This window comes from Streptomyces lushanensis, from assembly GCF_001700515.1.
GTDB classification, from domain to species: Bacteria; Actinomycetota; Actinomycetes; order Streptomycetales; family Streptomycetaceae; genus Streptomyces; species Streptomyces lushanensis.
The window spans coordinates 1-40,398 of sequence record NZ_MAUD01000040.1; the positions used below are offsets into that span (position 1 = coordinate 1).

The 40,398-nt window shown below is 70.4% G+C and carries 34 protein-coding genes and 1 riboswitch; of the genes, 23 read left to right on the forward strand and 11 right to left on the reverse strand.

What is annotated here, in order from left to right; translation table 11 throughout:
• Positions 1–186 precede the first annotated feature (186 nt).
• From BFF77_RS03445 to BFF77_RS03460, 4 genes are all read right to left on the reverse strand, one after another.
• Positions 187–1,302 carry a S1C family serine protease gene (locus tag BFF77_RS03445; RefSeq protein ID WP_066943631.1) on the reverse strand — a complete coding sequence of 372 codons (1,116 nt, stop codon included), beginning with the start codon at positions 1,300–1,302 and terminating at the stop codon, positions 187–189.
• Between the two features lie 177 nt (positions 1,303–1,479).
• Positions 1,480–3,243, reverse strand: coding sequence for an ABC transporter ATP-binding protein (locus tag BFF77_RS03450; protein WP_066943687.1), 1,764 nt, complete (start codon positions 3,241–3,243; stop codon positions 1,480–1,482).
• 398 nt (positions 3,244–3,641) lie between these two features.
• Complete coding sequence (locus BFF77_RS03455; protein WP_107422059.1) at positions 3,642–4,385, reverse strand: class I SAM-dependent methyltransferase; 744 nt, start codon at positions 4,383–4,385, stop codon at positions 3,642–3,644.
• A 50-nt stretch (positions 4,386–4,435) separates the two neighbouring features.
• Positions 4,436–5,032, reverse strand: coding sequence for a DUF3043 domain-containing protein (locus tag BFF77_RS03460; RefSeq protein WP_066943635.1), 597 nt, complete (start codon positions 5,030–5,032; stop codon positions 4,436–4,438).
• A gap of 294 nt (positions 5,033–5,326) precedes the next feature.
• Here BFF77_RS03460 and BFF77_RS03465 point away from each other — a divergent pair, with 294 nt between their 5' ends.
• The 6 genes from BFF77_RS03465 to BFF77_RS03490 all read left to right on the forward strand — a co-directional run bounded on the left by BFF77_RS03465 (position 5,327) and on the right by BFF77_RS03490 (position 13,297).
• Positions 5,327–6,115: a PspA/IM30 family protein gene (locus BFF77_RS03465; protein ID WP_066943637.1), complete on the forward strand. Its 789-nt coding sequence runs from the start codon at positions 5,327–5,329 to the stop codon at positions 6,113–6,115.
• A gap of 43 nt (positions 6,116–6,158) precedes the next feature.
• Positions 6,159–6,446, forward strand: coding sequence for a PspA-associated protein PspAA (gene pspAA / locus BFF77_RS03470; protein ID WP_066943639.1), 288 nt, complete (start codon positions 6,159–6,161; stop codon positions 6,444–6,446).
• 184 nt (positions 6,447–6,630) lie between these two features.
• Positions 6,631–7,887 (forward strand): sensor histidine kinase, encoded by a 1,257-nt coding sequence (locus BFF77_RS03475; RefSeq protein ID WP_066943642.1) that lies wholly within the window; start codon positions 6,631–6,633, stop codon positions 7,885–7,887.
• The gene (locus BFF77_RS03480; protein WP_066943643.1) at positions 7,884–8,570 is read left to right on the forward strand and encodes a response regulator; all 687 of its coding nucleotides are present in this window, start codon (positions 7,884–7,886) and stop codon (positions 8,568–8,570) included. The genes BFF77_RS03475 and BFF77_RS03480 overlap by 4 nt, the downstream gene beginning before the upstream one ends.
• 245 nt (positions 8,571–8,815) lie before the next feature.
• Complete coding sequence (locus BFF77_RS03485; RefSeq protein ID WP_066943645.1) at positions 8,816–11,962, forward strand: efflux RND transporter permease subunit; 3,147 nt, start codon at positions 8,816–8,818, stop codon at positions 11,960–11,962.
• A gap of 255 nt (positions 11,963–12,217) precedes the next feature.
• Positions 12,218–13,297, forward strand: a complete 1,080-nt coding sequence (locus BFF77_RS03490; RefSeq protein WP_066943647.1) for a glycerophosphodiester phosphodiesterase family protein — start codon at positions 12,218–12,220, stop codon at positions 13,295–13,297.
• 102 nt (positions 13,298–13,399) lie between these two features.
• Here the strand turns inward: BFF77_RS03490 and nadA are convergent, their stop codons facing one another.
• Positions 13,400–14,593 carry a quinolinate synthase NadA gene (gene nadA, locus BFF77_RS03495; protein ID WP_066943689.1) on the reverse strand — a complete coding sequence of 398 codons (1,194 nt, stop codon included), beginning with the start codon at positions 14,591–14,593 and terminating at the stop codon, positions 13,400–13,402.
• A gap of 265 nt (positions 14,594–14,858) precedes the next feature.
• On the opposite strand from nadA, the gene BFF77_RS03500 reads away from it, so the two are divergent.
• Complete coding sequence (locus BFF77_RS03500) at positions 14,859–15,215, forward strand: HesB/IscA family protein (RefSeq protein ID WP_066943649.1); 357 nt, start codon at positions 14,859–14,861, stop codon at positions 15,213–15,215.
• A 127-nt stretch (positions 15,216–15,342) separates the two neighbouring features.
• Here the strand turns inward: BFF77_RS03500 and BFF77_RS03505 are convergent, their stop codons facing one another.
• Positions 15,343–16,767 carry a hypothetical protein gene (locus BFF77_RS03505; RefSeq protein WP_066943651.1) on the reverse strand — a complete coding sequence of 475 codons (1,425 nt, stop codon included), beginning with the start codon at positions 16,765–16,767 and terminating at the stop codon, positions 15,343–15,345.
• A 261-nt stretch (positions 16,768–17,028) separates the two neighbouring features.
• Between BFF77_RS03505 and BFF77_RS03510 the strand changes: the two genes are divergently transcribed.
• Positions 17,029–18,033 (forward strand): carbohydrate kinase family protein, encoded by a 1,005-nt coding sequence (locus BFF77_RS03510; protein WP_066943652.1) that lies wholly within the window; start codon positions 17,029–17,031, stop codon positions 18,031–18,033.
• A gap of 75 nt (positions 18,034–18,108) precedes the next feature.
• On the opposite strand, the gene BFF77_RS03515 is transcribed toward BFF77_RS03510, so the two are convergent.
• On the reverse strand, positions 18,109–19,491 hold the full coding sequence (locus BFF77_RS03515; protein ID WP_066943653.1) for a cysteine desulfurase/sulfurtransferase TusA family protein: 1,383 nt from the start codon (positions 19,489–19,491) through the stop codon (positions 18,109–18,111).
• Positions 19,492–19,850: 359 nt separating this feature from the next.
• On the opposite strand from BFF77_RS03515, the gene ctaC reads away from it, so the two are divergent.
• The 4 genes from ctaC (at position 19,851) to BFF77_RS03535 (ending at position 24,307) form a co-directional block, all read left to right on the forward strand.
• Positions 19,851–20,813: an aa3-type cytochrome oxidase subunit II gene (gene ctaC, locus BFF77_RS03520; protein ID WP_066943656.1), complete on the forward strand. Its 963-nt coding sequence runs from the start codon at positions 19,851–19,853 to the stop codon at positions 20,811–20,813.
• Entirely contained in the window at positions 20,810–22,552 is a 1,743-nt protein-coding gene (gene ctaD, locus BFF77_RS03525; RefSeq protein ID WP_066943658.1) for an aa3-type cytochrome oxidase subunit I, read from the forward strand. The genes ctaC and ctaD overlap by 4 nt, the downstream gene beginning before the upstream one ends.
• On the forward strand, positions 22,549–22,947 hold the full coding sequence (locus tag BFF77_RS03530; protein ID WP_066943660.1) for a cytochrome c oxidase subunit 4: 399 nt from the start codon (positions 22,549–22,551) through the stop codon (positions 22,945–22,947). The genes ctaD and BFF77_RS03530 overlap by 4 nt, the downstream gene beginning before the upstream one ends.
• A 109-nt stretch (positions 22,948–23,056) precedes the next feature.
• Positions 23,057–24,307, forward strand: coding sequence for a L,D-transpeptidase (locus tag BFF77_RS03535; protein WP_066943662.1), 1,251 nt, complete (start codon positions 23,057–23,059; stop codon positions 24,305–24,307).
• 142 nt (positions 24,308–24,449) lie between these two features.
• Here BFF77_RS03535 and BFF77_RS03540 read toward each other — a convergent pair whose 3' ends face one another.
• The gene (locus BFF77_RS03540) at positions 24,450–24,851 is read right to left on the reverse strand and encodes a hypothetical protein (RefSeq protein WP_066943664.1); all 402 of its coding nucleotides are present in this window, start codon (positions 24,849–24,851) and stop codon (positions 24,450–24,452) included.
• A gap of 195 nt (positions 24,852–25,046) precedes the next feature.
• Here BFF77_RS03540 and ctaE point away from each other — a divergent pair, with 195 nt between their 5' ends.
• The 6 genes from ctaE (at position 25,047) to BFF77_RS03570 (ending at position 32,535) form a co-directional block, all read left to right on the forward strand.
• Positions 25,047–25,667 carry an aa3-type cytochrome oxidase subunit III gene (ctaE, locus tag BFF77_RS03545; RefSeq protein WP_046505280.1) on the forward strand — a complete coding sequence of 207 codons (621 nt, stop codon included), beginning with the start codon at positions 25,047–25,049 and terminating at the stop codon, positions 25,665–25,667.
• 71 nt (positions 25,668–25,738) lie between these two features.
• Positions 25,739–26,548, forward strand: coding sequence for a cytochrome bc1 complex diheme cytochrome c subunit (qcrC, locus tag BFF77_RS03550; RefSeq protein WP_066943667.1), 810 nt, complete (start codon positions 25,739–25,741; stop codon positions 26,546–26,548).
• Complete coding sequence (qcrA, locus tag BFF77_RS03555; protein WP_066943669.1) at positions 26,545–27,600, forward strand: cytochrome bc1 complex Rieske iron-sulfur subunit; 1,056 nt, start codon at positions 26,545–26,547, stop codon at positions 27,598–27,600. Before qcrC ends, qcrA begins: the two co-directional genes overlap by 4 nt.
• Positions 27,597–29,258 (forward strand): cytochrome bc1 complex cytochrome b subunit, encoded by a 1,662-nt coding sequence (qcrB, locus tag BFF77_RS03560; RefSeq protein WP_066943671.1) that lies wholly within the window; start codon positions 27,597–27,599, stop codon positions 29,256–29,258. Before qcrA ends, qcrB begins: the two co-directional genes overlap by 4 nt.
• A gap of 187 nt (positions 29,259–29,445) precedes the next feature.
• Complete coding sequence (trpD, locus tag BFF77_RS03565) at positions 29,446–30,519, forward strand: anthranilate phosphoribosyltransferase (RefSeq protein WP_066943673.1); 1,074 nt, start codon at positions 29,446–29,448, stop codon at positions 30,517–30,519.
• A gap of 326 nt (positions 30,520–30,845) precedes the next feature.
• Positions 30,846–30,963, forward strand: a riboswitch (SAM riboswitch).
• A gap of 201 nt (positions 30,964–31,164) precedes the next feature.
• Positions 31,165–32,535 carry an aminotransferase class V-fold PLP-dependent enzyme gene (locus BFF77_RS03570; RefSeq protein WP_066943674.1) on the forward strand — a complete coding sequence of 457 codons (1,371 nt, stop codon included), beginning with the start codon at positions 31,165–31,167 and terminating at the stop codon, positions 32,533–32,535.
• A gap of 21 nt (positions 32,536–32,556) precedes the next feature.
• Here BFF77_RS03570 and BFF77_RS03575 read toward each other — a convergent pair whose 3' ends face one another.
• Together BFF77_RS03575 and BFF77_RS03580 are read right to left on the reverse strand one after the other, a co-directional pair.
• On the reverse strand, positions 32,557–32,838 hold the full coding sequence (locus tag BFF77_RS03575; RefSeq protein WP_066943676.1) for an Lrp/AsnC family transcriptional regulator: 282 nt from the start codon (positions 32,836–32,838) through the stop codon (positions 32,557–32,559).
• Complete coding sequence (locus BFF77_RS03580) at positions 32,835–33,545, reverse strand: rhomboid family intramembrane serine protease (RefSeq protein ID WP_245703174.1); 711 nt, start codon at positions 33,543–33,545, stop codon at positions 32,835–32,837. Before BFF77_RS03580 ends, BFF77_RS03575 begins: the two co-directional genes overlap by 4 nt.
• A gap of 150 nt (positions 33,546–33,695) precedes the next feature.
• Here BFF77_RS03580 and BFF77_RS03585 point away from each other — a divergent pair, with 150 nt between their 5' ends.
• From BFF77_RS03585 to BFF77_RS03605, 5 genes are all read left to right on the forward strand, one after another.
• Positions 33,696–33,938 carry a hypothetical protein gene (locus BFF77_RS03585; RefSeq protein ID WP_066943678.1) on the forward strand — a complete coding sequence of 81 codons (243 nt, stop codon included), beginning with the start codon at positions 33,696–33,698 and terminating at the stop codon, positions 33,936–33,938.
• Between the two features lie 33 nt (positions 33,939–33,971).
• On the forward strand, positions 33,972–35,336 hold the full coding sequence (locus tag BFF77_RS03590) for an NYN domain-containing protein (RefSeq protein ID WP_066943693.1): 1,365 nt from the start codon (positions 33,972–33,974) through the stop codon (positions 35,334–35,336).
• A gap of 321 nt (positions 35,337–35,657) precedes the next feature.
• Positions 35,658–36,680, forward strand: a complete 1,023-nt coding sequence (locus BFF77_RS03595; protein ID WP_066943680.1) for a C40 family peptidase — start codon at positions 35,658–35,660, stop codon at positions 36,678–36,680.
• A 313-nt stretch (positions 36,681–36,993) separates the two neighbouring features.
• Complete coding sequence (locus BFF77_RS03600; protein WP_066943681.1) at positions 36,994–38,025, forward strand: C40 family peptidase; 1,032 nt, start codon at positions 36,994–36,996, stop codon at positions 38,023–38,025.
• Between the two features lie 101 nt (positions 38,026–38,126).
• Positions 38,127–39,383 (forward strand): hypothetical protein, encoded by a 1,257-nt coding sequence (locus BFF77_RS03605; RefSeq protein ID WP_211280144.1) that lies wholly within the window; start codon positions 38,127–38,129, stop codon positions 39,381–39,383.
• On the opposite strand, the gene BFF77_RS03610 is transcribed toward BFF77_RS03605, so the two are convergent.
• Positions 39,340–40,398: glycosyltransferase 87 family protein (locus tag BFF77_RS03610; RefSeq protein WP_066943685.1), on the reverse strand; the 1,059-nt coding region annotated here is incomplete at its 5' end. The two genes, BFF77_RS03605 and BFF77_RS03610, sit on opposite strands and share 44 nt — an antisense overlap.

Consider the following 40,398-nt stretch of genomic DNA (forward strand, 5'->3'; position numbering starts at 1 on the left):
CCTCCCGCCCGCACGGCGTCCTCCCGCCCGCACGGCGTCCTCCCGCCCGCACGGCGTGCCCGCGCGACACGGCCGCGCCCGTACGCCATGGCCGCGCCCGCGCGACACGGCTGTGCCTGTACGACACGGCCGCGCCCGTACGGCGCACGGCGAGCGTGTACCCGTATCCCCACGTCCTTCCGGGTCCTACATCTCCCCGAGGGTGACCTCCGCCGTCTTCGTCCCGCCCGCTCGGACATAGGTCACCCTGGCCTTCTGTCCCGGCTTGTCCGGTGCGAGCGCCTCCGCGAGCGAGGTGATCGTCGTGATCCGGGTGTCGCCGATCTTGACGATGATGTCCCCGGCCCTGATGCCCGCCTTCTCGGCCGCGCCGCCCTTGGTGGCCGTGACCACCGCGACACCCGCCGGCTGGAAGTCCGCGCCGAGTACGGTACGGCCGGTGATCCCGAGGGCCGCCCGGCCCGAGTCCGTGACCTTGCCGTTCTTGATGATCTGGTCGGCCACGGTCCGCACCATCGACGCCGGGATCGCGAATCCGATGCCCGGCGCGGCCGAGTTGCCGAGCTGCGGGTCCGTCGCGGCCAGTGTCGGGATGCCGATCACCTGGCTGTCCAGATTGACCAGCGCGCCACCGCTGTTGCCCGGATTGATCGCCGCCGACGTCTGGACCATGTTGGCGATCGTGGCGCCCGTACCGCCGCCGCTCGCGGCCTCGCTGACGGTCCGTCCGACCGCCGAGACGATGCCCTGGGTGACACTGCCCGACAGACCCAGTGGAGACCCCATGGCCAGCACGATCTGGCCGACCGCGACCTGCGAGGTGTCACCGAACGCCGCGGCCTTCAGCCCGCGCGGGATCTTGTCGAGCTTGACGACGGCGAGGTCCTGCTCCGGGAAGCTGGAGACCAGCCGGGCCGCCAGCTGCTGCTCGTTGTTGGCCACCGTGACCGCGAACGTCCGCTGTTTGCCGACCACATGGGCGTTGGTGACGATATGGCCCCTGTCGTCGTAGACGATGCCCGAGCCCAGACCGTTTCCCGTGTCGATCTGGACGACCGACGGCAGTACGTTCTTGATCACGGTCTCGTAGTCGCTCTGGAGGCTGTTGGCCGAGCCCCGCGTGGCGGCGGGCCGAGGACTGGACGTCGCGGACGCCGCGGACGTCGTGGAGACGGACAGCGCGCCGTCCGCGCCCGGCGCGGCGCCTCTGCACCCGCCGGCCAGGGCGACCACGAGCGCGACCGCGCAGATCCGGACGGCGCGGATCCGGACGGTCCGGGGCGGGCGAAGGGAAGCATTCATGCCCGGAGTATCCCTTTCGCCCTGTTGTGGCGGCCTGTGATACACCGCCGATCAGGGGGTGGCACGGACGGGACTCCCTGATCGGCGCATACCCGGTCCGCAGGCCCGCGGACCGCTCGGCGCGCCCTCTGCTCGGCGGCCCTCCGCTCGCCGTGCTCCTCTTGGCGCGCCCTCCGCTCAGCGCGCCGCCGCCAGGAACTGCGTCGCCGCGAGCTCCCCGTAGAGCGGATCGTTCGCCACCAGTTCGTCGTGCGTGCCCACCGCCCGTACCCGGCCCGCGTCCATCACCACGATCCGGTCCGCCAGTGTCACCGTGGACAGCCGGTGCGCCACCACCAGCACCGTCACACTGCGGGCCGCCTCCGCCACCGCGTCCCGCAGCGCCATCTCGTTGACCGCGTCGAGCTGCGAGGTCGCCTCGTCCAGGAGCAGCAGCCGGGGCCCGCGCAGCAGCGCCCGCGCGATCGCCACCCGCTGGCGCTCGCCGCCCGACAGCTTGGAGCCGCGGTGGCCGACGAGTGTCTCCAGTCCGTCCGGCAGCCGCTCCACCAGCCCGTCGAGCCTGGCCCGTACGAGCACCTCGTGTATCTCCGCGTCGGAGGCGTCCGGCGCGGCGAAGACCAGATTCTCGCGCAGTGTCCCGGCCAGTACGGGCGCGTCCTGCTCGACATAGCCGATGGCGGCGCGCAGTTCGGTCAGCGGCCAATCCCGTACGTCCCTGCCGTCGACCAGGACCCGGCCGCCGCTCGCCTCGTAGAACCGCTCGATCAGCCCGAAGACCGTCGTCTTCCCCGCGCCCGACGGTCCGACGAAGGCCGTCATCCCCGGGCCCGGCACCTCGAAGGAGACACCGTGGTGGACATACGGGAGACCGTCCCGGTAGCGGAATCTGACGTCCTCGAAGACCACCGTCGCGGGAACCGTCGTCGCGGGAACCGCCGTCGCCGGGCCGCCACGGTCGGGACCAACACCCGCCGGTGTGCCCGGTCCCGGCGGCGCGTCGGCCTCCAGTGTCTCCGTCTCCAGCCGCTCCGCCTCCTCGATCCGGGCGACGGCCGCCGATCCCACCTGGTACTGCGTGACCGCCTCGACCAGCTTCGACACCGGGTCGATCAGGAAGAACAGGTAGAGCAGGAAGGCGACGAGCGTGGAGACGGTGATGGCCCCCGAGGCGACCCGGGCGCCGCCGATGCCGAGCACCGCCAGGAACGACACCTGTACGGCCAGTCCCACCGAGGACCCGGCGACCGACTGCCACTTGGCGGACCGTACGCCGTGCTGCCAGGCCCGCTCGGCCGCCGCGGCCACCACGGCGCTCTCCCGGTCCTCGGCGCCGGAGGCCTTGAGCGTACGGAACGCGCCGAAGGCACGCTCCAGCACCGTGGATATCTCGCCGACCGCCTCCTGCGAACGCCGTGTCGCCTGCGCGATCTTCGGCATCACCAGGGCGACGGCGCCGCCGATCAGCACGATCACCCCGAGCGTGACGCCGAGCAGCACCGCGTCCATCACGCCCATCAGCGCGATCGTCGCCAGGAAGGTGAGACCGCCGGTGGCCGCGGAGACGATCGACCGGGTCGTCACCGCGCGCAGCAGAGTGGTGTCCGAGGTGACGCGGGACATCAGATCGCCCGGCTGGGTCCGCTCCACCTCGGGCAGCCGCAGCCGCAGCAGCCGTCCGATCAGGGTGCGGCGGGCGGCGAGGACGACGGACTCCGCGGTCCGCTCCAGCAGATACGAGGCGACCGCCTCGATCGCCGTGCCGGCCACCACCAGGGCGGTGAGCAGCAGCAGGATCCCGGTGATCGAGCCGTCGTCACCGAGCCGGTCCACCAGGGCCTTGGCGGCGAGCGGCTGGGCCAGTCCGGTCGCGGCGCCGATCAGCGCGAGGAGGCCGCCGAGGGCGACGACCCGGCGGTGCGGGCGGAAGTGCCGGTACAGGGCACGCCAGGTCTCCCCGGCGGAGAGCCCGGGCGTCTCCGGCGCGCCTTCCGGGGCTTCCTTCGCGTCGGCCGGATCTCCGGGAGGGCCAGGACGTCCGCGAGCGCCCGATTGTGCGGGAGGGCCCGATTGTGCGGGAGCGCCCGAGGCGCCCGGTGCCTTGACGAGGCCCGGTGCCGCCGGGGCGACCGCCGTCGCCGACGTGCCCGGGGCCGTCAGGGCTGTCGGGCCGTCGCCCGGGGCCGTCGGTGCCGCCGCGTCCCTCCCGCCCGTGTGTTCCGTACGTTCCCGCGGGCTCTCGCGCGCGCCATCGGCTCTGCCGCCGTTCTCCACACTGGTCACCTTCGTGAGGACGCGGCACGGGCCCCGTCGCCTGACTCAGCCGCGCACTTCACACATCAGCCGCGCACCCCGCACAGATGCAGCAGCGCGGCGACCCGGCGGTACGGTTCCGTACGCCCCGCCCGGTCCTCCGCCGCCAGCAGCCGGTCCAGTTCCTCGCCGTCCGGCGGTTCCGCTCCGTCCGGCGCTCCGTCCGTGAAGACCCGCACGCCGTACCAGGCGTGCAGGGGCGCCGCGATCCCCGCCAGCGTCGCGGTCAGCCGGTCCAGCCGGTCCGCGCGCACCCGCAGCCCCAGCCGGTTGGTGTACGTGTCCGCCTCGAAGGACTCCAGCGCGCCCGGCCAGTCCCCGGCCAGCCCCGGCCGCAGCGCCAGCGCGTCCCCGTTCCGCACGAGCAGGGAGAGCAGACCGCCCGGCGCCAGCATTCTGGCCAGGCCCGCGAGCATCGCGTCCGGCTCGCCGACATACATCAGCACACCGTGGCAGAGCACCACGTCGAAACTGCCGGGCAGGAAGTGGACGCCGGTCTCCAGACCGTCGCCCTCGACCAGCCGGACCCGCTCCTGTATGCCCGCGGGCTCATCGGCGAGGGTCTCCCGCGCCCTGGCGAGCATCCCGGCGTCGGACTCCAGTCCGGTCACCGTGTGTCCCGCCCGCGCCAGCCGCAGGGCCTGGGTGCCCTGGCCCGCCCCGACGTCCAGGACACGCAGCCGCTGTCCCACCGGGAAGCGGCCGGCTATCTGCTCGTCGAGCTGGCGCGCGACCAGCTCCTGCCGTACGACGTTGCGCAGTCCGCCCAGCTCGGCGAGCCAGTTCGCCGAACCGCCGGCGAAACCGGGAATCTCCGCGCTCAGGGCCGCTCTCCGCGCTTGACCTGCGGCTTGGGCAGCCGGAGTCGGCGCATCTGGAGCGTACGCATCAGGCCGTAGGCCACGGCACCGCGCTTGGGCGTGTCCGGGAAGCGCTCGGCGAGCTGCTTGCGCAGCCGGAACCAGATGCCGACCGAGTCCACCACGATCAGCACGATGACGAACAGCCACAGCAGCAGCGCGATGTTCTGGAGCTGGCCGACCCTGACCATGCTCAGGACGAGGATCACCACGGCGAGCGGCAGGAAGAACTCCGCCATGCAGAACCGGGAGTCCACATAGTCGCGCACGAAGCGGCGCACCGGGCCCTTGTCGCGGGCGGGCAGGAAGCGCTCGTCACCGCTGGCCAGCGCCTCGCGCTGCCGGGCCATGTCCACGCGGCGCGCCTCGCGCTGGCGCTTCATCGCCGTCTTGCGGTCGGTCGGCGTCGTGGAGGCACGACGCCGCTGCGTCTGCGCCTCACTGCGCTTGGGAGTCGGGCGGCCCTTGGGGGCCTGCGGGTCGCGGGGCTGCGTGGAGGAGTCCGGCGTCACCTGGGTGGCGGGGGCCTTCTCTTCTTTGGAACGGCTACGGAACACAAAGCCCAAGGGTACGGGCTGTCGTGGTTGGACCCCACCCCGCCGGGGAACGATCCCGCAACGGCCCGCGTCCTTACGCAGGACAGTGCGACCGTACCGGGACAGAGGGGACGCGATCCCCGCTCGTCCCTGATGGTCATCTACTCCTTGCGCCGGAGCGGGGGCGGGGAGCAGTCGTCCTTGGGGAGGAGCGCATCCGCACTCGAACAGTGCGGTAATAGAGGCAGGGCCCGTACTGTGGGTTCTGTTGGAGTGCTGGAAGCGGAGTCCGTCAGAAGGGGGCGCGCGAAGCCCATGAGCGGTGTCATGAAACGTATGGGGATGATCTTCCGCGCGAAGGCGAACAAGGCCCTCGACCGGGCCGAGGATCCGCGCGAGACCCTTGACTACTCGTACCAGAAGCAGCTTGAGCTGCTCCAGAAGGTACGCCGCGGGGTCGCCGACGTGGCGACGTCCCGCAAGCGGCTGGAATTGCAGCTCAACCAGTTGCAGGGCCAGTCGACCAAGCTGGAGGAGCAGGGCCGCAAGGCGCTGGCGCTCGGCCGGGAGGATCTGGCGCGCGAGGCGCTCTCCCGCCGTGCCGCGCTCCAGCAGCAGGTGACCGACCTGGAGACCCAGCACCAGACCTTGCAGGGCGAGGAGGAGAAGCTGACGCTCGCCGCGCAGCGCCTCCAGACCAAGGTCGACGCCTTCCGCACGAAGAAGGAGACCATCAAGGCCACCTACACCGCGGCGCAGGCCCAGACCCGGATCGGGGAGGCCTTCTCGGGCATCTCCGAGGAGATGGGCGATGTCGGCATGGCGATCCAGCGGGCGGAGGACAAGACCGCGCAGCTCCAGGCGCGGGCCGGCGCGATCGACGAGCTGCTGGCCTCCGGCGCGCTGGACGACCACTCCGGGATGGCGAAGGACGACATCGCCGCCGAGCTGGACCGGATCTCCGGTGGTACGGATGTCGAGCTGGAGCTCCAGCGGATGAAGGCGGAGCTGGCGGGCGGTTCGGCGCCGAAGCAGGCGATCGAGTCCGGTTCCGCCGAGGCGCAGGACGCCCCTCCGAATCTGCGCAAGTACGACAAGCAGTGATCCGGCCGTCCCGACGGTAGGGACCGAGCAGTAGGGACTCGTCATGATCGTACGGATCATGGGGGAGGGCCAGGTGAAGCTGGCGGACAGCCACTTCGCCGAACTGGAAACGCTCGACGACGAACTGCTCGCCGAGGTCAGGGGCGGCGACGAGGACGGCTTCGGCCGTACCTTCCACGCCCTCCTGGCCAAGGTGCGCGAGCTCGGCGAGCCGCTGCCGGACGACGCACTGGAGCCGTCCGACCTGATCCTGCCCGCGCCGGGCGCGACCTTGGAGGAGGTCCGCGCGATGCTCGACGACGAGGGCCTGATCCCTTCGGTCCGGCCCTGATCCCCTCCGTCCGGTCTCCCGGGCCGGACCCTCGCCCCGGCACCTTCCCGACCCTCGCCCTCCAGTGACTCCGACTCCCGCGACTCCAAGTGCCCCGCGCCGGCCACGGCGCGGGGCACTCGCCGTCCTCGGCCCTCCGGCCGGTGCCCCGTGCGGTTGACGGCGCCCCGTACCGTTGCTTGACGTGACATCCCTCGGAACCGCGGTCGCGCGGACGCAGTGCTGGACACGCGCGCACACCCTCGCGTCCGACGGGGCCCTCGCCGCCGCCGCCCTTGTCTGCATGGTCGTCGGCTCGTTCGCGGGACCGCCCGGCGGCCACGACGGCCCGGAGTTCGGCACCCGTACACCCGGTGCCCTCAGCGTCGTCCTGATGGTGCTCGCCGCGGGCGCGCTCGTCTTCCGCCGCCGCGCGCCCATGCCCGTACTGCTGTGCACCGGCGCCACGACCGTCCTCGAACTGATGGTGGTCCAGCCTCCCGCGCCCGTCGTCCTCGGTACCGTCATCGCCCTCTACACGGTCGCCGCGCACACCGACCGGTCCACCACCTGGCGGGTCGGGATCGCGACCATGGCGGTGCTCACCGCGGTCGCCATGGTCTTCAGCGCCGGAGTCTGGTACGCCCAGGAGAATCTGGTGATCTTCGCCTGGACGGGGATGGCGGGCGCCGCGGGCGATGCCGTACGCAGCCGCCGCGCCTTCATCCACGCCATACGCGAGCGCGCCGAGCGCGCCGAACGCACCCGTGAGGAGGAGGCCCGCCGCCGGGTCGCCGAGGAGCGGCTGCGGATCGCCCGCGATCTGCACGATGTCGTCGCCCATCACATCGCGCTGGTCAACGTGCAGGCCGGTGTCGCCTCGCACGTCATGGACAGGCGTCCCGACCAGGCCAAGGAGGCCCTCGCGCACGTACGGGAGGCCAGCCGCTCCGCGCTCAGCGAACTGCGGGCCACCGTCGGGCTGCTCCGGCAGTCCGGCGACCCCGCGGCCCCCACGGAACCGGCCCCGGGCCTCCAGCATCTCGACGGGCTCCTCGACACCTTCCGCAACGCGGGACTGCCCGTACGGTTCGCCGCGGACGGCACAGGACATCCCGCCCGGCTCCCGGCCGCCGTCGACCTCGCCGCGTACCGGATCGTCCAGGAGGCCCTGACCAATGTGCGCAAGCACGCGGGCCCCGGAGCCAAGGCCGAGGTCAGTGTCGTACGGGTGGGCACCACCGTGGAGATAACGGTGCTGGACGACGGCGAGGGCACGGGCGAGCCCGCCGACGGAGGCGGCCACGGTCTGCTCGGTATGCGCGAGCGCGTCACCGCGCTCGGCGGAACCCTCACCGCGGGACCCCGCCACGGCGGCGGATTCCGCACCCAGGCGATACTGCCCGTGAAGACCCCGGCGGGGGACAGGGCGCATTCCGGGGAAGGCATGCCAGACCTATGACGATCAGAGTGCTGCTCGCGGACGACCAGACACTGCTGCGCAGCGCGTTCCGCGTGCTGGTGGACTCGGAGCCCGACATGGAGGTCGTCGCGGAGGCCGCCGACGGGGCCCAGGCCGTGGCACTCACCCGCTCCACCCGGCCCGACGTGGTGCTGATGGACATCCGGATGCCCGGTACGGACGGTCTCGCCGCCACCCGCACGATCAGCGCCGATCCCGATCTCGCCGGGGTGCGCGTCGTCATGCTGACCACCTTCGAGGTCGACGAGTATGTCGTGCAGTCGCTGCGCGCCGGGGCCTCGGGCTTCCTCGGCAAGGGCGCGGAGCCCGAGGAACTCCTCAACGCCATCCGGATCGCCGCCGCCGGCGAGGCCCTGCTGTCGCCCGCCGCGACCAAGGGCCTGATCGCCACCTTCCTCGCGCAGAGCGCCACGGTGGCCGACGGCAGGGACCCGGCCGTCGGCGCGGAGCGGCTGACGGCCCTCACCGGACGCGAGCGCGAGGTCCTCGTCCTGGTCGCGGGCGGCCACTCCAACGACGAGATCGCGGAGCGTCTGGTGGTCAGCCCGCTGACTGTCAAGACCCATGTGAACCGTGCCATGGCAAAACTCGGCGCCCGCGATCGTGCTCAATTGGTGGTCATCGCGTACGAATCGGGCCTGGTACGTCCAAGGGTGGAGTGAAGGCCCACCCTCGCGTACTCCAGGCGCGGTATGCGGCGGATAAGGAAATGGACCTGGGGCCTACGCATCCACCCCTCCGGATGGCAGATCGTATAGAGGGGCCGTAATCCCAGGCGTTTCCCTTTCGCATCCCTTCCGCATTCCTCCGTCGACGGGCGACCCGTAGCCGGACAGCCCAGGGACGGGCCACCCGGAGACGGGTCGCCGCGCCAACCTGCCGCGTACACCACAGAAGAGAGACCCCAATGTCCTGGCTGTCCAGATTCAGCCTCGCGCAACGGGCCCTGATAGGGCTGATGTCGATCATCGCGATCGTCTTCGGAGCGATCGCGATACCGCAGCTCAAGCAGCAGCTCCTGCCCTCCATCGAACTCCCGATGGTCTCGGTGCTCGCGCCGTACCAGGGCGCCTCACCCGATGTGGTCGAGAAGCAGGTCGTCGAACCGCTGGAGAACTCCCTCAAGGGCGTCGACGGCATCAGCGGCATCACCTCCACGGCCAGCGAGGGCAACGCCCTGATCATGGCCAGCTTCGACTTCGGGAGCGAGGGCACCAAGCAGCTCGTCGCCGATGTCCAGCAGGCCGTGAACCGCGCCCGCGCCCAGCTTCCGGGCGAGGTCGACCCGCAGGTCGTGGCCGGCTCGACCGACGACATCCCGACCGTCGTCCTCGCCGTCACCTCCGACAAGGACCAGCAGGCGCTCGCCGACCAGCTGGAGCGCACGGTCGTACCGTCCCTGGAGGACATCGACGGTGTCGGACAGGTCACCATCGACGGTGTCCGTGACCTCCAGGTCTCCGTCACCCCCGACGACAAGAAGCTCGCCGCGGCCGGTCTGAACACCATGGCCCTCTCCGAGGCGCTCAGGACGAACGGCGCCGCGATCCCCGCGGGTTCGTTCTCCGAGGAGGGCAAGAGCCGTACGGTCCAGGTCGGCGGCGGATTCACCTCGCTCAAGCAGATCCAGGACCTGCGGATCATCCCCCAGGGCGGCCAGGGCGCCGGGCCCGCGAAGCCCGTACGCCTCGGTGACATCGCCACCGTCGAGCAGACGCCGTCCGCCGCCACGTCCCTGACGCGCACGAACGGCAAGCCCAGCCTCGCGGTCATGGCCACCATGGACAACGACGGCAGCGCCGTCGCCATCTCCGACGCGGTCCAGGACAAGCTGTCCGACCTCCGCAAGGACCTCGGCTCCGGCGCCACCCTCACCGTCGTCAGCGACCAGGGCCCGGCCGTCTCCAAGTCGATCTCCGGACTGACCACCGAGGGCGCGCTCGGTCTGCTCTTCGCCGTGGTCGTGATCCTGGTCTTCCTGGCCTCGATCCGCTCCACGCTGGTCACCGCCGTCTCCATCCCGCTCTCCGTCGTGCTGGCGCTGATCGTGCTGTGGACGCGTGACCTCTCGCTCAACATGCTCACGCTCGGCGCGCTGACCATCGCGATCGGCCGGGTCGTCGACGACTCGATCGTCGTCCTGGAGAACATCAAGCGGCACCTCGGCTACGGCGAGGAGCGCGAGAGCGCCATCCTCACCGCCGTCAAGGAGGTCGCGGGCGCGGTCACCTCGTCCACCCTCACCACCGTCGCGGTGTTCCTGCCGATCGGTCTGGTGGGCGGCATGGTCGGCGAGCTGTTCGGCTCCTTCTCGCTGACGGTGACGGCGGCGCTGCTCGCCTCGCTTCTGGTCTCGCTGACCGTGGTGCCGGTGCTCTCGTACTGGTTCCTGCGCGCGCCCAAGGAGACCGAGGGCGTCGGCGCGGAGGAGGCACGCCGCCAGGCCGAGGAGAAGGAGGCCCGCAGCCGGCTCCAGCGCCTCTATGTGCCGGTGCTGCGCTTCGCGACCCGCCGCCGGCTCACCAGTGTGGGCATCGCGGCCGTGGTCCTGCTCGCCACCTTCGGCATGGCCCCGCTGCTCAAGACCAACTTCTTCGACCAGGGCGAGCAGGAGGTCCTCTCCATCAAGCAGGAGCTGGCCCCCGGCACCAGCCTGGAGGCGGCCGACGCCTCCGCGAAGAAGGTCGAGACGGTTCTCGCCGGTATCGACGAGATCAAGGACTACCAGGTCACCGTCGGCTCCTCCGGCTTCATGGCGGCCTTCGGCGGCGGTACGGGCGCCAACCAGGCGTCGTACCAGGTGACCCTGGACGACAACGCGTCGTTCGACAAGACGCAGGACCGGATCGAGAAGGAGCTGGCCGGGCTCGACGGCATCGGCGAGACGACGATCTCGGCGGGCGACGGCTTCGGCAGCCAGGATCTGAGCGTCGTGGTCAAGGCCGCCGACGCCGGCACGCTGCGCACGGCGGCGGACGAGGTACGGGACGCCGTCGCGGACCTCAAGGACGTCACCGACGTCCAGAGCGATCTGTCGCAGAGCGTCCCGCGCATCTCGGTCACGGCCAACTCCAAGGCCGCGGACGCCGGATTCAGCGACGCCACCCTGGGCCTCGCCGTCGGCCAGGCCGTACGCGGCACGGCCTCCGGCAAGGCGATCCTCGACGACACCGAGCGTGACATCGTCATCACCTCCGCCAAGCCGGCCAAGACGATCGCCGAGCTGAAGAACCTGCCGCTCGGGCCGGTCAAGCTCGGTCAGATCGCCGATGTGAAGCTGGTTCCCGGACCGGTCTCGATGACACGGATCGACGGCTCGCGTGCGGCGACGGTCACGGCCAGGCCCACCGGTGACAACACCGGCGCGGTCAGCGCCTCGCTCCAGTCGAAGATCGACGCGCTCGATCTGCCGGAGGGCGCGACCGCGTCCATCGGCGGCGTCTCGCAGGACCAGGGCGACGCGTTCGTCCAGCTCGGTCTGGCCATGCTCGCGGCCATCGCGATCGTCTTCATGCTGCTGGTCGCGACCTTCCGCTCGCTGATCCAGCCGCTGATCCTGCTGGTCTCGATCCCGTTCGCGGCCACGGGCGCGCTCGGGCTGCTGATCGTGACCGGTACGCCGATGGGCGTCCCGGCGATGATCGGCATGCTGATGCTGATCGGCATCGTGGTGACCAACGCGATCGTGCTGATCGACCTGATCAACCAGTACCGCAGGCAGGGCCTGAGCGTGGTCGAGGCGGTCGTCGAGGGCGGCCGTCACCGGCTCCGCCCGATCCTGATGACGGCCCTGGCGACCATCTTCGCGCTGCTGCCGATGGCGCTGGGCGTCACGGGCGAGGGCGGGTTCATCGCCCAGCCGCTCGCGGTCGTGGTGATCGGCGGTCTGGTCTCCTCGACCCTGCTGACGCTGCTGCTCGTACCGACGCTCTACGCCATGGTCGAGCTGCGCAAGGAGCGCCGTGCGAAGAAGAAGGCGGCGAAGCGGCAGGCGAGGTCCGGCGGCACCCGGGCAACCGAGCCCGCTCCGGACCCGGAACCGGCCGGTGTCTGACGACTGACGCGAGATCGGGCCGCAGACGCCCGGCACCTGTCAGGTGGCGCCCGGCAGCCGGCGGCCGGCATCTGAGGTCCAACGCTGTTCGCCCCGGAGCACCCGCGATGCGCGGGCCGCTCCGGGGCGACGGCTTTTTCTGGGTAAGGATCGTTGCACCGGCGTTCACGATCCCCTCATGTCCGGGCTTCGTACGCGCTGGACCTGTGACTTAGCGTCCACAAGTCCAATTCAGCCGAAGCAGAGAAGGTTCAGATGTCCCTCTGGCATGCATTCGCTGCCCTGGCCGTCGTGCCGGCGCTCGCCCTCCCGGCGACCGCCCAGGCGACCACGGCCCACGGCCACGGAGACCACATACCGCCCCGGAAGACCCACTTCGACCTGCAGGCCCACCGCGGCGGCCTCGGCCTGACCACGGAGGAGTCCCTGGAGGGTTTCGGCAAGGCGCTGCGCCTCGGGGTGACCACCCTGGAACTGGACACCCATGTCACCAAGGACCGGAAGGTCGTCGTCAACCACGACCGGCAGATCAGTGCCCAGAAGTGCAAGGACACCGCGCCGGTCACGCCGGGTGACCCGATGTACCCGTACGTCGGGAAGTACATCAAGGACCTGACCCTGGCCCAGATCAGGACCATGGACTGCGGCTACCAGCAGTTGCCCGGCTACCCCGAGCAGGAGCAGATCAAGGGCTTCCGGATGGTGGAGCTGAAGGACGTCCTCGATCTGGTCAAGAGCTACAAGGCCAAGCAGGTCAAGCTGAACATCGAGACCAAGGTGGAGGCCGGCGCGCCCGAACAGACCGCTCCGCGCGAGCTGTTCGTCCGCCGTGTCTACGAGGAGATCCACCGCTCGGGCATCGAGAAGCAGGTCACCATCCAGTCGTTCGACTGGGGCGCGCTGAAGGAGATGCACAGGCTGGCGCCGAAGTACCCGCTGGTGGCGCTGACCAACTACGACTTCCTCCAGGTCGGCAAGCCGGGCGCCTCCCCGTGGCTCGGCGGCATCGACGCCGACGACTACGACGGCGACTTCGTCAAGGCCGCGTCCGCCATCCGCGGTGTCACCGCGCTCTCCCCGAACTACGGCTTCCCGCAGAACGGCACGATCGCGGACCCGAACTTCCGCTTCTACCCGGACAGGAAGATGATCTCCGACGCCCACAAGCGCGGTCTGAAGGTCATCCCGTGGACGTGTGACGATCCCGCCACGATCGAGGCGCTCATGGACATGGGCATCGACGGCATCATCACCGACTATCCGGACCGCGTGCGCGACATCATGGCGGAGCGCGGTATGCGCCTGCCGAAGGCGTACCACGCGCCGCGCCACTGACGAGTGCCGCCCCGTGGCACCGGGCGGGCCGGACCGGCCCGGGGCCAGGGGGAGGAGGAAGGGCGCGGGGGTGTGCCGCCGGAGGGCGCCACGCCCGCCCCCTCACCCCTGCGGCAGCGCCAGCATCCGCTCCAGCGCCAGCTGCGCGAAGTCCGCGGTCTCCTTGTCGACCTGGATGCGGTTGACCTCGTTGCCCTCGGCCAGTGACTCCAGCGTCCAGACGAGGTGCGGCAGATCTATACGGTTCATGGTCGAGCAGAAGCAGACGGTCCTGTCGAGGAAGACGATCTTCTTGTCCTGCGCGGCGAAACGGTTCGCCAGCCGCTGGACCAGATTCAGCTCGGTGCCGACCGCCCAGGTGGAGCCCGCGGGCGCCGCCTCCAGCGTCTTGATGATGTATTCGGTCGAGCCGACGTGGTCCGCCGCCGCCACCACCTCGTGCTTGCACTCGGGATGCACCAGGACGTTCACTCCCGGGAGCCGCTCCCGTACCTCCTGGACGGAGTCCAGCGAGAAGCGTCCGTGGACCGAGCAGTGCCCGCGCCACAGGATCATCTTCGCGTCCCGCAGCTGCTGGGTCGTCAGACCGCCGTTCGGCTTGTGCGGGTTGTAGAGGACGCAGTCCTCCAGGGACAGCCCGAGCTCCCGCACCGCGGTGTTGCGCCCGAGGTGCTGGTCGGGCAGGAAGAGCACCTTGTCGCCCTGCTCGAAGGCCCAGTTCAGCGCGCGCTCGGCGTTCGAGGACGTGCAGATCGTGCCGCCGTGCTTGCCGGTGAAGGCCTTGATGTCGGCCGAGGAGTTCATGTACGAGACGGGCACGACCCGCTCGGCCACCCCGGCCTCGGTCAGTACGTCCCAGCACTCCGCGACCTGCTCGGCCGTGGCCATGTCGGCCATGGAGCAGCCGGCGGCCAGATCGGGCAGGACGACCTTCTGGTCGTCGGAGGTGAGGATGTCCGCCGACTCGGCCATGAAGTGCACACCGCAGAAGACGATGTACTCGGCGTCGGGCCGCGCCGCCGCGTCCCTGGCGAGCTTGAAGGAGTCACCGGTGACATCCGCGAACTGGATGACCTCGTCACGCTGGTAGTGGTGGCCGAGGACGAAGACCTTGTCCCCGAGCTTCTCCTTGGCCGCGCGGGCACGCTCCACCAGGTCCGGGTCGGACGGGGAGGGCAGATCGCCGGGACACTCCACGCCCCGTTCGCTGCGCGGATCGGCCTCGCGGCCGAGCAGCAGCAGGGCGAGCGGTGTCGGCTGGACAGCGAGATCCTGTCGGGTCTGGGCGGTGGTCACGTCACGCACCCTTTCTTCTCTGCGAACGAGTCTGCGAAGCCTTTTCGTCTATTTGACGTTATCTATCATAACCTGATTCACGTCACTTTGACGATGGCGATAGCGTCGATGTGACGCATTCCAGGCAAGGCCGCCCGCTGACGATTCGGGAGCCGGTGTGCGAGCATGAAGAAGGCAAAAGACACGAGCCAGCGCCCGGAATGAATCCGCGGCCCAGCCGGTTGAACTGTCGGCAAGCAGTCCGTACAACCCGGGAGAGAAGCAGATGTCCGTATCGGACGACACCACCACCGTGAGCGACGGCATCCTCCTGTCCGACGCCGCCGCGGGCAAGGTCAAGGCCCTGCTGGACCAGGAAGGCCGGGACGACCTCGCACTGCGGGTCGCCGTTCAGCCCGGCGGCTGCTCCGGCCTGCGTTACCAGCTCTTCTTCGACGAGCGCTCGCTCGACGGCGACGTCGTCAAGGAGTTCGGCGGGGTCAAGGTCGTCACCGACCGGATGAGCGCTCCGTACCTCGGTGGCGCCTCCATCGACTTCGTCGACACCATCGAGAAGCAGGGCTTCACGATCGACAACCCGAACGCGACGGGCTCCTGCGCCTGCGGCGACTCGTTCAGCTAGGGCCCAGGCGCCCGGCCCAGGCCGAGCGAGCAGGCCGAGCGAGCAAGACAGAGGAAGGCGGCGGTCCCCCCTCGGGCCCGCCGCCTTCCCTGTGCGTGCCCGGTGGGACACGCACGCCTTCGGACCCCTAGCCGAGCGGTACGCGCTTGCCCGTCTCCGCGTCGACCACCCGGCGCCCGTCCAGCGGCCTTTCCAGCGTCACCTTCGCGGTCTGCGTCCTGGCCATCGCCACACAGACCTGGTCCGGGCCGGAATCCGAGTGGGAGATCCGCACCTTGACGGCCGTGCCGCTCTCGTCCGCGTGCGCCGTGTACGTCCCGCACACGCCGCCCATGAAGCGCAGGGCCAGCGTTTGGCCGTCCACGCGGTACGACATCAGGCCCGGGTCGCTCTGCTCCGGCTCCGGCGCCGACGGCGGCTCGCTCCTCGCCAGGGACTCCGGGGCCGTCGCGAGCTGGACGAGCGTCTGCGACGGAGCGCCGCCACCGGGCGCCACCTCGAACAACCAGGCCGGTACGAGCGCTCCGCCGCCCTCCAGCGTCCGCAGCGCCAGACCGAAGACCGCCCCGTCGATCTCCACCGGCTTCGCGCCGGCCGGCACCGGCGGCTCGCACCGGTCCGCCGCCTTCCCGTCCTCCAGCGGCATCGCGGTGGCGCAGTCGGCGGCCGGTCCACCGCCACCGAGGTCGGCGGACGCCTTGTTCAGCTCCTTGAGCGCCTCGGCCGCGGCGATCACCGGATACGTCCGGCCCGGCTCCGGCGCCGTCAACTGGCCCACGCCGTTGACCACATGGCCGTCCGCGCCGATCTGGACGGAGGTCGACCAGCCGTAGGTGGGCAGCCCGCCGACCACCGGATCCGCGTTCACCACCCGTACCGCGCCCATCAGTTGAGTGGCATCGAGATCCGCGTCGCCCTGGCCCAGCGCCTTGAGCACCGGAGCCGCCGCCCGCTTCGCCGCCGCCTCGCTCACGGCACCGCCCGCGCCGGCGCCCGTACCGCCGACGCTCGGGCAGCTCTTGCCCTTGAGGCAGTTGTCGCTGCCCGCCCCGGCGGGGCCGAAGCGGTCGAAGGTCCATGTCCCCGGCGCCTGCTTGGTGACACGGAGCAGCGGTCCCGAACCGTCCTTGTCCGTACCGGCCTTCCAGTACATGCCGTCGGAACGCGGTGTGCCCGCCACCCCGAGCGCCTCGGCCAGCCGGGCCACCTCGTTGGCGGTGACCGCTCCGTCCACCCGGTGGACCCGGGCCGTACGGGGGCCGTCGGGCAGTTCGCCCTTGGCGCGGTAGGTGAATCCGCGTGGATCGGGCTCGCCCGGCGCGATGCCGAGCGGTGGCGGCGTGCCGGCGACCGGCGGCGGGATGCGGTCGCCTCCCGGCGTACCGCTCCCGCCGCCCGTGTCGTCCGCGCCGCTGCCGCCGAAGGCGCTCGTGGCGAAGTACGCGCCACCACCTCCGGCGATCAGTACCGCCGCCGCCACCGCGGCGACGAGCGGAGAACGCCGCCGACGCGGGCGGTTCGTGCTGTTTTCCGGACGCTCCGTACTGGTCACCGCTGTTCTCCTTCGACCGCGTTCCCCCGAATGACATCGGTGGGACGGAAGCGAGGAGCGCCCGGTTCCCTGCGCGGAGCGGTGTGATGTGGTCCAGAAGCGCTGTAGAAGCGGTCCAGGGGCACCGTACGCACCGTCCGGCTCATGAGGAAAGACCTACTATCGGGTAGATTCAGACCTTCGGCAGACCTTAGGTGGGGCGCCGCCCGAACCGGTAGCGTGAACCGTCAACCGTTCTCCTTCATCAGGAGCGTTCACGCCGTGCGAATCGCAGTCACCGGCTCCATCGCCACCGACCATCTGATGACCTTTCCCGGCCGCTTCGCCGACCAGCTGGTCGCCGAGCAGCTCCACACGGTCTCCCTCTCCTTCCTCGTCGACAACCTTGAGGTGCGCCGGGGAGGTGTCGGGGCGAACATCTGCTTCGGCATGGGCCAGCTCGGCACCCGCCCGCTCCTGGTCGGCGCGGCCGGCGCGGACTTCGACGAGTACCGCGCGTGGCTCAACCGCCATGGAGTGGACACGGACTCGGTCCGGATCTCCGAGGTCCTGCACACGGCCCGGTTCGTCTGCACCACGGACTCCGACCACAACCAGATCGGCTCCTTCTACGCGGGCGCGATGAGCGAGGCGCGCCAGATCGAGCTCAAGAAGGTCGCCGACCGCGTCGGCGGACTCGACCTGGTGCTGATCGGCGCGGACGACCCCGAGGGCATGCTCCGTCACACCGAGGAGTGCCGTACTCGCGCCATCCCGTTCGCCGCCGACTTCTCCCAGCAGATCGCGCGGATGGAGGGCGAGGAGATCCGTACGCTGCTCGACGGCGCGACCTATCTCTTCTCCAACGAGTACGAGAAGGGACTCATCGAGTCCAAGACCGGCTGGAGCGACGCCGAGATCCTCTCCAGGGTCGGCCACCGGGTGACAACTCTCGGCAAGCGCGGCGTCCGTATCGACCGGGACGGCGAGGAGCCGATCGTGGTCGGCTGCCCGGAGGAGGAGACCAAGGCCGACCCGACGGGCGTCGGTGACGCCTTCCGCGCCGGTTTCCTCTCCGGACTCTCCTGGGGCGTCGGGCTGGAGCGCGCGGCCCAGGTCGGCTGCATGCTCGCGACCCTGGTCATCGAGACGGTGGGCACGCAGGAGTACACCCTGCGCAGGAACCACTTCATGGAGCGCTTCACCAAGGCGTACGGGCACGACGCGGCGGCCGAGGTCCAGGCGCACCTGCCCGAGACGACCGTGCCCGACGCGACGCCCGCCTAGGCCGGGCCGGGGCCACGTACGGTCGGGGCCGGAGGCAGGGGCAGGGCCCGTCCGGCCGGGCCGGTCGGGGCCGTGCTACGAGATCCGGCGGACCACATGGGCGACACCGTGGTCCGCCGGCCGCTCACCGAGATACTCCTGTCCGCGCATCTCGCACCACGCGGGAATGTCCAGCCGCGCCGCCTCGTCGTCCGACAGGACCGTCACCGTCCCGCCCACCGGCACCTCGCCGAAGATCTTGGCCAGCTCGATCACCGGGATCGGGCACCGCCTGCCGAGCGCGTCGACCACCAGCGCCGGAGTCCCGCCGGAACCGGCGGGGGAGCGCGGCGCGCCGAGCCGTTCGCGTACCCCCGACACCGCCCCGGGCAGCACCTCCAGGAACCGGTCCACCTCCCCCTCCGGCGTACCGGGCGGGAGCGAGATCCGGACATTGCCCTCCGACAGCACTCCCATCGCCCGCAGTACATGGCTCGGGGTCAGCGTGCTGCTCGTACAGGACGAGCCCGAGGAGACGGAGAAGTCCGCGCGGTCCAGCTCGTGCAGCAGCGCCTCTCCGTCGACATAGAGACAGGAGAAGGTGACGAGATGGGGGAGACGGTGCTCCGGATCGCCCACGACCTCGACGTCCGGCACCAGTTCGGGCACCCGCGCCCTGATCCGGTCCACCAGCGCACGCAGCCGTACCGCCTCCTCGGCCGCCTCCGCGCGCACCGCCCGTAGCGAGGCCGCCGCCGCCACGATCGCCGGGATGTTCTGGAAGCCCGGCGCGCGTCCCGACTCCCGTTCATCTGCGGGGCCCCGAGGCGCGAACCGGACCCCCTTGCGTACGGCGAGCAGCCCGACGCCCGCCGGACCGCCCCACTTGTGCGCGCTCGCCGTCAGCAGCGACCAGGCGCCCTCCACCGGGCCCCAGCCCAGCGACTGCGCCGCGTCCACCAGCAGCGGGACCCCCAGGGTCCGGCAGGCCTCGGCCACCGCGGCCACCGGCTGCTCCGTGCCCACCTCGTGGTTCGCCGACTGGAGACAGGCCAGCGCCGTGTCCTCGCGCAGGGCCTTGGCGTACTCCTCGGGCTCCACCGCTCCGTAACGGTCCACCGGCACCTCGGCCACCTCGCCGCCCGTCGCCGCCTCATGGGCCGACGCGGCGTGCAGGACGGAGGAGTGCTCCACCGCCGAGACCACGAGATGGCGTCCGGCCCGGCGCCGGCCCGAGAGGGCGCCGGACATTCCGGAATGCACCGCGTATGTTCCCGAAGGAGTGAAAGTCAGCTCGTCGGGACGGCAGCCGACCGCCTCCGCGGCGGCCTCCCGCGCCGCGTCCAGCAGCAGCGCGGCCCGCCGTCCCTCGCGGTAGAGCCGGACGGGATCCGCCCAGCCTTCGTCGAGGGACGCCTGGAGGGCCTGCCGGGCGACGGGATGCAGCGGAGCGGAGGACGCGGCGTCGAAGTAGGTCACACCACCACGCTAGCTCCGCGACCGGCGACGGATGCCGGCTCCGCGACCGGCGACGGTTGCCCGCCCGGCCGGGCCCGGTCGCCGGGACCCGCAGGCGTCGGCGGACACGGCGGCGGAAGGGGCGGCTTCGGTGCCCCGAGGCGCCCCGGGAGCGGTCCCGAAGCGGCCCGGAGGTGGGCATTCCACCCCTTCGGAGTGCGGGGCGGCGCGTTGGGCACCCTCCCCGCACGGCCCCAAATCGAGTCCAGTAGGGTTTGGTCCGCATAAACATCCAAACCCCTGCCCGCGTCAGGGCCGGCGACCGACCAGCGAGACGGCCGCGGCCGGCCGCGCGGGCGAGACTCTCGGGAAGGCGCTACGTGAGTCCCAACGGCTCCGACCGCTCGTCGCGGCGCCCGATGCGGCGGAAGCTGCCGCAGGTGCTGACTGCGGGCCTGATCCTTGCGACCGCCACCGGTTGCACATACAAGGACTTCCCCCGCCTCGGAATGCCCACCCCAGTGACGGAAGAGGCTCCCAGGATCCTCTCCCTCTGGCAGGGCTCGTGGGCGGCAGCGCTCGTCACGGGCATCCTGGTATGGGGTCTGATCCTGTGGAGCGTCATCTTCCACCGGCGCAGCCGCACCAAGGTGGAGATCCCTCCGCAGACCAGGTACAACATGCCCATCGAGGCGCTGTACACCGTGGTCCCGCTCATCATCGTCTCGGTGCTCTTCTACTTCACCGCACGCGACGAGTCGAAGCTCCTCTCCCTCTCCGAGAAGCCGACCCACACCGTGAACGTGGTCGGCTATCAGTGGAGCTGGGGCTTCAACTACATCGAGAACGTGGACGGCAACCCGTCGACGGGCAGCACGGTTCCCAAGGAACTCGACGCCATTCCCAACCGGTTCACGAAGCAGTTCCCCAAGGGTGCCGAGGGCGTCTACGACGCCGGTGTCCCGGGTCAGCGCAATCCCCAGACCGGCAATCCGGGTCCGACCCTGTGGCTGCCCAAGGGTGAGAAGGTCCGGTTCATCCTGACATCGCGTGATGTCATCCACTCCTTCTGGGTGGTGCCGTTCCTGATGAAGCAGGACGTCATCCCGGGGCACACCAACGCCTTCGAGGTGACCCCCAACCAGGAGGGCACCTTCCTGGGCAAGTGCGCCGAGCTGTGCGGCGTCGACCACTCGCGGATGCTCTTCAACGTCAAGGTGGTCTCTCCGGAGCGCTACCAGAAGCACCTGGAAGAGCTGGCCGAGAAGGGCCAGAGCGGCTACATCCCGTCGGGCATCGCGCAGACGGATCCGGCCAAGAACGCGGAGACGAACAAACTGTGAGCATCCTCAACGAACCCCAGGGTGCCGCCGCCGCAGCAGAGGACTCGTACGAGGACGAGCTGCCGGTACGGCGCAAGCAGCCGGGCAATGTCGTCGTGAAGTGGCTGACCACCACCGATCACAAGACGATCGGCACGATGTATCTGATCACGTCGTTCGTGTTCTTCTGCATCGGCGGTGTGATGGCGCTCTTCATGCGCGCCGAACTGGCCCGCCCCGGCACGCAGATCATGTCGAACGAGCAGTTCAACCAGGCGTTCACGATGCACGGCACGATCATGCTGCTGATGTTCGCGACGCCGCTGTTCGCCGGATTCGCCAACTGGATCATGCCGCTCCAGATCGGCGCGCCCGACGTGGCGTTCCCGCGGCTGAACATGTTCGCGTACTGGCTGTACCTCTTCGGCTCGATCATCGCCGTGAGCGGCTTCCTCACCCCGCAGGGCGCCGCCGACTTCGGCTGGTTCGCCTACGCCCCGCTGTCGGACGCGGTCCGTTCGCCGGGTATCGGCGCCGATCTGTGGATCATGGGTCTGGCCTTCTCCGGCTTCGGTACGATCCTCGGCTCGGTCAACTTCATCACCACGATCATCTGCATGCGCGCGCCCGGCATGACGATGTTCCGGATGCCGATCTTCACCTGGAACGTCCTGCTGACCGGTGTGCTGGTCCTGCTGGCCTTCCCGGTGCTGGCCGCCGCGCTCTTCGCGCTGGAGGCGGACCGTAAGTTCGGTGCGCACGTCTTCGACTCGGCCAACGGCGGAGCGCTGCTGTGGCAGCACCTCTTCTGGTTCTTCGGCCATCCGGAGGTGTACATCATCGCCCTGCCGTTCTTCGGCATCGTCTCCGAAGTGATCCCGGTCTTCAGCCGCAAGCCGATGTTCGGCTACATCGGTCTGGTGGGCGCGACCATCTCCATCGCGGGCCTCTCCGTGACGGTGTGGGCGCACCACATGTATGTGACCGGTGGCGTGCTGCTGCCGTTCTTCTCGTTCATGACCTTCCTGATCGCGGTACCGACCGGTGTGAAGTTCTTCAACTGGATCGGCACCATGTGGAAGGGCTCACTGTCCTTCGAGACACCGATGCTCTGGACGATCGGCTTCCTGGTCACCTTCACCTTCGGTGGTCTGACCGGTGTGATCCTGGCGTCGCCGCCGATGGACTTCCATGTCTCCGACTCGTACTTCGTGGTCGCGCACTTCCACTACGTCGTCTTCGGCACCGTGGTGTTCGCGATGTTCGCCGGATTCCACTTCTGGTGGCCGAAGTTCACCGGCAAGATGCTGGACGAGCGGCTCGGGAAGATCACCTTCTGGACGCTCTTCATCGGCTTCCACGGCACCTTCCTCGTCCAGCACTGGCTGGGCGCCGAGGGCATGCCGCGCCGTTACGCGGACTACCTCGCCTCCGATGGATTCACCGCGCTGAACACCATTTCCACGATCAGCTCGTTCGTCCTCGGCCTGTCGATCCTGCCGTTCCTGTACAACGTCTGGAAGACCGCCAAGTACGGCAAGAAGATCGAGGTGGACGACCCGTGGGGCTATGGACGTTCGCTCGAATGGGCGACTTCCTGCCCGCCGCCGCGGCATAACTTCCTCACTCTGCCGAGAATCCGTTCGGAATCCCCGGCATTCGATCTCCACCACCCGGAGGTCGCCGCGCTCGAACAGCTCGAAGGCGTCGGGCACGGTGCCGAGCCCGCCCTCGCCGGTGGCAAGGAGGCCGGGAAGTGAAGATCCAAGGCAAGATGTTCATCTGGCTGAGCGTCTTCATCCTGGCCGCCGCCGTGCTCTACGGCGTGTGGTCGAAGGAGCCGGCCGGTACGACCGCGCTGTTCCTGGCCTTCGGGCTGAGCGTCATGATCGGCTTCTATCTGGCCTTCACCGCCCGCCGGGTGGACGCGATGGCCCAGGACAACAAGGAAGCCGATGTCTCGGACGAGGCCGGTGAGGTGGGGTTCTTCGCCCCGCACAGCTGGCAGCCGTTCTCGCTCGCCATCGGCGGAGCGCTGGCCTTCCTCGGGATCGCGATCGGCTGGTGGCTGCTGTACTTCTCGCTGCCGCTGATCCTGGTCGGCCTGTGGGGCTGGGTCTTCGAGTTCTACCGGGGCGAGAACCAGAACCAGTAGAACGCGACGTAGTGCTTTCCGGGGCCCGCCCTACTCGAACGGAGTAGGGCGGGCCCCCGTTCGTACCTCTCGTCGCGCGCGGAGTGAAAGTCCTTCCTACCGTGTGCTCATGAACCACACGCCACGTCTGCGCGCTGTCCTCACCTGCACTCTGCTGGTCGTGTCCCTTGGGGCGAGCGCCAGCGCGTGCAGCAGTGACGACGGGCCGCACCCCCTCTCCGGGAAGCCGCGCGAAGCCGCCCCGGGGAAGATCGTCTTCAGTACGCCCGCGGGCGCCACCAAGGTCGATCCCAACAAGCCGCTCGAAGTGACCGCCAAGGGTGAGCGGATCACGGACGTCAACGCCGTCGACAAGGCGGGCCACTATCTGGCGGGTGAACTCACCGCCGACGGGCTGCGCTGGCACTCCACGGCACCACTTGCGGCGGGCTCCCGCTACACCATCAAGGTCTCCACCGAGGACAAGAAGGGCAAGCCGGGCTCCCGCACGGTCACCTTCGAGACCATGCCCCCCAAGCGGACCCTCACGGTCGAATTCGGGCCGGACGCGGGTGAGTACGGCGTGGGCCAGCCCATCACCGCCACGCTCAGCCAGCCGATCACGGACAAGAAGGCCAGGAATGTCATCGAACGGTCCCTGAAGGTCCGTGCCTATCCCGCGGCGGAGGAGGGCGCCTGGCACTGGGTGGACGACGAGGAACTGCACTACCGGCCCAAGGACTACTGGCCCGCGAACGGGAAGGTCACCGCCTACAGCACCCTCCAGGGTGTGAAGATCAGCGACAAGCTGTACGGCGGCGCCGTCAAACCGCTCAAGCTGACCACCGGCGACCGCGTCGAGGCCATCGTCGACGCCAGCTCCCACTACATGACGCTGTTCCGCAACGGCGAAGAGGTCACCAGCATCCCGGTGACCACCGGCAAGCCCGGCTTCTCCACCCGTAACGGCATCAAGGTCATCCTGGGCAAGGAGTACTTCGTGCGGATGCGCGGTACGAGCGTCGGCATCGGCGGCGGTGAGGGCTACGACCTCCCCGTGTACTGGGCGACCCGGGTCACCTGGAGCGGTGAGTACGTCCACGCCGCGCCCTGGTCCGTGGGCTCGCAGGGATCCGCGAACGTCAGCCACGGCTGTGTCGGCATGTCCACCGCGAACGCGGCCTGGTTCTTCGAGAACGTGCAGGAGGGCGATCTCGTACAGGTGATCAACAGCGCCGGCGACTACATGGAGGACTTCGGCAACGGCTTCGGCGACTGGAACGTGGACTGGGAGGACTGGCGCGAGGGCAGCGTTCTGCTCGCCGGGACCAGGGAGGGCACCAGCCCCGCCGACCCGGCCCGCCTGCGGCCGCTGGTCTGAACCGCGTTCCGGCGGCCGGCGCAACGGTCCGGCGCTCGGCCGGACAGCCGGTCCGTCGGCCGTCGGCGGACACCCAGGTCCTGCCGTCCCTCGCGGACGGCAGGACCTGGCCCGTTCCTCGGCCCTGCGCCGGGCCGCCGGCTCAGGCGCTGATGGCCAGCCGGCGGCGGAGCAGGGCGGCCAGGGCGTCCGCGAAGCCGACCGGTTCGACCGGCAGGGTCACCGCCGCGTCCGCGCGGCTCCAGGTGGCCAGCCAGGCGTCCTGCGGGCGCCCCATGAGCAGCAGTACGGGCGGGCAGTTGAAGATCTCGTCCTTGATCTGCCGGCAGACGCCCATTCCGCCCGCGGGCACGGTCTCGCCGTCCAGTACGCAGACGTCGATCCCGCCCCGGTCGAGCTGTTCCAGCAGGGCGGGCAGAGTCGCGCACTCCAGGAACTCGACGGGCGGTACATCGGCGGCCGGCCGGCGTCCCGCTGCCAGCCGGACCTGCTCGCGGGTGTTCGCGTCGTCGCTGTAGACCAGCACCGTGGCGGTCGGCTGCATTGTTCCTCCGTGACATCAGTGTCTGCGAGGGCTCCAGGGCTCCGTCGCCCTGGACCGATGCGCGGATGCTACTCCGTCGGGGACCGAGTCAGCACGGGTACGGACGCCCTTCGCCGACCCGTTCGAGCTGGGCACACTCCACGGACACACCGAACGGCACCCCCCGGAGTCAGGGCGGGATAAGCGACCGACATAATGTCGGTCGTGGCGACAGCAACGACAGTAGAAACCGGGCACGCGCACCCGTCGGTCAACCGGCCGAACCTCACCAGCGTCGGAACCATTATTTGGCTGAGTTCCGAGCTGATGTTCTTCGCGGCCCTCTTCGCGATGTACTTCACCCTGCGATCGGTGATGGGCGCGGCGCACTGGAAGGAGATGGCGTCGCACCTGAACATCCCGTTCTCGGCGACGAACACCACCATCCTGGTGCTCTCCTCCCTCACCTGCCAGCTCGGCGTCTTCGCCGCCGAGCGCGGCGACGTGAAGAAGCTCCGCTCGTGGTTCGTGGTCACCTTCGTGATGGGCGCGATCTTCATCGGCGGTCAGGTCTTCGAGTACACCGAGCTCCTGAAGAAGGACGGCCTCTCGCTGTCCTCGGATCCGTACGGCTCGGTGTTCTATCTGACGACCGGCTTCCACGGGCTGCACGTGACGGGAGGTCTGATCGCGTTCCTGCTGGTTCTGGGCAGGACCTACGCGGCCAAGAGGTTCACCCACGAGCAGGCGACCGCGGCCATCGTCGTGTCGTATTACTGGCACTTCGTCGATGTGGTCTGGATCGGCCTCTTCGCCACGATCTACTTGATCAAGTAGCCGGGTCCCGCGCCCGAAGCGCACACAATCCAGAAACACCGACGCAGAAGATCCTGACACCGGGGTAATCCGTGAAAAAGCTCTCCGCACGACGACGCCATCCGCTGGCGGCGGTCGTCGTCCTACTCCTCGCGCTGGCGGCCACCGGGGGGCTGTACGCCGCGTTCGCGCCCGCGGGCACGGCACAGGCTGACGAGACCGCCCAGTCCCTCGCCATCGAGGAGGGCAAGAAGCTCTACTCCGTCGGCTGCGCAAGCTGCCACGGAACCGGCGGTCAGGGCAGCAGTGACGGCCCGCCCCTGGTCGGCGTCGGCTCCGCCGCCGTGGACTTCCAGGTCGGCACCGGCCGTATGCCCGCGCAGCAGCCCGGCGTGCAGGTGCCGAAGAAGAAGGTCATCTACTCGCAGGCCGAGATCGACCAGCTCGCCGCGTACATCGCGTCCCTCGGCGCCGGTCCGATCATCCCCACCGAGAACCAGTACGACCCCGCAGGCGCGGACGTCGCCCGAGGCGGCGATCTGTTCCGCACCAACTGCACCCAGTGCCACAACTTCACCGGTGAGGGCGGTGCGCTGACGGGCGGCAAGAGCGCGCCGAACCTTGAGGGCGTGAGTCCGAAGCACATCTACGAGGCCATGCAGACCGGCCCGCAGAACATGCCTTCGTTCCCCGACTCGACGATGCCGGAGGAGCAGAAGAAGGAGATCATCGCGTACATCCAGGCGGTGAACGGAGAGAAGGCGTCGAGCCCCGGCGGTCTCAAGCTGGGTGGCCTCGGCCCCGTCAGTGAAGGTCTCTTCGGCTGGATCTTCGGTCTGGGTGTTCTGATCGCAGCCGCCGTCTGGGTCGCGGCCCACACCGCTAAGGCCAAGAAGTCATGAGTAGCCAAGAAGAGTTTCCAGAGAAGAACCTGCCGAGCGAGCAGGGCGACGCGCACGGCGCGGTGGAGCACACGGACGATCCGTTCGCCGATCCGGGACTGCCGGCCCACCGGCCGCGTATGCAGGACATCGACGAGCGGGCGGCCAGGCGGTCCGAGCGCACGGTGGCGATGCTGTTCCTGCTGTCGATGCTGGCGACCGTCGCGTTCATCGCCTCGTTCGTGGCGTTCCCGGTCAGCAAGATCGTCTACATCTTCCCGCTGGGCCATGTCAGCATCCTGCACTTCTCGCTCGGTGTGACGCTCGGCATCGCCCTGTTCTGCATCGGCGCGGGCGCGGTCCACTGGGCCCGGACGCTGATGTCGGACGTGGAGACGGCCGACGAACGCCATCCGATCGAGGCCCCGCCCGAGGTCAAGACGAAGGTCCTGGCGGACTTCGCGACCGGCGCGGCGGAGTCCGGCTTCGGCCGGCGCAAGCTGATCCGCAACACCCTGTTCGGCGCGGTGGCGCTGGTGCCGCTCGCCGGTGTGGTGCTGCTGCGCGATCTCGGTCCGCTGCCCGAGAAGAAGCTCCGCTCCACGATGTGGGAAAAGGGCAAGCAGCTCATCAACATGAACACCAACCAGCCGCTGCGTCCCGAGGACGTCGTGGTGGGCTCGCTCACCTTCGCCATGCCGGAGGGCCTGGAGGAGCACAGCGAGGACTTCCAGAAGCAGATCGCCAAGGCGGCCCTGATGATCGTCCGGATCCAGCCGGACGAGATCAAGGACAAGCGTGAACTCGACTGGTCCCACCAGGGGATCGTGGCGTTCTCCAAGATCTGCACCCATGTCGGCTGCCCGATCAGCCTGTACGAGCAGCAGACGCACCATGTGCTCTGCCCGTGCCACCAGTCCACCTTCGACCTCTCCGACGGCGCCCGCGTCATCTTCGGCCCGGCCGGTCACCCCCTTCCGCAGCTGCGGATCGGTGTGAACGCCGAGGGCAACCTCGAGGCGCTCGGCGACTTCGACGAGCCCGTCGGTCCTGCCTTCTGGGAGCGCGGATGAGTACCAGCACTGCTTCGGACGACAAGAACCGCAGGGTGCCCGCGGGTGAGCGGGTCGCCGACTGGGCGGACGGCCGGCTGGGGATCTACTCCCTGGCCAAGGCCAACATGCGGAAGATCTTCCCGGACCACTGGTCCTTCATGCTCGGTGAGATCGCCCTCTACAGCTTCATCATCATCATCCTCACCGGTGTGTATCTGACGCTGTTCTTCCACCCGTCGATGAACGAGGTGGTCTACCACGGCAGTTACGTCCCGCTCCAGGGCGTGCGGATGTCGGAGGCGTACGCCTCGACGGTGGACATCAGCTTCGACGTCCGCGGCGGTCTGCTGATCCGGCAGATCCACCACTGGGCCGCGCTGATCTTCCTCGCGGCCATGCTGGTGCACATGATGCGCGTCTTCTTCACGGGTGCGTTCCGCAAGCCGCGTGAGGTCAACTGGCTGTTCGGCTTCCTGCTGTTCGTGCTGGGCATGTTCACCGGCTTCACCGGCTACTCGCTCCCGGACGACCTGCTCTCCGGTACCGGTGTCCGCTTCATGCAGGGCGCGATCCTGTCGGTGCCGGTCGTCGGAACGTACCTCTCGATGTTCCTGTTCGGCGGGGAGTTCCCCGGCGGCGACTTCGTGGCCCGGTTCTACTCGGTCCACATCCTGCTGCTGCCCGGCATCATGCTGGGACTGGTCGTGGCCCATCTGATCCTGGTCTTCTACCACAAGCACACCCAGTTCGCGGGCCCCGGCCGTACGAACAGGAATGTCGTCGGCATGCCGCTGCTGCCGGTCTACATGGCCAAGGCCGGAGGCTTCTTCTTCCTGGTCTTCGGGCTCATCACGATCGTCTCCGCCATCGCCACGATCAACCCGATCTGGGCGCTCGGGCCCTACCGCCCGGACCAGGTGTCCACCGGAGCCCAGCCTGACTGGTACATGGGCTTCTCCGAGGGTCTCATCCGTGTCATGCCCGGCTGGGAGATCAACTTCCTGGGACACACCCTGGTACTGGGTGTCTTCATCCCCCTGGTGATCTTCCCGCTGGTGCTGGTCGCGATCGCGGTCTATCCGTTCATCGAGGGCTGGGTCACCCGGGACAACCGCGAGCACCACATCCTGGACCGCCCGCGCAACGCGCCGACCCGTACGGCGTTCGGTGTGGCCTGGCTGACGTGGTACTTCATCCTGCTCGTCGGCGGCGGGAACGACCTGTGGGCGACGCACTTCCATCTGTCGATCAACGCGATCACCTGGTTCGTGCGGGTCTTCTTCTTCGTCGGACCGGTCATCGCCTTCGTCGTCACCAAGCGGATCTGCCTGGGTCTCCAGCGGCGCGACGCCGAGAAGGTGCTGCACGGACGCGAGTCCGGTGTCATCAAGCGGCTGCCTCACGGTGAGTTCATCGAGGTGCACACCCCGCTGGACCAGGCCGACCTGCACAGGCTGACCGCCCACGATCAGCACAAGCCGGCCGATCTCGGCCCGGCGGTGGACGAGAACGGCGTACGGCGCAATGTCGGTCCGGCCGAGAAGCTCCGCGTCAAGCTGAGCAAGGGCTACTACGGCGAGGGCAGCCAGATCCCCAAGCCGACGGCCGAGGAGTACAACGAGATCGCCGCCGCGCACGGCCATGGCCACGAGGAGATCACCAGCGGCAAGCACTGATCCACTGTTTCGCCACCACCGAGGGCCCCGGCCCGGTCTCCCCGCGAGGGACACCGGCCGGGGCCCTCGGCGTGCGGCCGTCCGCACTCCGGGCACCCGTCCTGCCGGCCGGGCGGACGCCGATAGGCTTTGCGGTGTGGGCCTTGTACGGTCCACGCACCCGTCCCAGGACCCACCAGGAGCGAGCATGAGCGCTGTGACCCCCGTCGGAGGCGACACCGTGGCGGACCGCACCTGGCCGGGCGTGCTGAATCCGCTGCTGCGCGGCGAGGATCTGAGCACCGAGGACACGGCGTGGGCCATGGACCGCATCATGAGCGGCGAGGCCACCGACGCGCAGATCGCCGGGTTCGCGGTCGCCCTGCGGGCGAAGGGCGAGACGGTCGAGGAGGTCTCGGGTCTGGTACGCGCCATGTACGCGCACGCCAACACCATCGAGGTGCCGGGCCGTACGGTCGACATCGTCGGCACGGGCGGCGATCTCGCCAAGACCGTCAACATCTCCACCATGGCGGCGATCGTCGTGGCGGGCACCGGAGCGAAGGTCGTCAAGCACGGCAACCGCGCCGCCTCCTCGGCGAGCGGCGCCTCGGACGTACTGGAGAAGCTCGGCGTCAACCTGGAGCTGACCCCCCAGCGGGTGGTCGAGGTCGCCGAGGAAGCAGGCATCACCTTCTGCTTCGCGGTGAAGTTCCATCCGGCGCTGCGGTACGCGGCCAAGGCCCGCAAGGAACTCGGCGCCCAGACCACCTTCAACGTCCTCGGACCGCTCACCAACCCGGCGCGGGTCAGGGCCCAGGCGGTGGGGGTGGCGGACGTACGGATGGCGCCGATCGTCGCGGGTGTGCTCGCCGAACGCGGAAACTCCTCCCTGGTCTTCCGCGGTGACGACGGCCTGGACGAGCTGACCACCACGGCGACGTCCCGGGTGTGGGTGGTACGGGACGGCAAGGTCACCGAGGAGGCGTTCGACCCGCGGGACGTGGGCCTGGACCTGGTCCCGATCGAGGCGCTGCGGGGCGCGGACGCGTCGTACAACGCGGATGTCGCCCGCCGCCTCCTGTCCGGCGAGACGGGCCCCGTCCGCGACGCGGTCCTGCTGAACGCGGCGGCGGCGCTGGTGGCTCTGGACCCGACGGGGGACGCTCTGGCGGTGCAGCTGGGGGCGGGCCTCGCGAGGGCGGCGGAGTCGATCGACTCGGGCGAGGCGGGGCGGACGCTGGACCGCTGGGTGACAGCGAGCCACCGGCCCCCCGCGTAGGGCCTCCGGCCGGCCGGGGGGCGGTTCGCGCCCGGCGGCGCGGGGCGGTGTGCGCCTGCGGCGCCGGGGCCGCAGGCGCGCGGTGGGTGCCGGGTGCCTGGGCCTCCGGAGGCGCGTGTCCGGTGCCGGGCACCTGTCCAGCCCGTCCGGCGTTTGAGGACGGAACGGCCGACCCCGGCACCGGGTTCCTGTTCGACAGGGGGGCGGCTCCTTGCCGCGTATTGAGCCCGTCCGGCGATTGAGGACGGAACAGGCCGTAGCCCCGGTGTCCCATATCGCGGACACCCGTTGGGGCGCGCCGTGCGCTCTGCCATACTCTCTGATCAGGTCATGAGCGACAGCGATTACGGCCCCGGCTCGCTGTCCGGCAACCCTCCGTCCGTGGCGGGGTGCCCCGGGTGAAGACCAGGCCGTGGGCAGCGAGGTCCGCGGCAAGCGCGGACCCCTTGCACCTTGGGGTCCTGGTCCTCAAGGGAGCAGTCTCGTGAGCAAGCGAATGCGTTAGGGCTGTCGAGCCCCTCTTCGGTACACCTCCGCACGGTGATCTCCGTGCGCCGAGGCATTCCCCGTCACCGCCGTGCCTCCGTCGCGCCGCCGTGCGGGTTTCTGAAGCCGTTCCGACTTGTCCCGCCGGGAGATATCGCCATGTCCGCATACCTGAACGCCACCGCCACCGTCGAGCCCCTGCCCGTGCTCGGGCGGGATGTCACCGTGCCGCTCGTCACCGGCGGTGAGGTCACCTACGCCGCGCTCGACTACGCGGCCAGCGCGCCCGCCCTCCAGCGGGTGTGGGACGACGTCGCCGCCTACGCGCCGTACTACGGCAGTGTCCACCGCGGGGCCGGTTATCTCTCGCAGCTCTCCACCGATCTCTTCGAGAACAGCCGCCGCACGGTCGCGGAGTTTCTCGGCTGCCGCACCGACGACCAGGTCGTCTTCACCCGCTCGACCACGGACTCGCTGAATCTGCTCGCGGCGGTGCTCCCGGCCGGCTGCCAGGTGTTCGTCTTCGAGACCGAGCACCATGCCTCGCTGCTGCCCTGGCGCGAGGCCCGGGTCAGCTATCTGAACGCGCCCCGCACCCCGGCCGAGGCCGTGGCCACCCTGGAGCGGGCGCTCGCGGAGCGTGATCCCGAGGGTCCGGCGCTGGTCTGTGTGACCGGCGCCTCCAATGTGACCGGTGAGCTGTGGCCCGTACGGGAGCTGGCCGCCGCCGCGCACGCGCACGGCGCCCGGATCGTGCTCGACGCCGCGCAGCTCGCCCCGCACCACCCCGTGGACATCGCCGCGCTGGACGTCGACTGGGTCGCCTTCTCCGGGCACAAGCTGTACGCGCCCTTCGGCTCCGGAGTGCTCGCGGGCCGCGCCGACTGGCTCCAGGAAGCGGAGCCGTATCTCGCGGGCGGCGGCGCCAGCCGCGCGGTGGCCCGCCGGAGCGACGGCGGCGTCGAGGTCGTGTGGCACAGCACCGCCGCCCGGCACGAGGCCGGTTCGCCCAATGTCATCGGCGTGTACGCCATCGCCGCGGCCTGCCGGGCGCTCACCGAAGCGGGCTTCGACACCCTCGTCGACCGTGAGCGGCGGCTGGTCGCCCGGGTGCGCGCGGGTCTCGCCGAGGTGCCCGAGGTCAAGGTCCTCTCGCTGTTCGGCGACGAGGCGCCGCGCGTCGGTGTCCTGTCCTTCGTGGTCGAGGGATGGAACAGCTCGCACTTCGCCGCCGCGCTCTCCGCGGAGTACGGCATCGGCGTACGGGACGGTCTCTTCTGCGCCCATCCGCTGGTGCGGACCCTGCTGGGCACCGACCCGCAGGATCCGGGCGAGTGCGGCGCTCCGGAGGCCGAGCCCGGCGAGCGCTCCCTGAACGCGATACGCGTCAGTTTCGGCGCCGGCACCCCGGACGAGCACGTGGACCGGTTCGTCCGTGCCGTACGGGAGCTGGTGAGTGAGGGAGCGCGCTGGAACTACCGCACGGAGGACGGCCGTTGCGTCCCGGACCGGGACGGCGCCACGGCCTGACGCACCTGACCGGAGGCGGCCTTACGCGTCGAGCCCGATGGCGAAGGCCGCTTCGAGGTCGTGCTGCGAGTACGTACGGAACGCCACATGCGTGTCCGTGGCCTCCACGCCCTCGATCTTGCTGATCCGGCCGGGGATCACATCCGCCAGATCGTCGTGCCTGGCCACCCGCACCATGGCGATCAGGTCGTACGTACCGGTCACCGAGAAGACCTCGCTGACGCTGTCCAGCGCGGCGATCGACTCCGCGATCTCGGGGATCCGGTCCACGCTGGTCTTGATGAGCACGATCGCGGTGATCACGGCTGACGTTCTCCCTCGGTGGCCGCGGTGTGGTCTCCCACTCTATCGGTACGCCAGTACCGCCCCCATGCGTAGAGAAACCCGGTGGCGAAGCCCACGAGATGCGCGAGATAGGCCACGCCGGGCCCCGAGCCCGCGCCGCGCGCCGCCAGCCACTGGAGCGCGAACCAGAAGATCAGCACGATCCAGGCCGGGAAGCGCAGGGGGAGGAAGAACAGGAACGGGAAGAGACTGGTGACCCGGGCCTTCGGGAAGAGGTAGAGAAAGGCGCCGAGCACCCCCGAGATCGCGCCGGAGGCCCCCACCAGCGTCTGGTCCGAGGCCGCGTTCACCATGGCGTAGGCGAGCAGCGCGAGACAGCCGACGGCGAGATGGAAGAACAGGAAGTGCGCCCGGCCCAGCCGCTCCTCCGCCATCGCGCCGAAGACGAACAGAAACAGCATGTTCCCCAGCAGATGCAGCCAGCTCCCGTGGACGAAGAGCGCGGTCAGCGGGGTGAAGAGGGCACGCGGTGAGCCGCTCAGCAGCTCGACCGGGATGACGCCCCACCGTTCGAAATACAGGGTCTGCGCGTCGAGGAGCGCCTCGCCCCTCCCGTACGCGGGGTTGAAGCCCGAGGCCGGACTGAACAGGAAGGCCAGACAGCAGAGGCCGATCAGCGTGTGGGTCACCACCGGTCCGCCGGCCGTCGTCCGCGACGTATTCACCGACAGAGCATGGCTTACCGGGACCGAAGGGTACAGAGCGCCTCGCCGCTCCCTGGGGTGGCCCGGAGGCCGTAGGGTTGCAAGGAGTACATCCGCCGTTCGACCGCGCACCACGGGCGGCGGCGGGTCGGACGACGAAAGAGGACGCTGATGACGACGGTTCCCCGGCCGACGGCCGCCACCCGGTGGCGCTGCACGCTGTGCGGCAATCTCACGCGTTTCGACGTGACGCGATCGTCGAAGGCAGTCGAGTACGTCCATCTGGACCTGGCAGGGGAGCCGAGGGTCGAGGAGCGCGAGGTGGTCAGTGAGACCATCGAGTCCGTGCGGTGCCGTTGGTGCAACGCGGTGGATCAGATCGAGCTGGTGGACAGGCCGGGCGCCGGTTCCTGAGGGAACCGCCCGAAAGGGTATGGGGTGACGGATGTGGAGCAGGCCGCAAGCGGTGCTGAGCCGGCCGGCGAGGCCGGCGGTGACGCCGCGGAGGCGCTGGACCGTCCGCTCCCGGACGGGGTACGGCGCAGAGTCATCGCGCTGGTCTCCGATGCCTTCGGTGGCCTGACCGTCACCGAACTCCCGGCACAGTTGCGCCAGTACGCCCGGTTCACGCCCAACAGACGGGCCAAGTTCGCCGGTAACGCGATGGCCGCCGCCCTGGAGAGCGATCCGCTGTTCCGGCAGCGGATCGGTGAGCGGATCAGCCACTCCCAGCCGGAGCTGGCCGGGGCCCTGGAGTCGGGATCGCCGCCCGCCGCCGCGGATCCCGTCGACGTGGCCGCGGCGGCGTATGTGCTCAGGCCGCCCGGATGGGTGAAGCTGGTGGCCGCCGCGGGCGAGGAGGCCCAGCGCGCGGACGCCGAGCGTGCCGACGAGGAGGCCCGGCGCGAGCTGGAGCGGCTGCGCGAGGAACTGGCCGTGGCCAGGGCGCTGACGAAGAGCGAGACCGAGCGGCTGCGCACGGAGCTGGAGGCGGCCCGCAAGGAGGCCGAGTCGCTCCACCGCAAACTGCGCAGTGCCCAGAGCGATGTGAAGCGCGGCGAGGCCGCCCTGCGCCGGGTGCACGTGGAGACCGAGGCGGTCAGGGCCGAGGCCGCGGCGGCGGTGTCGGCCGCCGAGAGCGAGACCCGCCGGGTCAAGGCACGTCTCGGCGAGGCCGAGTCGGCGGTCGAGGCGAGCCGCAGGGCTGCCCGCGAGGGCCGCTCGGTGGAGGACATGCGGCTGCGGCTGCTGCTGGACACACTGCTGGAGTCGGCACAGGGGCTACGGCGTGAACTGGCGCTGCCGCCCGCCATGGTCCGGCCCGGCGATACGGTCGAGGCGGTCGAGCCCGGCCGGATGTCGCCCAAGGACGTGGCGGCCCGCGCGCTCTCCGAGACCGATCCCGCGCTGCTCGACCAGCTGCTCGCGCTGCCGCAGTCGCATCTCATCGTGGACGGCTACAACGTCACCAAGACCGGCTATCCGACCATGCCGCTGGAGAAGCAGCGGCTGCGGCTGCTGGGCGGGCTCGCGATGCTCGCGGCGCAGTCGGGCGCGGAGACGACCTGTGTCTTCGACGGCGCCGAGCTGGCGGCGCCGGTGCTGCTCGCGCCGCCGCGCGGCGTCCGGGTGCTGTTCTCCAAACCGGGCGTGACCGCGGACGAGTTGATCCGCCAGCTCGTCAGGGCGGAGCCGCCGGGACGGCCGCTGGTGGTGGTCTCCACCGACCGTGAGGTCGCGGACGGAGTGGCGCAGGCCGGTGCCAGGCCCGTCGCGTCCGCCTTGTTGCTGAAGCGGCTTTCGCGCGTCTAGTCAACTGGTGGGGCCAATGCCCGAATTGATGCCGTCTTGGTGGAGCGCAGCGTCAAATGTCCATCACTGACTGTGCAGCGTCTGTAAATAATGCGCGTCGTGACGGAGATTTTCCTTGTCAGGATTTGAACTGATCACGAGAAGGTCACTATGGTCAGGCGTCGAACCTTCGCGCGGTTGATCACCCACCCGGGGTGACAGCGAAGGAACCGCCGATTTCATGCAGTTCAGCCCAGTTGTCGGGGGTGTGGGACGTATGGAGCCGGGGCCCTGTGTCCCCCATGGCCCGGTAGGCGGCTGAGGAAGAAGGAGCTCGCCTCCGTGGCGTCCCACCGTCGTCCCAAGCAGCCGAGCCGCGCCCGTGTGACCGTGCTCACCGCGACCGCTGCCGCCGCTGTCGCCCTGACCTCCCAGGCCGCTCAGGCCGCTCCGCAGCCGAGCAAGAGCGACGTCAAGGAGAAGGTCGACAAGCTCTACGAGGACGCCGAGAAGGCCACCGAGAAGTACAACGGCGCCAAGGAGGCGCAGGCCAAGCTCGAAAAGCAGGTCGACGCCCTCCAGGACAAGGTCGCCCGAGGCCAGGACGAGCTGAACGACCTGCGCGACAGCCTGGGTTCGATGGCCAGCGCCCAGTACCGCACCGGCGGCATCGACCCCGCCGTGCAGCTCTTCCTCTCCTCCGACCCGGACAGCTATCTGGAGAAGGCGTCCACGCTCGACCAGGTCAGCGCCAAGCAGGCCGAGTCGCTCCAGCAGATCCAGGAGAAGCAGCGGGCCCTCGCGCAGCAGCGCCAGGAGGCCCAGAGCAAGGTCCAGGACCTCGACGAGACCCGCAAGGAACTGCGCGCGAAGAAGGACGAGGTCCGCGGCAAGCTCGCCGAGGCGCAGAAGCTGCTCAACACGCTCACCGCGCAGGAGCGCGCCTCGATCGCCGCCGACGAGTCCCGCGCCAACCGCGCCAGCTCCCGCGCCGACCTCGGCAATTCGGTGCCGGCCTCGCAGCGCGCGTCCGCCGCGTTCGCCGCCGCCCAGAGCAAGATCGGTACGCCGTACGTCTACGGCGCCTCGGGCCCCAGCTCGTTCGACTGCTCCGGGCTCACCTCGTGGGCCTACGCCCAGGCCGGTGTCTCCATACCCCGTACCTCCCAGGCCCAGGCCAACGCCGGTACGCGGCTGGGCATGAGCCAGCTCCAGCAGGGCGACCTGGTCATCTTCTACGGCGACCAGCACCATGTCGGCTTCTACGCGGGCAACGGCCAGGTGCTGCACGCCCCCAAGCCGGGCGCCAGCGTGCGCTACGAGTCGATCAACAACATGCCGTTCCAGTTCGGCGTACGTATCTGAGCCTCGGGCCCGAGCTTCGAGGCCGGGTCCCGGCCTCGACACTTCGGGACCGGGACTCCGCCGGATCCGCTTCCGCCGGATCCGGGACTCCATGCCCGCCCATTCGGGCGAATTCCCGTATCTCCCGCTGACGCCGCGCCCCGCCGATGACCTGTGGTCTACGGCGGGGCGTCACTTTGTGTGCGCGGCGCGGTCGTTGGCCGCTCCGTGGTCGCCCGGCTACTGTCTGCTCCCGCGGCTCCGGCCAGTGGTCCGCCCGTCGGGCGGCCGGGGGCCGCGTCAGTGCGTTCAGCGGAAGGAAGTGCGGCCTCCTGTGGTGTCCCATCGCCGTCCCTCACACAAGGCCCCGGGTTCCCGCGGCAGCGCGGCCGTGGCGCTGTCCGCCGCGGCGGCCACGGCCGCGGCGGCGCTCGCGGCGGCCCCGGCGGGCGCCGACCCGCGGCAGTCGCCCGAGGCGACCCGGGCCGCGGTCGACCGGCTCTACGAACAGGCGGAGAAGGCGACCGAGCAGTACAACAAGGCCACCGAGCGGGTGGACCGGCTGCGCGCGCTGGTGGACCAGGCCCAGGACAGCGCGGCGCGCGGCCGGGACAGCGTCAACCGGATGCGCGGCGCGCTCGGTTCGGTCGCCGGCGCCCAGTACCGCTCCGGCGGGCTCGATCCGGCCCTCGCCCTGCTGCTCTCCTCCGACCCCGACAGCTATCTCGACAAGGCCTCCTTACTGGACCGGGTCGGCGAACGCCAGTCCGGTGCGCTGAGAGAACTCAGGCAGGCCCAGCGGAGGCTGGGACAGGTGCGCAGGGAAGCCGCCCGCGATCTCACCGAGCTGGAGCGCAGCCGGGCCGTCGTCGCCCGGCACAAACGCACCGTCGAGGGGAAGCTCGCACGGGCACGGCTGCTGCTGAACTCCCTCCCCGCCGCCGACCGGGACTCCTACGGCCGGGCCTCCCGCTCCGGCCGCGGCGGCCCCGACACCCTCGCCGGCGGCGGACCGGCCTCCGCGCGGGCCTCCGCCGCGGTGCTCGCCGCCCAGCGCGCGGTGGGGCGGCCGTATGTGTGGGGTGCCAACGGGCCCTCGGGCTTCGACTGTTCGGGACTCACCCAGTGGTCGTACGCGCAGGCGGGCGTCGGGCTGCCGCGCACCTCCCAGGCACAGCGGTACGCGGGCCGTCAGGTCCCGCTCTCGGAGGCGAGGCCGGGAGATCTGGTTGCGTACCGCGACGACGCGAGCCATATCGCGATGTACGCGGGCAACGGCCAGGTGATCCACGCTCCGTATCCGGGCGCCCCGGTGCGCTACGACCCGGTCGGCATGATGCCGGTCTCCTCGGTCACCCGCGTCTGACCGCCGGTCTCCCGGGGCCCGTCCGGGCACATCGGCCGGGACCGGCCCGGCCACGGGCACGGCCCGGTCACCGGCCACGAGCACGCCGTACGATCGGCGGCGTGGCAGGTCGGGCGCGTACGGCGGCGGGACGGCACGGTACGCGTCGGCGTACGGCCGTGCTGTGGCTGACCGCGCTCCTGCTGGTGCCGGTCTGGGGCTGCGCGGCGCCGGCGAAGGCCCCCGACGGCGCCGCCGGGGAGATCGGGCGGACCCTGGACCGCAGGGCCGCCGCAATCCTGGCCCGTGACGAGCGCGCGTATCTGGCCGTCCTCGATCCTTCGGCGCCGGCCGCGCGCGCCGCGGGCCGCCGTGAGTTCCGCGACCTCGCCGAGGTGCCGCTCGGCTCCTGGGAGTACCGGCCGACCGATGTCGAGCGCTCGGGCCAGCGGGCCACCGTCCACGCCGAGCTGCGCTACGGGCTCGCGGGCCTCGACCGCGCTCCGGTGTCCGCGCCGCGCACGCTGGAGCTGACGGAGCGCGCCGGGCGCTGGTACGTGAGCGCCGACCGGCCCGCCGAGGGCGGCGCGCAGCAGCTCTGGGAGCAGGGAGCGGTCCGGGCCGTACGAGGCGCCCGCAGCCTGGTCCTCGGCGTCGGGCAGGACGACGCGCGGCTGCGCGCGATCGCCGCCACGGCCGACCGGGCCGTCCCGGCCGTCGACGGTGCCTGGCCGGGCCCGTGGGCCCGCCGCGCCGTTCTGCTCGTACCGGGCTCGCCGGAGGCCATGGCGCGGCTCCTGGGGGCCTCCGCGGCCGGTTACCGGGGCATCGCGGCGGTCACCACCGGCATCGCCACCGGGAACACCGCCTCCGGCGCCGCGCCGGCCGACCGCGTGGTCGTCAATCCCGAGGCGTACCGCGACCTGTCCGGCTTCGGCCAGGAGATCGTCCTCACCCACGAGACCACCCATGTGGCGACCCGTACGGCCACCTCGGCCGCAACTCCCGTCTGGCTCTCGGAGGGCTTCGCCGACTGGGCCGCGTACCGGGGCACGGACCGTACGGCCGGACAGATCGCGCCCGAACTCCGGCGCGCCGTGCGAGCGGGCGACGTTCCGGCCGTACTCCCGTCCGACGAGGACTTCGCCTTCGGCGCCGGCGCCGACCGGCTGGCCAGGGCGTACGAGAGCGGCTGGCTGGCCTGTGAGCTGATCGCCGAGCGCTGGGGCGCGCGCCGGCTCACCGACTTCTACCGCGCGGTGGGCGCGCACGCCGGGCGCGAGGGCGCGGTCGAGAAGGCCCTGCACGACGTCCTGGCCACGACGCCGGAGGACTTCACCGCCCGCTGGCGCGCGTACGCCCGGCAGCGGCTGGGCTGACCTCGGCCGGCTCCGCACCCTCCGCCGCCCGTTCGCGCGAGCGGGGGACCGTCGCCCGCCAGAGCCGGTGGCACGCGGTGAGGGTCGCGGCGACCAGCAGACCGTTGCGTACGAAGAGCAGCGCGACCCCGAGCGGGTCGCCGCCGACCACATGGGAGAACAGCACCGGGAACTCCATCAGGGTGACCGCCGTCGCGGCCAGCACCAGCCACGCGGGCAGCGCCATCCGGCTGCCGCGCAGCGTCAGACAGGCGGCGGCCAGACCGACCAGCCAGAGCATGTACTGCGGGCTGATCACCCGGCTCGTGGTGGTGAACAGCAGCACCGCCGCGAAGGCCGCGTCGTACGGAGTGCCCGCACCGAACGCGCGCGCCTTGAGCCGCCAGACGAGCAGCCAGCCGACGGCCAGGGCGGTGAGGCCCAGCGCGACCGTGCTGACCAGCGGGACATACGGTCCGACGAACTCCACGGAGCCGTAGTTGAGCAGCGCTCCGCCGCTCCAGCCGAAGTGCCGCGCCACCTGGAAGACCAGGGCGCCCAGCGACTCGATCTCCGTGCCGCGGTCGCGCTGGAAGGTGAGGAAGGCCAGCGCGCCGGGCATCGCCACACAGCAGACCGCGGTCAGCGCGACCGCCGTGACGGCCGCGGCGGTCCACGTCCTGCGGGTGGCCCGGCCGCGCGGTGTGCCCGCCAGCAGCAGCACCGGCCAGACCTTCAGCAGCGCGCCGAAGCCGGTGAGCGCGCCCATCAGCCCGGGTCTGCGCACCCCCGCGAGCAGGGCCGCGACCGCCACCGCCGTCACCATCAGGTCGTACCGCGCGTACGAGGTCGGCCCCAGCAGCGGCACCCCCGCGGTCCAGACCCAGGCGCCCCGGTACGACCGGCCCGTGCCCCGGGCGGCCCGCAGCAGCAGCGCGAAGGCCACCGCGTCGCAGAGGAACGCCAGCACGAAGAAGGCGGCGGCGTACCCCAGGAACGGCAGGAGGGCGGGCGCGAGGACCGGCAGGGCGGCGGC

Excerpts from the sequence above, each read along its gene's own strand:
- BFF77_RS03445 (WP_066943631.1), bottom strand. The coding sequence starts at position 1,302 with ATGAATGCTTCCCTTCGCCCGCCCCGGACCGTCCGGATCCGCGCCGTC.
- BFF77_RS03465 (WP_066943637.1), top strand. The coding sequence starts at position 5,327 with ATGAGCGGTGTCATGAAACGTATGGGGATGATCTTCCGCGCGAAGGCG.
- pspAA (WP_066943639.1), top strand. The coding sequence starts at position 6,159 with ATGATCGTACGGATCATGGGGGAGGGCCAGGTGAAGCTGGCGGACAGC.
- BFF77_RS03480 (WP_066943643.1), top strand. The coding sequence starts at position 7,884 with ATGACGATCAGAGTGCTGCTCGCGGACGACCAGACACTGCTGCGCAGC.
- BFF77_RS03485 (WP_066943645.1), top strand. The coding sequence starts at position 8,816 with ATGTCCTGGCTGTCCAGATTCAGCCTCGCGCAACGGGCCCTGATAGGG.
- BFF77_RS03490 (WP_066943647.1), top strand. The coding sequence starts at position 12,218 with ATGTCCCTCTGGCATGCATTCGCTGCCCTGGCCGTCGTGCCGGCGCTC.
- BFF77_RS03500 (WP_066943649.1), top strand. The coding sequence starts at position 14,859 with ATGTCCGTATCGGACGACACCACCACCGTGAGCGACGGCATCCTCCTG.
- BFF77_RS03535 (WP_066943662.1), top strand. The coding sequence starts at position 23,057 with ATGAACCACACGCCACGTCTGCGCGCTGTCCTCACCTGCACTCTGCTG.
- BFF77_RS03540 (WP_066943664.1), bottom strand. The coding sequence starts at position 24,851 with ATGCAGCCGACCGCCACGGTGCTGGTCTACAGCGACGACGCGAACACC.
- ctaE (WP_046505280.1), top strand. The coding sequence starts at position 25,047 with ATGTCGGTCGTGGCGACAGCAACGACAGTAGAAACCGGGCACGCGCAC.
- qcrA (WP_066943669.1), top strand. The coding sequence starts at position 26,545 with ATGAGTAGCCAAGAAGAGTTTCCAGAGAAGAACCTGCCGAGCGAGCAG.
- qcrB (WP_066943671.1), top strand. The coding sequence starts at position 27,597 with ATGAGTACCAGCACTGCTTCGGACGACAAGAACCGCAGGGTGCCCGCG.
- trpD (WP_066943673.1), top strand. The coding sequence starts at position 29,446 with ATGAGCGCTGTGACCCCCGTCGGAGGCGACACCGTGGCGGACCGCACC.
- BFF77_RS03570 (WP_066943674.1), top strand. The coding sequence starts at position 31,165 with ATGTCCGCATACCTGAACGCCACCGCCACCGTCGAGCCCCTGCCCGTG.
- BFF77_RS03585 (WP_066943678.1), top strand. The coding sequence starts at position 33,696 with ATGACGACGGTTCCCCGGCCGACGGCCGCCACCCGGTGGCGCTGCACG.